54 protein-coding genes and 2 tRNA genes (2 of these 56 only partly in view) are annotated in these 56252 nt (G+C 59.1%); 20 read left to right on the top strand and 36 right to left on the bottom strand.

Going from position 1 to position 56252, the window contains the following annotated elements:
• Nucleotides 1-108, top strand: the end of a protein-coding gene (locus ACP0KA_RS05540; protein ID WP_424627842.1) for a LysR family transcriptional regulator. Its footprint begins 810 nt before the window's first position; only the last 108 of its 918 coding nucleotides appear in the window; the start codon falls outside the window, past its left edge; its stop codon occupies nt 106-108.
• Between the two features lie 17 nt (nt 109-125).
• On the opposite strand, the gene ACP0KA_RS05545 is transcribed toward ACP0KA_RS05540, so the two are convergent.
• The 7 genes from ACP0KA_RS05545 to ACP0KA_RS05575 all read right to left on the bottom strand — a co-directional run bounded on the left by ACP0KA_RS05545 (nt 126) and on the right by ACP0KA_RS05575 (nt 7364).
• Complete coding sequence (locus tag ACP0KA_RS05545) at nt 126-1124, bottom strand: alpha/beta hydrolase (protein ID WP_424627843.1); 999 nt, start codon at nt 1122-1124, stop codon at nt 126-128.
• 156 nt (nt 1125-1280) lie between these two features.
• Nucleotides 1281-2138, bottom strand: coding sequence for an FAD binding domain-containing protein (locus ACP0KA_RS05550; protein ID WP_424627844.1), 858 nt, complete (start codon nt 2136-2138; stop codon nt 1281-1283).
• Between the two features lie 827 nt (nt 2139-2965).
• A tRNA-Ile gene (locus ACP0KA_RS05555) sits at nt 2966-3041 on the bottom strand.
• 104 nt (nt 3042-3145) lie between these two features.
• Nucleotides 3146-4405 carry an adenosylmethionine--8-amino-7-oxononanoate transaminase gene (locus tag ACP0KA_RS05560; protein WP_424627845.1) on the bottom strand — a complete coding sequence of 420 codons (1260 nt, stop codon included), beginning with the start codon at nt 4403-4405 and terminating at the stop codon, nt 3146-3148.
• Nucleotides 4405-5043: a dethiobiotin synthase gene (gene bioD, locus ACP0KA_RS05565; protein ID WP_424627846.1), complete on the bottom strand. Its 639-nt coding sequence runs from the start codon at nt 5041-5043 to the stop codon at nt 4405-4407. The genes ACP0KA_RS05560 and bioD overlap by 1 nt, the downstream gene beginning before the upstream one ends.
• The gene (locus ACP0KA_RS05570) at nt 5040-6170 is read right to left on the bottom strand and encodes an 8-amino-7-oxononanoate synthase (protein ID WP_424627847.1); all 1131 of its coding nucleotides are present in this window, start codon (nt 6168-6170) and stop codon (nt 5040-5042) included. The genes bioD and ACP0KA_RS05570 overlap by 4 nt, the downstream gene beginning before the upstream one ends.
• Before the next feature lie 72 nt (nt 6171-6242).
• Nucleotides 6243-7364, bottom strand: coding sequence for an MFS transporter (locus tag ACP0KA_RS05575; RefSeq protein ID WP_424631489.1), 1122 nt, complete (start codon nt 7362-7364; stop codon nt 6243-6245).
• A 406-nt stretch (nt 7365-7770) separates the two neighbouring features.
• On the opposite strand from ACP0KA_RS05575, the gene flhA reads away from it, so the two are divergent.
• Together flhA and ACP0KA_RS05585 are read left to right on the top strand one after the other, a co-directional pair.
• Nucleotides 7771-9921 carry a flagellar biosynthesis protein FlhA gene (gene flhA, locus ACP0KA_RS05580; protein WP_424627848.1) on the top strand — a complete coding sequence of 717 codons (2151 nt, stop codon included), beginning with the start codon at nt 7771-7773 and terminating at the stop codon, nt 9919-9921.
• Nucleotides 9922-10223: 302 nt separating this feature from the next.
• Nucleotides 10224-10436, top strand: coding sequence for a hypothetical protein (locus ACP0KA_RS05585; protein ID WP_424627849.1), 213 nt, complete (start codon nt 10224-10226; stop codon nt 10434-10436).
• Nucleotides 10437-10570: 134 nt separating this feature from the next.
• Here ACP0KA_RS05585 and ACP0KA_RS05590 read toward each other — a convergent pair whose 3' ends face one another.
• From ACP0KA_RS05590 to fliI, 4 genes are all read right to left on the bottom strand, one after another.
• A complete protein-coding gene (locus ACP0KA_RS05590) occupies nt 10571-11623 on the bottom strand; it encodes an anti-sigma factor (protein ID WP_424627850.1) in 1053 nt (350 codons plus the stop codon).
• Between the two features lie 12 nt (nt 11624-11635).
• Nucleotides 11636-12157, bottom strand: coding sequence for a sigma-70 family RNA polymerase sigma factor (locus ACP0KA_RS05595; RefSeq protein WP_424631490.1), 522 nt, complete (start codon nt 12155-12157; stop codon nt 11636-11638).
• A 252-nt stretch (nt 12158-12409) separates the two neighbouring features.
• Nucleotides 12410-12829, bottom strand: a complete 420-nt coding sequence (gene fliJ / locus ACP0KA_RS05600) for a flagellar export protein FliJ (protein WP_424627851.1) — start codon at nt 12827-12829, stop codon at nt 12410-12412.
• A 105-nt stretch (nt 12830-12934) separates the two neighbouring features.
• On the bottom strand, nt 12935-14260 hold the full coding sequence (gene fliI, locus ACP0KA_RS05605; protein ID WP_424627852.1) for a flagellar protein export ATPase FliI: 1326 nt from the start codon (nt 14258-14260) through the stop codon (nt 12935-12937).
• A 367-nt stretch (nt 14261-14627) separates the two neighbouring features.
• On the opposite strand from fliI, the gene ctrA reads away from it, so the two are divergent.
• A complete protein-coding gene (gene ctrA, locus ACP0KA_RS05610; RefSeq protein WP_424627853.1) occupies nt 14628-15329 on the top strand; it encodes a response regulator transcription factor CtrA in 702 nt (233 codons plus the stop codon).
• 233 nt (nt 15330-15562) lie between these two features.
• Here ctrA and ACP0KA_RS05615 read toward each other — a convergent pair whose 3' ends face one another.
• From ACP0KA_RS05615 to chpT, 6 genes are all read right to left on the bottom strand, one after another.
• Entirely contained in the window at nt 15563-16417 is an 855-nt protein-coding gene (locus ACP0KA_RS05615; RefSeq protein WP_424627854.1) for a CheR family methyltransferase, read from the bottom strand.
• Nucleotides 16414-17589: a protein-glutamate methylesterase/protein-glutamine glutaminase gene (locus ACP0KA_RS05620; RefSeq protein ID WP_424627855.1), complete on the bottom strand. Its 1176-nt coding sequence runs from the start codon at nt 17587-17589 to the stop codon at nt 16414-16416. The genes ACP0KA_RS05615 and ACP0KA_RS05620 overlap by 4 nt, the downstream gene beginning before the upstream one ends.
• A 79-nt stretch (nt 17590-17668) precedes the next feature.
• Nucleotides 17669-18034, bottom strand: coding sequence for a response regulator (locus tag ACP0KA_RS05625; protein WP_424627856.1), 366 nt, complete (start codon nt 18032-18034; stop codon nt 17669-17671).
• A gap of 75 nt (nt 18035-18109) precedes the next feature.
• On the bottom strand, nt 18110-18580 hold the full coding sequence (locus ACP0KA_RS05630; RefSeq protein ID WP_424627857.1) for a chemotaxis protein CheW: 471 nt from the start codon (nt 18578-18580) through the stop codon (nt 18110-18112).
• A gap of 11 nt (nt 18581-18591) precedes the next feature.
• Nucleotides 18592-21291 carry a hybrid sensor histidine kinase/response regulator gene (locus tag ACP0KA_RS05635; RefSeq protein ID WP_424627858.1) on the bottom strand — a complete coding sequence of 900 codons (2700 nt, stop codon included), beginning with the start codon at nt 21289-21291 and terminating at the stop codon, nt 18592-18594.
• Between the two features lie 186 nt (nt 21292-21477).
• Entirely contained in the window at nt 21478-22134 is a 657-nt protein-coding gene (gene chpT / locus ACP0KA_RS05640) for a histidine phosphotransferase ChpT (RefSeq protein ID WP_424627859.1), read from the bottom strand.
• Nucleotides 22135-22332: 198 nt separating this feature from the next.
• Between chpT and cysQ the strand changes: the two genes are divergently transcribed.
• Nucleotides 22333-23175: a 3'(2'),5'-bisphosphate nucleotidase CysQ gene (gene cysQ, locus ACP0KA_RS05645; RefSeq protein ID WP_424627860.1), complete on the top strand. Its 843-nt coding sequence runs from the start codon at nt 22333-22335 to the stop codon at nt 23173-23175.
• Nucleotides 23176-23238: 63 nt separating this feature from the next.
• On the opposite strand, the gene ACP0KA_RS05650 is transcribed toward cysQ, so the two are convergent.
• Nucleotides 23239-23670: a YHS domain-containing (seleno)protein gene (locus ACP0KA_RS05650; protein WP_424627861.1), complete on the bottom strand. Its 432-nt coding sequence runs from the start codon at nt 23668-23670 to the stop codon at nt 23239-23241.
• Between the two features lie 229 nt (nt 23671-23899).
• On the opposite strand from ACP0KA_RS05650, the gene ACP0KA_RS05655 reads away from it, so the two are divergent.
• From ACP0KA_RS05655 to ACP0KA_RS05665, 3 genes are all read left to right on the top strand, one after another.
• A complete protein-coding gene (locus ACP0KA_RS05655; protein WP_424627862.1) occupies nt 23900-24472 on the top strand; it encodes a DUF1134 domain-containing protein in 573 nt (190 codons plus the stop codon).
• 140 nt (nt 24473-24612) lie between these two features.
• Nucleotides 24613-25905 carry a hypothetical protein gene (locus tag ACP0KA_RS05660; protein WP_424627863.1) on the top strand — a complete coding sequence of 431 codons (1293 nt, stop codon included), beginning with the start codon at nt 24613-24615 and terminating at the stop codon, nt 25903-25905.
• Between the two features lie 112 nt (nt 25906-26017).
• A tRNA-Val gene (locus ACP0KA_RS05665) sits at nt 26018-26092 on the top strand.
• 267 nt (nt 26093-26359) lie between these two features.
• On the opposite strand, the gene ACP0KA_RS05670 is transcribed toward ACP0KA_RS05665, so the two are convergent.
• The 3 genes from ACP0KA_RS05670 to ACP0KA_RS05680 all read right to left on the bottom strand — a co-directional run bounded on the left by ACP0KA_RS05670 (nt 26360) and on the right by ACP0KA_RS05680 (nt 28645).
• Nucleotides 26360-26971 carry a TIGR00730 family Rossman fold protein gene (locus ACP0KA_RS05670; RefSeq protein ID WP_424627864.1) on the bottom strand — a complete coding sequence of 204 codons (612 nt, stop codon included), beginning with the start codon at nt 26969-26971 and terminating at the stop codon, nt 26360-26362.
• A gap of 139 nt (nt 26972-27110) precedes the next feature.
• Nucleotides 27111-27809: a hypothetical protein gene (locus tag ACP0KA_RS05675; protein WP_424627865.1), complete on the bottom strand. Its 699-nt coding sequence runs from the start codon at nt 27807-27809 to the stop codon at nt 27111-27113.
• 659 nt (nt 27810-28468) lie between these two features.
• Nucleotides 28469-28645 carry a hypothetical protein gene (locus tag ACP0KA_RS05680; protein ID WP_424627866.1) on the bottom strand — a complete coding sequence of 59 codons (177 nt, stop codon included), beginning with the start codon at nt 28643-28645 and terminating at the stop codon, nt 28469-28471.
• A 179-nt stretch (nt 28646-28824) separates the two neighbouring features.
• Between ACP0KA_RS05680 and cax the strand changes: the two genes are divergently transcribed.
• Nucleotides 28825-29931 carry a calcium/proton exchanger gene (gene cax / locus ACP0KA_RS05685; protein ID WP_424627867.1) on the top strand — a complete coding sequence of 369 codons (1107 nt, stop codon included), beginning with the start codon at nt 28825-28827 and terminating at the stop codon, nt 29929-29931.
• Nucleotides 29932-29934: 3 nt separating this feature from the next.
• Here the strand turns inward: cax and ACP0KA_RS05690 are convergent, their stop codons facing one another.
• The 4 genes from ACP0KA_RS05690 to ACP0KA_RS05705 all read right to left on the bottom strand — a co-directional run bounded on the left by ACP0KA_RS05690 (nt 29935) and on the right by ACP0KA_RS05705 (nt 34248).
• Nucleotides 29935-30858 carry a DUF2950 domain-containing protein gene (locus ACP0KA_RS05690; protein ID WP_424627868.1) on the bottom strand — a complete coding sequence of 308 codons (924 nt, stop codon included), beginning with the start codon at nt 30856-30858 and terminating at the stop codon, nt 29935-29937.
• Nucleotides 30855-32420, bottom strand: a complete 1566-nt coding sequence (locus ACP0KA_RS05695; protein WP_424627869.1) for a DUF3300 domain-containing protein — start codon at nt 32418-32420, stop codon at nt 30855-30857. The genes ACP0KA_RS05690 and ACP0KA_RS05695 overlap by 4 nt, the downstream gene beginning before the upstream one ends.
• 144 nt (nt 32421-32564) lie before the next feature.
• On the bottom strand, nt 32565-33797 hold the full coding sequence (locus tag ACP0KA_RS05700; RefSeq protein WP_424627870.1) for an HlyD family secretion protein: 1233 nt from the start codon (nt 33795-33797) through the stop codon (nt 32565-32567).
• On the bottom strand, nt 33790-34248 hold the full coding sequence (locus tag ACP0KA_RS05705; protein WP_424627871.1) for a hypothetical protein: 459 nt from the start codon (nt 34246-34248) through the stop codon (nt 33790-33792). The genes ACP0KA_RS05700 and ACP0KA_RS05705 overlap by 8 nt, the downstream gene beginning before the upstream one ends.
• A 160-nt stretch (nt 34249-34408) precedes the next feature.
• Here ACP0KA_RS05705 and ACP0KA_RS05710 point away from each other — a divergent pair, with 160 nt between their 5' ends.
• On the top strand, nt 34409-34861 hold the full coding sequence (locus ACP0KA_RS05710) for a hypothetical protein (RefSeq protein ID WP_424631491.1): 453 nt from the start codon (nt 34409-34411) through the stop codon (nt 34859-34861).
• Nucleotides 34862-34942: 81 nt separating this feature from the next.
• Here the strand turns inward: ACP0KA_RS05710 and ACP0KA_RS05715 are convergent, their stop codons facing one another.
• The 5 genes from ACP0KA_RS05715 to ACP0KA_RS05735 all read right to left on the bottom strand — a co-directional run bounded on the left by ACP0KA_RS05715 (nt 34943) and on the right by ACP0KA_RS05735 (nt 39851).
• Nucleotides 34943-35392, bottom strand: coding sequence for a hypothetical protein (locus ACP0KA_RS05715; protein WP_424627872.1), 450 nt, complete (start codon nt 35390-35392; stop codon nt 34943-34945).
• Between the two features lie 114 nt (nt 35393-35506).
• Complete coding sequence (locus ACP0KA_RS05720) at nt 35507-35857, bottom strand: response regulator transcription factor (protein ID WP_424627873.1); 351 nt, start codon at nt 35855-35857, stop codon at nt 35507-35509.
• A 184-nt stretch (nt 35858-36041) separates the two neighbouring features.
• On the bottom strand, nt 36042-36674 hold the full coding sequence (locus ACP0KA_RS05725; protein WP_424627874.1) for a response regulator transcription factor: 633 nt from the start codon (nt 36672-36674) through the stop codon (nt 36042-36044).
• A gap of 9 nt (nt 36675-36683) precedes the next feature.
• Nucleotides 36684-38549, bottom strand: a complete 1866-nt coding sequence (locus tag ACP0KA_RS05730; RefSeq protein WP_424627875.1) for a sensor histidine kinase — start codon at nt 38547-38549, stop codon at nt 36684-36686.
• Nucleotides 38550-38771: 222 nt separating this feature from the next.
• Nucleotides 38772-39851, bottom strand: a complete 1080-nt coding sequence (locus tag ACP0KA_RS05735; protein ID WP_424627876.1) for an AI-2E family transporter — start codon at nt 39849-39851, stop codon at nt 38772-38774.
• A 276-nt stretch (nt 39852-40127) separates the two neighbouring features.
• On the opposite strand from ACP0KA_RS05735, the gene ACP0KA_RS05740 reads away from it, so the two are divergent.
• Nucleotides 40128-40556 carry an N-acetyltransferase family protein gene (locus ACP0KA_RS05740; RefSeq protein ID WP_424631492.1) on the top strand — a complete coding sequence of 143 codons (429 nt, stop codon included), beginning with the start codon at nt 40128-40130 and terminating at the stop codon, nt 40554-40556.
• 276 nt (nt 40557-40832) lie between these two features.
• Here the strand turns inward: ACP0KA_RS05740 and ACP0KA_RS05745 are convergent, their stop codons facing one another.
• Together ACP0KA_RS05745 and ACP0KA_RS05750 are read right to left on the bottom strand one after the other, a co-directional pair.
• On the bottom strand, nt 40833-41003 hold the full coding sequence (locus ACP0KA_RS05745; protein ID WP_424627877.1) for a Flp family type IVb pilin: 171 nt from the start codon (nt 41001-41003) through the stop codon (nt 40833-40835).
• A 216-nt stretch (nt 41004-41219) separates the two neighbouring features.
• Nucleotides 41220-42764, bottom strand: coding sequence for an acetolactate synthase large subunit (locus tag ACP0KA_RS05750; protein ID WP_424627878.1), 1545 nt, complete (start codon nt 42762-42764; stop codon nt 41220-41222).
• A 292-nt stretch (nt 42765-43056) separates the two neighbouring features.
• On the opposite strand from ACP0KA_RS05750, the gene ACP0KA_RS05755 reads away from it, so the two are divergent.
• Together ACP0KA_RS05755 and ACP0KA_RS05760 are read left to right on the top strand one after the other, a co-directional pair.
• Nucleotides 43057-43626, top strand: a complete 570-nt coding sequence (locus tag ACP0KA_RS05755; protein ID WP_424627879.1) for a L,D-transpeptidase — start codon at nt 43057-43059, stop codon at nt 43624-43626.
• A gap of 183 nt (nt 43627-43809) precedes the next feature.
• Nucleotides 43810-44556: a DUF2927 domain-containing protein gene (locus ACP0KA_RS05760; RefSeq protein WP_424627880.1), complete on the top strand. Its 747-nt coding sequence runs from the start codon at nt 43810-43812 to the stop codon at nt 44554-44556.
• Between the two features lie 74 nt (nt 44557-44630).
• On the opposite strand, the gene ACP0KA_RS05765 is transcribed toward ACP0KA_RS05760, so the two are convergent.
• Nucleotides 44631-45803: an isovaleryl-CoA dehydrogenase gene (locus ACP0KA_RS05765; protein ID WP_424627881.1), complete on the bottom strand. Its 1173-nt coding sequence runs from the start codon at nt 45801-45803 to the stop codon at nt 44631-44633.
• Nucleotides 45804-45961: 158 nt separating this feature from the next.
• Complete coding sequence (locus ACP0KA_RS05770) at nt 45962-47443, bottom strand: methyl-accepting chemotaxis protein (RefSeq protein ID WP_424627882.1); 1482 nt, start codon at nt 47441-47443, stop codon at nt 45962-45964.
• Between the two features lie 201 nt (nt 47444-47644).
• Here ACP0KA_RS05770 and ACP0KA_RS05775 point away from each other — a divergent pair, with 201 nt between their 5' ends.
• Genes ACP0KA_RS05775 through ACP0KA_RS05795 form a run of 5 tightly spaced genes read left to right on the top strand, consistent with a single transcriptional unit; the run spans nt 47645 to nt 52507 of the window.
• Nucleotides 47645-48913: a cytochrome P450 gene (locus tag ACP0KA_RS05775; protein WP_424627883.1), complete on the top strand. Its 1269-nt coding sequence runs from the start codon at nt 47645-47647 to the stop codon at nt 48911-48913.
• 15 nt (nt 48914-48928) lie between these two features.
• Nucleotides 48929-49363 (top strand): PaaI family thioesterase, encoded by a 435-nt coding sequence (locus ACP0KA_RS05780; RefSeq protein WP_424627884.1) that lies wholly within the window; start codon nt 48929-48931, stop codon nt 49361-49363.
• Nucleotides 49360-50529, top strand: a complete 1170-nt coding sequence (locus ACP0KA_RS05785; RefSeq protein ID WP_424627885.1) for an acyl-CoA dehydrogenase family protein — start codon at nt 49360-49362, stop codon at nt 50527-50529. The genes ACP0KA_RS05780 and ACP0KA_RS05785 overlap by 4 nt, the downstream gene beginning before the upstream one ends.
• An 8-nt stretch (nt 50530-50537) precedes the next feature.
• The gene (locus ACP0KA_RS05790; RefSeq protein WP_424627886.1) at nt 50538-51656 is read left to right on the top strand and encodes a CaiB/BaiF CoA transferase family protein; all 1119 of its coding nucleotides are present in this window, start codon (nt 50538-50540) and stop codon (nt 51654-51656) included.
• Nucleotides 51653-52507: an FAS1-like dehydratase domain-containing protein gene (locus ACP0KA_RS05795; RefSeq protein ID WP_424627887.1), complete on the top strand. Its 855-nt coding sequence runs from the start codon at nt 51653-51655 to the stop codon at nt 52505-52507. The genes ACP0KA_RS05790 and ACP0KA_RS05795 overlap by 4 nt, the downstream gene beginning before the upstream one ends.
• A gap of 6 nt (nt 52508-52513) precedes the next feature.
• Here ACP0KA_RS05795 and ACP0KA_RS05800 read toward each other — a convergent pair whose 3' ends face one another.
• Nucleotides 52514-53311: an SDR family oxidoreductase gene (locus ACP0KA_RS05800; protein WP_424627888.1), complete on the bottom strand. Its 798-nt coding sequence runs from the start codon at nt 53309-53311 to the stop codon at nt 52514-52516.
• 41 nt (nt 53312-53352) lie between these two features.
• Nucleotides 53353-54054, bottom strand: coding sequence for a PAQR family membrane homeostasis protein TrhA (gene trhA / locus ACP0KA_RS05805; protein WP_424627889.1), 702 nt, complete (start codon nt 54052-54054; stop codon nt 53353-53355).
• Between the two features lie 198 nt (nt 54055-54252).
• Between trhA and ACP0KA_RS05810 the strand changes: the two genes are divergently transcribed.
• Both ACP0KA_RS05810 and ACP0KA_RS05815 read left to right on the top strand, forming a co-directional pair.
• Nucleotides 54253-55722, top strand: a complete 1470-nt coding sequence (locus ACP0KA_RS05810; RefSeq protein ID WP_424627890.1) for a YcjX family protein — start codon at nt 54253-54255, stop codon at nt 55720-55722.
• A protein-coding gene (locus tag ACP0KA_RS05815; protein WP_424627891.1) for a YcjF family protein crosses the window boundary here: on the top strand, nt 55719-56252 show its 5' portion. Its footprint extends 510 nt past the window's final position; 534 of the gene's 1044 nt are visible here — the first part of the coding sequence; it begins with the start codon at nt 55719-55721; its stop codon lies beyond the right edge, outside the window. Before ACP0KA_RS05810 ends, ACP0KA_RS05815 begins: the two co-directional genes overlap by 4 nt.

The raw sequence follows: 56252 nt of genomic DNA on the forward strand, positions 1-56252 counted from the left end.
CCAAAGGCTCGGACGCTCGGCGTCGCGGCAGAACGCTTCCACGAAATGCTTTGCGAATTCGGCCGAAAGCTGGTGCGCGACGGCGTCTGGCAGGATACCGCGCCTTGAGTTGCCGCCATCGGCGGTCAGACGTGCAACTGCATCTGGGTGAGAACAGCGCGCCCGAGCAACCCATAGGGATTGCCGAATGTCTCCATCATCTCGAAATGATTGTAGTTTTCATTGACAAAGAACTGACAGGATTTGCCGGCGTCCTTGACCGCCTTCGCGAAGTCGCGCGTTTGCCGTTGAAACTCCGGCGTTTCGTAGGTGCCGTGGGCGAGCACCAGGGGCGTACGTATCCTGTCGATATGGCGCTGCGTGCTGAACTTCTGCTCGATATCATCGGTCATGATGACGTACTTCCCGCGCGCCGAAAGCCGCACGGGCTTCAGGTCATACAATCCGCTACACAAAACCGCACCCTTGATGATGTCATCCGGCAGACCGAAGTCCCTCTTCCAGTCGGTCAACAGAGCCACGCCGGCGAGATGGGCGCCCGACGAAAAGCCCGACAAATAGACCCGCGAGGGATCTCCACCGAAACGGGAGGCATTCTGAACGGTCCAGGCGATGGCGCGGCGAACTTGCTCGACCATCGGCGTCAGATCCCCTTTCGTCTCGTCGACTGACACGAAGTCCGGCAACACATAGTGAGCGCCCGCCTTAGTCACCATTTCAGCTGGAAAAGCATAGTCGGTTGCGGGACGCTGGCGCCAAGCTCCGCCATGGATGAAGATGTGGATAGGCGCGTTCGAAGACTTGGGTGAATAAATCTCCAGCCTTTCGATGGCAGTTGGACCGTACTTCTCCACCTGAGGCTTGCCGATTCGATCGCGCATGGCGATGCTGTTGGAGGCGTAGCGCTTCAGAAGCTGCTGCAGGTTCGGCGCATACTTGGACTGGTTATACGCGTCGTCGAGTTCGCGCTGGTCCATATCCAGCCAGACCTTGGGGCCTTTCTCCGCTGGAGCCGAAGCAGGCTGCTGAGCGGATACGCGGTTCGGAAAGGCTGCGATGCCGACGGCAAGTCCGGAGATCAGCAGCCGGCGATCGATGCTGATCGAAGCGATTGTTTCGGTCATCCCATTCTCCCATCAAAAAAATTATTGCACTCAGGTTCCGCGAAATTCAGGCGCTACGGCATCCAGAAAGATGCCGCATCGAACGCAACTCTGTGAGCCGAAGCTCCCGCTCCGGATCGCGCGTGCGCTCCGACAAGCAACGCTTTTGCCGGTGTGCTAGCGCGTCGAGTTGTCGAGCGCACGGCGTGTGACTGCTTGGACGAGATCGCGGCGATACTCAGCCGTCGTCTGGATGTCCTCGATGGGATCTACCGCGAGAGCCGCGGCCTCGCCGGCCGATGCGAAAAGCTCGGTCGATGGCAGTTGCCCGCTTAATACATTTTCTGCTTCTGGAATTCGCCGCGCACGAGCCTCCGCGCCGCCGATACCGACCCGTGGATCGGCAATCCTTCCATCGACGAGCCGATAGGTGACGAGCGCAGCGGACATTGCAAAATCGCCGGCGCGGCGACTGAATTCGTAAAAACCAAATCTTGTGTCGTCCGCCAACAATGGCAGTCGCGCTTCAACGAGCAGTTCGTCCTCCTGAAGCGCAGTCGTCATGATGCCATCGAGAAACTCGTCAATCGGGACCACGCGCTCCCCGCGTACACTTTTCAAGACCAATCGCGCGCCGAGCGTCGCAGAGACGAGACACCACTCCGACGATGGATCGGCATGCGCGAGGCTGCCGCAGAACGTGCCGCGCATGCGAATGGGAAAATGAGCGATATGACCAGCCACATGGGCGAGAAGCCTGCCGATGGGACCTTCAACGACCGGCCTGTGAAAGGCTCCATGTCGCACGCAGGCACCGATCGACAGATATCCGTCATCGACGGCAAGGCGGTCGAGCCCTTCCACTTCGTTGATATCGATCAAATGCGCCGGTGAGGCCATGCGGAAGGCCATAATCGGCACGAGGCTTTGGCCTCCGGCCAGGACCCGCCCGTCCCGAGGAGCGAATTCGGCCAAAGCATTCACGGCCTCGTCCAACGTGCGAGGTACGTGGCGTGTGAATGGCGCCGGTTTCATCCGGTCCTCCTGGCGAGGTGCGTCGTAACCGACGACCTCTTCAATGCTTCGACGATATGAGCGCTCGATGGCATATGCCCTCTCGCAGTAATTGCTTCGTCCGACGAAACGGTAGTCAAAAGGCGAACCATGCAGCAATCGAAATTTTCGGATACACACTATTCATCTTTTGTATGCCTTACGGAGGAATGAGTCATTTCAGATCCAAGCGGGCCTCATGCCCGCTTTGCAACGCCCGAGCGGCAGCTTGAGTTCGGTATGGCTGTCGGGTGTTCAGTCGTTCGAAATCACAACGATCAGACAAGCGTGGCTGATAAGCTTTCGAGTGTTTGCTTATCAGTTGGCTGACTGACTCCGTTTTTGATCTTTGCTTATCAATTAGCGAACCTGGTTCAATTCGGGATCACCGACCGGACAAGGGTCTCAATTGAAGCCTGGTTAAGAACGGTCAGCACAACTGGCTATCGATATTTATTCCCAAGTCAAATTCCTGCGCGAGCTCATCTAGATCTGCCCCGCGCAAGATGAGATCGATGTAATCGGCGCCGCGCACCCCGAGTTCGGCACCGTAAGACATCAACCCGCCGGCATCGACGAAATAACTAAACGGATAGACAGGGCGTTAGGCCGCAGTGCGTGACGGCGTAGGACGCGTTCTTCAGGAAGCAGTTCATCGCGTCGGCAACGAATGGAGTTCCGACCTTGTGGTCTTCTGAATAGAGCGCCGCCAACGCTATCGGCTATCGACCGAAGAGTGGAAAAATTGGCGAAACATTGGGGCCGAGACGGGAGGCCTCGCGCAACACATCGCAAACCGTTGAATTCGTTGGTGGGCCCGGCAGGACTCGAACCTGCAACCAGACCGTTATGAGCGGTCGGCTCTAACCATTGAGCTACAGGCCCCGCCGGCCCTGAGGGCAACGGTGCATCATCCCCATACAATGACCGTTGCCGCCGGGCAATCGGCGTGTTGGCCTATCGACGCCAATTTGTCTTTCGTCCGAATGTCAGGCGATTTCGGCGGCCAATTCGCCGATAGCGTCGTAAACCTGACCAAGATCGGCGGCCGTCGAACAATAGGGCGGCATGATATAAACGGTGTTGCCAAGCGGTCGCACCAGCAAACCGCGATCAAGAAAACCCCGATAGAGCCGAGGGCCGATGTCGGCCATGTAGCCGGCATCGTTGGCAACGATATCGAGCGCAGCAATGGTTCCGATCTGCCGGACATTTGCAAAGCGCAGATTGTCACGGAATGCCTCGAGGTGTTTTGCGTGCGTGGCGGAGACTTGAGTGATCCGTTCCATCACCGGCTCCCGCTCCCAGACCTCGAGATTTGCGAGCGCCGCTGCGCAGGCAATGGGATTGGCTGTGTAGGAGCTCGAATGGAAAAAGGTCCGGGTTCGGTCCGTGGAGTAATGCGCGTCAAAGATATCGCCGCGGCAAAGCGTGACCGCTAGCGGCACCGATCCGCCTGTCAGACCTTTGGAATAGCATGCAATGTCCGGTACGACGCCCGCCTGCTCGCAGGCGAACAACGTGCCGGTGCGGCCCCATCCCGTCATGACCTCATCGGCGATGAGAAGAACGCCGTGCGCCTCGCAGATGCGTTTCATCTCGGCAAGGACAGACGGCGGATAGATCAACATCCCGCCCGCGCCGAGAACCAACGGCTCGACAATGAGCGCCGCAATGCCGCCGCCACCGCAGGCTGCTTTCAACGCAGCAAAGGTGTCGTCTTCTCGCCCCTGCCGCGGAAACGGTATGCGCTCCACATCAAACAGCAGAGGATCATAGGGCGCATTGAAGACACCGCGCTCACCGACGGACATTCCGCCGATGGTGTCGCCATGGTAGGCACCTTCGAGCGCCAGAATGCGGCTGCGCTTCTCGCCGCTGTGCCGCCAGAAGCCAAGCGCCATCTTGAGCGCGACTTCGACAGAGGTCGACCCGCTGTCGGAGAAGAAAACATATTCAAGCTGCGGCGGCGTGATCGCGACAAGCCGCCGGGCAAGCTGCTCTGCGGGTTCGTGGGTGAAACCGGCAAAAATCACCTGATCGAGACGATCCGCCTGATCCTTGATTGCCTGCACAATATGAGGGTGACGATGACCGTGGGTTATCACCCACCACGATGAAATCGCATCGAAGATGCGGCGGCCATCTGCCGTCTCGAGCCAGGCCCCCTCGCCTCGCGAGATCATCACGGCGTCCGGCAACACGGCGTGCTGCGTGAACGGATGCCAGACTGGCGACTTCGATATCATCACACAGCTCCGTTCAGAAAATCCTCGACGGTGAAGTTCTGAGCGAAAGCCGTCCGCAGGGTGTCCGGCGTCAGCACTGCGAGCGAAGGAAGACGGCCGAGCCGTTTCACGTGTCCCATCTCTGCGATCGTTCGCTCGGAGTCCGCATTCTCATCGCCTATAAAAGCAACGCCGAGCAGCGGGATGGCACGACGGCGCAGAGCTTCAACGGACAGCAATGTGTGGTTGATCGTGCCCAGCGTGGTGCGCGCGCAGAGCACGACCGGCGCTCGCCACCGTGCCATCTGATCGATGTAAGTCGTCTCACGCGTCAGAGGCACCATCAATCCGCCGGCACCTTCCACCACGAGCGGACCTGACACATTCGGCAGCAGCAGTTTCGCGGGGTCGATCGCGACGCCGTCGATTTCGGCGGCCAAGTGCGGCGATGCCGGTGTGTTCAGGCGGTAGAGCTCGGGCAGCACATGCGTCGGCGCGATCCCCGAAAGACGCACCACGGCCTGCGTGTCAGTCTCTTCCTCTAAACCCGATTGAATCGGCTTCCAGTAGAACGCATTGAGGGCACCGGTGAGTGCTGCAGAGAAAACCGTCTTGCCGATGCCAGTGTCGGTCCCGGTGACCACGATCTGCCTGTTCATGCTGCTGCCCGCATTTCGTCCGACAACGTCGCGAAAAGCTCCGCAACGGCGGTCTCGTTCACGTTCAACGTCAGCGCGATACGAAGACGCGCCGTGCCTTCGGCGACGGTCGGAGGACGTATCGCGCGGATATCGAAGCCGCGACGCTGCAAGGCGGCCGCCAGTGCCACTGCGGCTTGGTCAGCGCCGATCACGACAGGAAGAATGTGCGAGCCTGACGGCTCGATATTGCAGCGCTGGCGCAGTTCGCTTCCCGCGAATTCAACGAGGCGGGCCAATCGTTCTCGCCGCGTGGAGTCCGTCCGGGATAATCGAAGAGACGCACGGGTCACGGCGGCAATCAATGGCGAAGGAGCCGTTGCAAAGATAAAGGGACGGGCGCGATTGACGAGAAAGTCGCGGATGACCTTCGGACCAACGATGAAACCGCCGACCGTGCCCAATGCCTTGCCGCAGGTATGCAGGGTGAGAACATTGTCGCGGCCTTCGAAAGCAGCGGCCAATCCTCGCCCCTCGGGCCCCAGAACGCCCGTCGCGTGTGCTTCATCGATCACGATCATCGCCCCGTGACGATCGGCGACCGCGAACAACTCGTCCAGATTCGGGCTATCCCCATCCATGCTGTAGAGGCTTTCAACCGAAATCCACGGTCTGCCCTTGCCGCCGGAGTTGCGCCAGCGAACAATCGCCGCATCGAACGCGTCCACGTCATTATGAGGAGCGCTGACATAGTCGGCGCGGCCACGCCGCAGTCCTTCGTGCACACTGGCATGAACCAGCTCATCGTGAACGATAAGGTCACCGCGTTGCGGCAGCGTTGAGAAGATCGCAAAATTCGCGACATAGCCGCCACCGAAATAGAGTGCTGTTTCCGCGCCGAAATACGCGGCAGCTTCACTCTCCAGCGCCTCGTGTTCGGAATGGTTGCCGCGCAGCAGCCGTGAGCCGCCAGATCCCACGGGAACCCCGCGGGCTATCGCATCAGCGGCAGCCTTGCTCAGTTCGTCGGATTCCGCGAGCCCAAGATAATCGTTCGAGGTGAAATCAATCCCCGAGCGCTCGCGCAGCGAGCGCAGACGCCCTCGTCCCGCAAGGTCGCGCAAGTCCTTTTCGAAATCATCATGCATCAGGCTGTCCCGGGAAGGCCAAGGCTCCATGTCCCGTTACGAGACCCTGACGTGACGGTCAATGTCTAGCAGTTATGCGAACGCCATACGCTGGCGCGCCCGCCACAGCAGCATAACCACAATAGTAATATTGAGGGCGTTCCAGCCTAGGCCGTTCAGGAAGGCAGCGGCGTACGACCCGGTGGCGTCGAAGATCAGTCCCGACACCCACCCGCCGAACGACATGCCCACCACCGACGCAAAAATGACGATGCCCACACGGGTTGCGGCTTCGTGCGCCGGCATCGCTTCCCGTACGATGATGGCATAGCTCGGCACGATGCCGCCCTGGAACAAGCCGAACATCGCGGAGATAACATAGAGCGACGTCAGGCTGTCGAAGAACAGATAGAACAGCAATGCGACGCCTTGCGCGATCGAGCCGACCAGCAATGTTCGCAAACCGCCGATGCGATCCGCCAGGAACCCCGATCCGATCCGGCTGACGATCCCGAAGGCCAGCATCAGCGACAGCATTTCCGCACCACGCGCAACGCCATAACCGAGATCACCACAATAAGCGACGATGTGCACTTGCGGCATCGCCATGGCGACGCAACACCCGATAGAAGCGATGCCAAGCAGCGTGGTCAGCGCGTTGGTGCTCATACGCAGGTCAATCTGCGGAGCGGCTGCGTTCGCGTGCGAGCGCACCGTTTCCTTTCCGATGAACCAACGCAGCACGAGCACGGTGACCGCCATGGCGGCCGCACATCCAATTCCAATTGCGATGTGGGTGACACGCCACCCCGCATAAGTGGTGCCGCGTTCCACGATCGTCGGCCAGAAGGTTCCGGCAATGTAATTCCCGCTGGCCGCAATGGTCACAGCAAGGCCTCTGTAGCGTTCGAACCAGTGCGATGCCTCAGCCATCAGCGGTCCGAACGTAGCGGCCGCACCGAGCCCGATGGCGAAGTGCATCAGGTTGAACTGCCACAGCGCACCGGCATAACCCGCGCCGACATATCCCAGCGCCAGCGCGGCGGTGCCGATCATGATCGCCGGGACAATCCCGAACCTGTCCGAGAGCTTGCCCATCAGGACGCCGCCGACACCGAACCCCATCATGGCACAGGTGAAAGCGAGTGACGCGGCAGCCCGGGTGGCTCCGAACTCGGCCTGCACCGTGGGGATGACGACCACCACCGACCACATGCCCACGCTGCCAAGTGAGCCGATGACGAGCGCGATGAACAGTCGGACCCACGCCGCACGCGAGTCAGGGGTAAATGTCACGGGATGAGGTCCGGAATCGATGGAAATAGCCACGAATGCAACTTCGTCGGCCCCGCTTCCCGGGTCAAGATCTTCTCCAGATGGCGGTCATGCGAGAAAGCTGTTCTCGAGGAAGCCAATTTCAGCCCGTGCTTCACCCTCATTAACCATTTGCTAACCATAAACTGGGCAAATTTTGCCGAGTGAAGTCGAGTGTCGTCGGTTGTCAAAACGGGAGCTGCCCGTGGATGCCAGTGCGGTGCCTCACCTTCGGAACGGTGGTCCCTTGGCCGCCGCTCAAGCCTTTGGGGCTCACGAACGACATGCACGAGGGGACTTTGCGACAATGGTTGATCTGACGGCTGGCCAGGGCGCGGCGACAAGCTCCGGATTTCCTAAACTTTCCGACCTCAGCACCATGCTCAAGCGCGGCGATCTCGCGCTGGCTTTCGGCGTTCTCACCATCCTGGTGGTGCTTATCCTGCCGCTGCCATCGATGGTGCTGGATTTCTTCCTGGCGATCTCGATCACGCTCTCGATCCTGATCCTGATGACGGCCCTGTTCATTCAGGCGCCGCTGGAATTCTCTGCTTTTCCAACGGTCCTCCTGATCTCCACCATGTTGCGGTTGTCGCTCAACATGGCCTCGACGCGCCTGATCCTGTCACACGGACACGAAGGAACCGCCGCGGCCGGCCACGTCATCGAGGCCTTCGGCAACTTCGTGATGGGCGGCAACTTCGTCATCGGCATTATCGTCTTCACGATTCTTGTCATCGTGAACTTTGTCGTCATCACCAAGGGTTCGGGCCGTATCGCCGAAGTGGCGGCCCGCTTCCACTTGGACTCCATGCCCGGCAAACAGATGGCGATCGATGCCGACCTGTCCGCCGGCCTGATCGACGAAAAAACTGCCAAACAGCGCCGCAAGGAATTGGAAGACGAAAGCGGCTTCTTCGGCGCCATGGACGGTGCATCCAAATTCGTGCGCGGCGACGCGATCGCCGGCCTGCTCGTGGTGTTCATCAACGTGATCGGCGGCATCATCATCGGCGTCGCCCAGCAAGGCCTGGGCTTCGCCGAAGCCGCCCGCACCTACACCCTGCTGACCGTCGGCGACGGCCTGGTCACGCAGGTCCCCGCGCTGATCGTCTCCACCGCTGCCGGCCTTCTCGTCTCCAAGGCTGGCGTCAGCGGCGCTGCCGACAAGGCCATGATGAATCAGTTGTCGGGATATCCTCAGGCGCTCGGCATGGCGTCCGGCGTGATGCTGGTGCTGTCGCTGCTGCCCGGCATTCCGATGTTGCCGTTTCTCGCTCTCGGTGGCGGCGCGGGCTATCTGGCGTGGAACGCACAGAAGCGCAAAGGCGCGGCCAAGGCCGAAGAAACCCGGGCTGCAAGCGATCCCGCCATGGCCGCTACGGGCCCGGGCGCTGCCGCAGCCGCGGCGGCAGCCGCCGAAGAGCCGATCTCGAGCGCGCTCAAGATCGACGATCTGAAGATCGAGCTGGGTTATGCTCTGTTGCCGCTGGTCAATGGACCCGACGGCACCGACCGCCTCACCGAGCAGATCAAGGCACTACGCCGCTCGCTTGCGATCGAGATGGGCTTTGTCATGCCGGCCGTGCGAATTCTCGATAACGTCCAGCTCGAAGCAAACACCTACGTCATCAAGATCAAGGAAGTCGACGCCGGCACCGGACGCATCTGGGCCAACCAGTTCATGGTCATGGACCCGGCCGGCAATCAGGTCAGCGTGCCAGGGACACACACGACGGAGCCGACCTTCGGTCTGCCTGCAACCTGGGTCGAAGCCTCCCTCAAGGAAGAGGCTTCGCTCAAAGGCTACACGGTCGTGGACTCGGCCACGGTGCTGTCCACACATCTCACCGAGCTGCTCAAGAACAACATGTCGGATCTTCTGTCCTACGGCGAAGTTCAAAAACTGCTCAAGGAGCTGCCGAAGGAGCAAGGCGAACTCGTCAAGGATATCGTTCCGACCCAAATCAACGTGTCCGGAATCCAGCGCGTGCTCCAGCTTCTCTTGGCCGAGCGCATCTCGATCCGCGATCTGTCGACCATTCTCGAGGGCATCGCCGATGCACTGGCATTCTCGCGCAACCCCGCGACGATTGTCGAACATGTCCGCGCACGGTTGGCACGGCAAATCTGCGCGCAGAACACGTCGATCAACGGCTATCTGCCGCTCCTGGCTCTCAGTGCGAAGTGGGAACAGGCTTTCGCGGAATCGTTGGTCGGCACGGGCGACGATCGCAGCCTCGCCATGCAGCCATCCAAGCTTTCTGAGTTCATGACCGCCGTGCGCGACAAATTCGAACAGGCGGCCCGCGAAGGCGAAGCTCCCGTGCTCGTCACATCGGGCGCGATTCGGCCGTTCGTACGGTCGCTGGTGGAGCGGTTCCGGGCCCAGACGACGGTGTTGTCCCAGGCGGAAATTCATCCCCGCGCTCGCCTTAAAACGGTGGGCAGTATCTAAAAAGGCCGTAAAAACACCGCCGCCAGCTGCGACATATTCGTCACAGACAAGTATTTCATTGATTTTCGCAAATAAAGTCGCGCCCCGACCGGACCTCGGTTGGGGCGCAATCTATTGAAATTACGGGAATAATTCCCATTGGTTAAAAACCTCTCATCAGTTCAAGAGATTTCACTCGTTTGTGAAGTCCGCTTGGAAACAAATGCCTGTCACTTACGTTCTTAAGCACAAGAACGACGTTGAACCTGAGGGCAGGCGAACGGGACCAAAGTTCGACTGCACAAGGCGGCGGGAGATTTTTGATGAACCATTCGTTTTATAGCGCAGATCGGATGACGCATTTGAAGATTGTCGTCGTCGCTCTTGTCGCTGCGATTGGCGTCGCGGGTCTGGGCATCTCCGCCCGCCTGTCGTCGGACAATGGTCTGACGGAAACAGCTCGCGCAACTGGACCGGCAATCAAGGCAACCAAAGCAGTCGTGATAACGAGTTCAGAACAACAGGTGATCCGATAACGAGTTTTACGAATTCATGAGGCTCTCTTCCCCGCCCCCCGAAGTCGCCTTATGAATGCTCAGAAGACCCCAAGTCTGAGACCAGAAAACGCCCGCTCCCCACGGGCGTTTTTTGTTGCCTGCTAAAATGTGATTTAGCGCGGCGGCAAGGACGGAACCGTCTCGATCAGTTTGCCGGTGTAAACAATCTGCCCGGTGGGAATACCCGTCGGCGAGCCACCTTCCGGCTCGATCGTGACGGCGTAAGTCGCCTTCCTGATCATGTCGGGGTCATAAGACGTGGTCGACGCGCGGATGGTGAAATCGGCTCCGCCAATCACACCAAGAGACCATGGTCGCTGTAGCCTGTCAGAGACGAGCCAAAGCTCGTAACTCTTGCCGGGCTGGGACGTCGCGCCCAGTTTCCGCACGGTAAAAGTCTTCGCCTTCGTATCGACAGTCAGAATGAATGCCGGCGTCGACGCGTCCTGCTGTAACAGGGCGACGAACTGCGCAGCTTGCGGAGCAGGAGGGGCTGGGACCTCCACGATCTGCACCTTTGGCTTCACGCGAAGCCCCTCGGGAAGGAGATCGGGCCGATAGGCCTGCAATGCAATCACGCTCGCGAGCGCTGCGGCCACCGCGCTCATCAGCATGCCGAACCCAAACCCACCGCGCTTGCGATCAGCCAACTCGACCACATTGCTTGTCTGTTCGGACACACGCGGTGCAACCACGGGCTCGGGCGCGACGTCGGGTGGCGCGCCAGCCGTCATCGCCTCCAGTTCTTTGATGGTGGCGTTCGCTTCTTCGGGTGTTGTCCCTACCGCGCCCGCCTCATCCGAGGGCGCCGCAACCGCGGGCGGTTCGCTCGGCTGCTCAGCAGCAGGTTCAGGCGCAGGCGCAACCACACCCGCCGCCTCGGAGGTGACGATTGGCGCCGGAGGTTGCTCCGGCTCTGGAGGCATTGGGGTTGACCGATTGATCTCGGCGACAACAGATTGAATGTTATTCCAGAGATGCGGCGGCGGCTCGACCGCGGCGACCATCTGGTGCAACGGCACCAGCTTGCGATCCCACGCATCAACCACTTCCATGAAACCGTGGTCAACGATCATCATGGTTTCAACGAGTGCACGCTCGTCCGCATCAAGCGTGCCAAGCGCGTATTCTGCGGCGAGCGCGATATGATCTTCGCTATAGTTCATGCCTGACCACCATTATGCCAAACCGAGGCATTCGCGGATCTCCACCATGCTCCGACGCAGCCACGTCTTGATGGTGTTCAAAGGCGCATCGAATTTCCGCGATAGCTGTTCGCGGCTCCAGCCGTTGTAATAAGCGAGCAGCACCAACCTCTGACGTTGCGGCTCAAGCTGGCCGACGCATTCAAGAATCCGCTGTAGCTCTTCAGACATGTCTTTGCGGGCAAGTGGATCAGGGGTGTCGGACGCCACATCCATCGCACCGGGCTCTTCTTCGATCGAAATCTCGCTCCGCTTGCGAACAACATCGATCGCCCGGTTGCGCGCTATTGAAACCATCCAGGTGATCGGGGATGACAAGCCGGGATTGAACTGTCCCGCGCTGTTCCAGATCTTGACGTAAGCGTCCTGGATCACCTCTTCCGTCAGATCCTGACGTTTCAAGATACGAAGAACGACCCCGTAGAGTTTCGCTGATGTTGCTTCGTAGAGGCGCTCAAATGCAGCCTCGTCACGTCGTGCAACAGACGCGAGCAGCGAGGAAAGCTCAGCTGGCGTTTGCATTCAATGTCCTCATCCAGGCCGATCGCTCGCCGACCAGATTCCTTCCTTTCGTATCACATCTTGCCGGTGTGGGCTGAAAACCCCAAAGATATCCGCAAGAAAGAAGACCCGAGCCGGGCGGCTCGGGTCTTGTATCCTTGATCGACGGGCTTAAAGCAGCCTCCCTCGTCGAGGAGCGCGGCAATCGCGCGCATCAACCGACGAAAGAAGGACCAGCGGAACGCCTTAGGCCATTGCTCCGATGCGGGCACGCATCAGCCCGATGCTGTCGAGGTCGGCCTGCTCGCGGGCGCTTTCCTCGGCGCGCTCACGCGCCTGGTCCCGCTCATCGAGCAGTTCAACCTTCTTCAGCTCTTCGAAGGCTTCGCCGAGAATGGCCTTGGCGTCCTCGAGCTGAACCCGCAGCTCATCTGCCGACCGGACCAAATTCTCACGGCGCTGGATGGCAGCCTTGGCATAGGTCGGATAGGCAAAATGCGACGGGTCGTTGATACCGGCGCGCTCCTGTTCGTGCTGGATTTCGCGCTCGAGATCGGTCGACATGCGCTGGAAGTCCGCGATCATTCCCTCGATCTGCGCGACCCTCCGGCGCTTTTCGTCGACCTGAAATTTCTTCAGGCGGATCAGCGTTTCACGTGACTTCATCGACTCATACTCCCCAGAAGTCCCAAGCTGGAAGCGGGACACGACCGGCTCCCCCGAGGGCCCCTCCGGTCAAACACAGGTGACGCGGATCATGGCGCGACAAAGTTAGCGTTCCGTTTCCAAGATTTGTAGGATTTGCTCTAATTGTTGATATCCTTGGGTCAAACCGGTCGCCTCGTCCTTGGCCTGCCGCAGAAAATCCTCGAACGGCTCATGAAGCTTGATCGCCTCGTCCACCTCCGGACTTGAGCCGGCGCGATAAGCGCCCAGCCGGATCAATTCTTCCATGTCCGCATAGGTCGCCATGAGCTGCCGCGCCCGCTTGATGACGGGCAGATACTGAGGATCCGCCGACTTGGGCATCGTTCGGGACACCGATTTCAGGACATTGATTGCCGGATAGCGGCCCCGCTCGGCGATGGAACGCTCCATCACGATGTGCCCGTCGAGGATACCTCGAACCGCGTCCGCCACGGGCTCGTTATGGTCGTCGCCATCGACCAGCACTGTAAAGATGCCCGTGATGGTGCCCTCTCCCAGCCCCGGCCCCGCCCGTTCGAGCAGCTTGGGAAGCTCAGTGAAGACCGTCGGCGTGTAGCCCTTGGCGGTTGGCGGCTCCCCCGCCGAGAGACCGATTTCACGCTGTGCCATCGCAAAACGTGTCACCGAGTCCATCAGGCACAGCACATCCTTGTCTTCGTCACGGAAGTGTTCGGCGATCGCCAGCGTCAGATAGGCCGCCTGACGCCGCATCAAGGCCGGCTCGTCGGAGGTCGCAACCACCACGACGGAACGCGCCAAGCCTTCTTCGCCGAGGTCGTCCTGAAGAAACTCCTGCACCTCGCGGCCGCGCTCGCCGACCAGCCCGATTACCGAGATATCAGCATCGACGTTGCGGGCGAGCATCGACAGCAGGACCGACTTACCGACGCCGGAACCTGCGAAGATGCCCATGCGCTGACCGCGGCAGCAGGTGAGGAATGAGTTAAGTGCCCGCACACCGAGATCGAGTGGCTGCCCGACCCGCTTGCGCGAGTGGGCCGGCGGCGGTGCATTGCGGTACGGCACCGGAGACGCCCCCTGCGTCAACGGCCCCTTGCCGTCGATCGGCTCACCCATCGCATTGATGACCCGGCCGAGCCATGACGCCGAGGGGCGGACCTGATTGGCCGCGTTGGCAATGACGGCGCGACATCCCCGACGTACACCATCGAGACCCGCGAACGGCATGACCACGGCGTTGTTGCCGCTGAAGCCGATCACCTCACACGGGATAAAGCGATTGGAGCCCGTCTCGATGACAATGCGCGCTCCGACCGACATCGCGTGGATCGGCCCGGCAATCTCCACCATCAATCCACGTACACCGACAACACGGCCATAAATATTGACGCCATCGATGTCAGAGATCTGCTCGGCGAGAGCCTTCATTGCGAAAACCTTAAGTTTCGACGATTCCGAAGCTTGCCTTTAACCCTGTGTTTACCCGCATCGTTAATCATTGCGTCACTGTCTTTGGTGACTGAGCGCGCTCGGCCTTTATAAAAAGGCGTGAGTCGCAGGAGTCGGTTAAGTCCGCCTCTTAATGTGGAACTTGAACTGCAAGGGTACGAAAAGCTGCTTACGTGCAACATCTTAGTGCGATTCGACAAAAATTGCACGAATGAGCTTGCAGAGACGAATCAGCATTTGTTAACCATATGCAGTCAGGATCCGAATCAGTTGTTCAAAGGCGTTTTTCCAGTGCCGCGAGTAGCGGCCGGCCTGACGCCCGGAGCGGCGACTATAGGGGACTGGCATGCGCGTATTGCTGATTGAAGATGACAGCGCCACTGCGCAGTCGATCGAGTTGATGCTCAAATCCGAGAGTTTCAACGTCTATACGACGGATCTCGGAGAAGAAGGCGTCGATCTCGGCAAGCTTTATGATTACGACATCATTTTGCTCGACCTGAATCTGCCGGACATGTCCGGATATGACGTTTTGAAGCAGCTTCGTGTCTCGAAGATCAAAACACCCATTCTGATCCTCTCCGGCCTCGCCGGCATCGAGGACAAGGTTAAAGGTCTCGGCGTCGGCGCCGACGACTATATGACCAAACCCTTCCACAAGGATGAACTGATCGCCCGTATCCACGCGATCGTCCGTCGTTCCAAGGGTCACGCCCAGTCGGTCATCCAGACCGGCGATCTGGTGGTCAATCTCGATACCAAGACGGTCGAGGTCGGTGGCCAGCGCGTTCACCTAACGGGCAAGGAATACCAGATGCTGGAGCTACTCTCGCTCCGCAAGGGTACCACCCTGACCAAGGAAATGTTCCTCAACCACCTCTACGGTGGCATGGACGAGCCCGAACTGAAGATCATCGACGTCTTCATCTGCAAGCTGCGCAAGAAGCTCGCGAACGCCTCGGAAGGCCGCAACTTCATCGAGACTGTCTGGGGCCGCGGCTACGTGTTGCGCGAACCGCACGAAGACGACGTTCGCATTCCAGCCTAATAGCGGGTTGTACCAGGGCCCGTACGGCCCTTTCCTCCCGAACTGAACCCCGCCGCGAATGGCGGGGTTTTTGTTTTTTGCGCGTCGAACCTCGCGCCCGGCTGCCTAGACTGATGCTTGGTGACTGAATACCACTGGTGTGGTGGTTCAGGAGTTCGCTACGAGGTGCGCCGCAAGTCTCAGGCGAGCCTCGGATTCGAGACAGCGTCGCCGCGTACAGAAGAATGGGCGCCTTACCTGCCGAACGCCATCGCCGGCGCTTGCGCAGAAGCCGGGCGCACTGCGTTCGGTACATAAACGCCACGGCGTTGAGGACACGGCCGGTAGACGTCAGTCAGCCCCACAACAGTTTCTGCTGCGCCGAGGAAAAGGTAGCCGTCGGGCTCATGGGACTTCAGCATCCGATTGAAGATATCGATCTTCGTCGCCTGATCGAAATAAATCAGCACGTTGCGGCAGAAGATGATGTCGAAGCGGCCCAGGTGGGAGAAGTCCTGCAGCAGGTTCAACTGGCGATACTGAACCATGGCGCGGATGTCAGGATTGATCTGCCACAGATCGCCGACCTGCTTGAAATACTTCACCAACAGCTGGATCGGCAGGCCGCGCTGAACTTCGAACTGGCTGTAGATCCCCGACTTGGATTTCTCGAGGACCTCCTGCGACAGATCCGTTGCAATAATCTCGACGCGCCAGCCGCTGAGTGCCGCGCTCATTTCCTTGACGATCATCGCAAGTGAATAAGGTTCCTGGCCGGTGGACGCGGCAGCGCACCAGATGCGCAGGCTGCGACGGTTCGCTCGCGCGGCCAGCAGCTCGTTCAGAACCGTGTCCTTGACATGATCGAACGGAACCTTGTCGCGGAAGAAGAAGGTCTCGTTCGTGGTCATCGCTTCGACCACGTCGACCGTAATCGCCTCAGAACCGTTCTTGATCTTCTGAACAAGATCACCGATGCCCGAAAGACCTGCCTTGCGGGCAAGTGGAAGCAGCCGGCTTTCGATGAGATACTGCTTGTCCGCTGACAACAGCAGCCCGGAACGATCCTTCAGAATCTTTCGCAGGTAGTCATAATCTTGAGGCGTCACCCGCGAACTCCTGAAAACAAACGAACCAATTTTGGCGCAATCTGATCGAGCGGCAAAATAGCCGCGCAAACGCCTGCGTGGGCAACGGCGCCGGGCATTCCCCAGACCACACTGGTGGCTTCATCCTGCGCGATGACGTTGCCGCCCGCGGCGACAATTTCCTTGCTGCCGCCGCAACCGTCGGAGCCCATGCCGGTCAATATCACAGCGAGAATGCCGTTTTGCCAAACATCGATGGCCGACGAAAACAGCGGATCCACTGCCGGCTTGCAAAAATTAATCTGCGGCCCATCGGCGAGCGCAATCACGGGATTGCCGCCGGACCGTGCCACCCGCATGTGACGCCCACCAGGGGCAAGATAAATCTGACCGGGCTTGACCGCTTCGCCATCAATGGCCTCATGGGCCGGGCGACCGCTTGTCCGGGCAAGATGCTCCGCGAGAATGGTCGTGAATGTTGGCGGCATGTGCTGGGTGATCAGCACGGGATAGCGATCGATCACCGAGCCGATTCCGGCAATCAGGGTCATCAGCGCCTGAGGGCCACCAGTCGACGAGCCGATTAACAGTACACGCGGAGCTGCCGGACTGAACGGGCGTGTCGTCACTTTGGAAGGCACAGGCGGCACAACTGGCGGAGACAGCGTCCGTGCCGGCGATGCCTGCAACGGCTGCCCCGCTGGAGACAGCGAAGGGGAAGGAACAGTCGCCGGACGGCGCACCCGCGCGCCGAGATGACGAATCTTTTCAATCAGATCCCGCTTGAAAATATCCGCAGCGGCGATCTCACGTGTGCTTTCGGGCTTCGGGATATAATCCGATGCGCCGAGCGACAGCGCCTTGAGGCTGATCTCTGCATTCCGCAGGGTCAACGTGGATGCCATGATAATGATGAGATCGCGCTTCTTCGCCAGCAACAAGGGCAGCGCGGAAATGCCGTCCATATCCGGCATTTCGATATCGAGCACCACAACATCGGGCGCAACGCGTTCGACCTGATTGACCGCGTCGAGCCCTGTGCGGATCGACGCAGCAACCGTCATGTCGGCTTCTGCCTCGATCCAGCGGGAGATCAACCCGCGGATCACGGCAGAATCATCGACAACCATCACACGTAACGGCTCGTGCCGTTGTGTGGTTAGACCTGGAGACGCCGCGACTGCAACACTCATTTTCTTATCAGCTCTTGTAGCAACACGGCGTGTAAGACTTTTGCAGAGCAAAGCGCCGGAACATCCGACGCCCGAGATATTAGATCAGGCCGACCTCGTGGAACTTCGCGGTCACGATGTCCTTGTCGAACGGCTTCATGATGTATTCGTTGGCGCCGGCGTGCAGTGCCCGCGCGATGTGCGCGACATCGTTCTCAGTCGTGCAGAACACGACCTTAGGCTTATCGCCGCCGGGCATCAGACGAAGATTGCGGAGAAATTCATAGCCATCCATGACCGGCATGTTCCAGTCGAGAAGAACAGCGTCGGGCATTCCGTGCTTGCAGACTTCGACGGCCTTCTCGCCGTCTTCCGCTTCCACGATCTGGAAGTCGAGGCCTTCCAGAATTCGCCGTGCAACCTTTCGGATGACGCTTGAATCATCAACGATCAAACATGTTTTCATCGTAGCCTCTATCTCTGCGGTCCCGGTTTGGGCCGTTTCCTTCAGATTTTGTTGTCCCGCCTGTTCCCGGCGGTATTAGGCCGCCATCATGTCGGGAGCGATTTCCAGCACCCGGTCGACATCCAGAACCACCATCAATTGTCCGTCGAGACGGTGAACACCTCCGGCCATCTTGGCCATGCGTGGATCGAGATTGACCGGATTCACTTCGCGGCTGTCATTCGGCAGCTTGAGAACCTCGCCGATGTTGTCGATCAGAAGGCCGTAGGATTCGCCCCGCATATCGACACCCACCGCCATCGGCGGCCGGCCATTGTCATGCTTTGGCAACCCGAGCCGTGCCCGCATATCGATTGCAGTGACAATGCGGCCGCGCAGGTTGAGAACACCCGCGACATCGTCGGACGCCAGAGGCACCCGCGTCAGCCGATCCGGCATGAACACGTCCTGCACGCGAGAGATCGGCAGACCAAACAGTTGTCCTCCGATCATAGCCGTGACGAATTCGGTGATGCCGGCGTCCGGGCCATTAACTGATTCATTCATCGTCATATTCCTTACGCCGCCTGCTTCACTTCAGCGGTCTGTTCCTTCAAAGCAGCGATCAAGCCGGGACGGTCGAATTTCGCGACGTAGTCGTGGAAACCGGCCTGCCGGCCTCGCTCAATCGCGGCGGGCGAAATCAGCGACGACAGTGCGATGATCGGCATCGTTTCCATACGGCGATCGGACCGGATCGCCTCGGCAAATTCGAAGCCATTCATTTCAGGCATCTCGATATCGGTCAGGATGGCGTCGAAGTGCTGGCCCGTGCGCAACACGTTGAGGCCTTCCTGTCCGCTCTGCGCGACGGAGACGCGATAACCTGCCGCTTTCAGAACCGGCGCCAGCATGTTGCGGAAGAATGCGGAGTCGTCGACCAGCAGAACGGTCTGCGCAGTCATTGATGGACGCATTTCCTTGCGCGCGAACCAGTCGGCGAAAGCCATCGGCAGGAAGTGACCGACGTCGATCACTTCGGTTGCCTGTCCCTTCACCACAGCGGAGCCAAGGATTCCGTCCTGCGTGCTGGCGACTTCGATGCTGAGGTGCTCTTCGACGATGTCGATGATCTCATCGACCACCAATCCCATCGAGCGCCCGTCATCTGCGAACACAAGGATCGGCTGGACGCCGCTCTCGCGGATCGACACATCCTCGATCCGGACCAGCGGCATGAGCTGCTCGCGGTATTGAACCATGTGGCGGCCGTTCGAATACTCGATCTTGTCGGTCGCGATTTCTTCAAGCCGCGTCACGAGCGCCAACGGCACCGCCTTGGGCTGCGACGACCCCGCACGGAACACCAGCAGCGAGGTGAGTTGGCCTTCCGCGTTGGAGCGCGTCGCGGCGTTCTCGTCGTTGATTTCGTTTTGCGAGGCAACTGAGGTGCCGAGCGACTGGGCAATTCCGTTGGGGTCGATGATCATGATCACCGCACCGTCACCGAGGATGGTGTTCCCGGAGAACATGCCGATGTGGCGAAGCTTGGTGGACATCGGCTTGACCACGATTTCCTCAGTATGGAATACGCCGTCCACGACGATACCGAAGGTCTGACTGCCGACCTGGGTGACCACGATGAAACCGTTTTCCGGATCGCTCGACGCACCGTCGTCAATCCTCAGCAGCTTCTTCAGATGCATCAGCGGCAGCAGCTTGTTACGCAGGCGCAGAACCGGCGTGTCCTTGATGCGTTCGATGCGATGATCGGAGTTCGCGCGCGCGCGAACAAGCTCGACCACTGAGAGCTGAGGAATCGCAAACCGGTCGCCGGCGGCTTCGACAATCAGTGCCGACACGATCGCCAGCGTCAGCGGAATCTTGATGGTGAAGCTTGAACCTTCGCCCGGCACGGACTTGACGTCGATGGTGCCGCCGATCTGGTCGATGTTGGTACGAACCACGTCCATGCCGACGCCGCGGCCCGACACACTCGTGATCGCCGCAGCAGTCGAGAAGCCCGGCGCGAAGATGAACTTATGGATCTGCGCCTCGGTCATCTTCTCGATCTCGGCCTCGGTGGCCAGACCGTTGGAGATTGCCTTCTGCTTGATCCGCTCGGTGTTCAGACCACGACCATTGTCCGCGATGCAGATGATGATGTGGCCGCCTTCGTGATAGGCGGAAACGCGAATGGTGCCTTGTTCTGGCTTGCCGGCGGCGACACGGTCGGCGGTCGACTCAAGCCCGTGATCCGCGGAGTTGCGCACCATGTGCGTCAGCGGGTCCTTGATCAGATCGAGAACCTGGCGGTCGAGTTCGGTATCGGCGCCGTGCATTTCCAGTTCGATCTGCTTGCCGAGTTCGCTCGACAGATCGCGCACGATGCGCGGCAGCTTCTGCCACGCATTGCCGATCGGCTGCATGCGCGTCTTCATGACGCCTTCCTGCAACTCGGCCGTGACGTTGGAGAGACGCTGCAGCGGGACCTTGAATTCGGAGTCTTCGTTGCGCCGGCTGATTTCAAGCAGCTGATTGCGGGTCAGCACGAGCTCGGACACCATCGTCATCAGGTGCTCGAGCGTATCGACGTTGACGCGGATCGACTGGTTGGCGACCTTGTCGTTGTCGCCGCCTTCTGCCGCTTCGCTACCTGATTTCTTTGGCGCAGGCTTGGCCGCTGCAGGCTTCTTGGAGGCTTCGGCCTGAACCGGTGCCGGCGCGGGCGCAGCGGCAGGGGCAATAGACGGCGAAGCAACTTCGATTTCGGTTTCGCGGAATGCGCGCTCCAGTTCGTCGAGCGACACTTCGCCGGGCCGCAGTTCGCGCTCCAGGGTCTGGACGATCAGCGTTCCCTCTGCCTTGGCAGGAGCGGCGGCTGGCGCGCTTGCGGCCTGCTCGCCTTGTTCGACCATGCGTTCAAGCGCATCGATCAGATCGCGATCAGCTCCCTCCGGCTCCGCTTCGGTCGCTTCAAGCTGGCCAAGAATGTCTTTGATTCGATCGATCGTTGTCAGGATCAGCGTCACGGCTTCGCCGGTCACCGGCATGCCATCGCGGAATTTTCCCATCAGCGTTTCGGCTGCATGCGCCAACGCTTCCAATCTCGGCAATCCTAGAAAACCGCAAGTCCCTTTAATGGTGTGAACGAGACGGAAGATATTATCGAGGATCTTCGCGTTGTTCGGGTCCTGCTCAAAACGAACCAACTGATTGTCGACGGTGTCGAGGCTCTCATTGGTCTCAGTCAAAAATTCCCGCAACAAATCGTCCATGAACGCAAGCCTTCACACAACAGGGTACGCACAATACGCCCCGTGGATTCAGGCCAGTTTCAATGCAAAGCGTTTAATATTGGTTGAGCAAACGAAAAAGAACGCGCTCAACAAAGCACTAAAGGCGATTTGTCCGGCGGCGGAGCGCGTCCGGCCGCCGTTGATTAAAAATTGATGAAGATGCGATCAGGACATCGAGGATGTCGCGACGACCACTGCTTCGGTCTCGGGCGCCAAAGTGACCTTGAACCCACAAGCCTGAGCAAGCAGCGCCGTGTAGTAAGGCTGCACGCCGTGCGCGGTCACTGAACCCGCGTTTTCTATCTTCAGCTGCTCGGCGATGTTCTGCGGCTCGCGCGCGTAGGTACCGGCTGCGCGAATACGAAATCCCATCGTCTCCCCCTCGCCGACCGGATCGATGATGAGTTCGCCGCCTCGGGGGATCGCCTGCTGCGCAATCACCAACATGTTCAGCAGCAGCTTGACGCGATTCTTCGCCATCAGCAGGTGCGGCAGATTCCAGGTGATCTTGGTTTTCTCGTCCTCGAGATGCCCCCGCGATATTTTCTGCGCTTCGCCGAGGTCGATCTGCGAACCGGCGGACCCTGCCGCGCCGTAAGCGATGCGGCAGAACTGCAGCCGTGCCGAGGTGGATTTCGCGCTCTTGCGGATCAGATCGAGCGCGAATTCGCGGTCGTCTTCCTTGTTGCTGCTGTCGAACACCTCAAGCCCGTTGACGATCGCGCCGATCGGATTGATGAGGTCATGGCACACCCGCGAACACATCAGTGCGGCGAGTTCAATTGCGTCTGGGGCGGGACCGGGGGTCGGTGTGTCAGACATGCTTTTCCTAGACCTTTTCTGCAACTTCCTGCGATCAGGACACGCGAAGCGAACGCCGGTGGATTCACGTGATGCTGACACGGCGAATCACCCATGCTTTATGTTTGATACACTGCCGTCGCGGTCGCTGCCACCGAGGCGGACGCGAGAACCACAATGGACTGAAAACGGCAGATGCGGGCGCGAAGGACCCAACCAATGACGGAGATTTCCATGGCCGGGCCGGCGATCGATGCCGATGGCGCGGCGGCACTCATCGGGCCGCTGACGGATATCGTCGCAAAAGCCGGTGCGGCCATCCTCGCCGTCAGCCGATCCAGCATGCAGATCGAAGGCAAGGCGGACGGATCTCCGGTGACGGAGGCCGATATGGCCGCCGATCGCGTTATCGCGGAGGGATTGGCGAAACTCATCCCGCAACTGCCCACTTTATCGGAAGAACGGACCCATCTCGCCCAACGTCCCTACAAAGACAGCTTTTTCCTCATCGATCCCCTCGACGGAACTCAAGAGTTCGTTGCCGGCCGTGAGGAATTCACCGTCAATCTGGCGCTGGTCACCCGGGGTGAGCCGCTGCTCGGCATCGTCGGGGCCCCCGCGCTGGGGCTGATCTGGCGAGGGGTCGTCGGCCGGGGCGCAGAGCGGCTCCTTATCACCAAGGACGGCGAAACGCGCGCCGCTCAGTCCATTCGGACCCGCCCCCATCCAGGGCATGCCGCCCCATGGATCGTGACCGTGAGCCGATCTCATGGTGACAAGCGCACCGAGGCCTTCATTGCGGACCGCCCCGGCGCGGTCCGGCAAATTCTTGGTTCGGCGGTCAAGTTTTGTCGCGTCGCCGAGGGCGGTGCCGATATCTATCCCCGTCTCTCCCCCACCTGTGAATGGGATGTCGCGGCCGGCCATGCGGTGGTGACGGCAGCTGGCGGAAAAGTCACGGACAGCAAGGGCGCGGCACTCCGCTTTGGCGAAGCGCGCGAGGGATTTTTGATCCCGGAATTCATTGCATGGGGTGATCCGGCCGTAGCGGAGCGGAATTGACGTTCCGCACCCCTGTTTGCCGCGAACTCGTAATGCGACCGTCAGAATCTGACCACTGGCCGATCAGTAGTCTGCCAGCATCGCCCGCAGGGTACCCCATTCACTGGTCGCAAGCTTAAGCGTGTTCGCCGGATTAGCGGCAAAGGCTGCGAGGCTTTCCTCGCGGCTGAACAGATACAGCCGGCCACCCGAAACAAGCCAAAGCTGAGCCCGGCCTGCGACGGCCTTGCCTCTTGCGACGTCGATCGGGTCATAGCCGCCGAATTGCGGTCCGTAGATGTCCGGCCGCGCAACGAACGCCGCACGATTGGCTTCGTTGCGAAAGCGCCAGATCGCCCCGTTTTCGGAAACCTCGACATCCGGCGCCCCTTTGGCCGGCTCTGCGTCAGTGAAATAGGCAACCGGATCGAAGCCATCGATGGCCAGGCCCGAAAACCGGTTCACCACCACCTGTTCGGTCTCCGCCGCCCGGAGCGCTGGGCACGTCCCCACCACCAGCGCGCTCCACGCAAAAGCCGCGAGCGCGGCAAATCTGAGGCGTAACCCTTTATTTTCTTGCCGCTGTAACGTCATAGTTGATGCCGATAACCAATCGAGTCGGGGACGTGGGACCGCAGCTTAAGCCGATATGGGTCAGCAAGGCGTTAAGCGATGGGCATATGACCTCGCGATTTCGAGCGCGCTCTCACTTCGGTGGCTCACGCGCTATCCCAAGGGGTCTTTCATGAGCTTGGCTTCGCGCATTCTGGCTTTGATATTTGCCGCGACGGTTTCCTTGACAGTGCCGGCAGCAGCCCAACAACGCTCAGGCGGCGGCACCTTCAGCCCCGAGGAACTAGCCGGAGCTGGGCACCGGTTCTTCGGCAACGTCTCGCGAGGCCTTGCTTCAGTGATCGAGCGCGCCGTCAGCCAGTGGGGCCTGCCCAACGGCTACGTGCTGGGTGAAGAAGGCAGCGGCGCCTTTGTCGCCGGGCTTCGCTATGGCGAGGGCACGCTCTACACCAAGAACGCCGGCGATTTGCGGGTGTATTGGCAGGGCCCATCCGTTGGATTCGACTGGGGCGGCGATGGCGCCCGGACCATGGTTCTGGTCTATAACCTGCCCGCAACGGACGCGATATATCAGCGTTTCGCGGGCATCGATGGTTCAGCCTACATCATCGGCGGGTTCGGCATGACCGCGCTGACCGCCAATGGCATCGTGCTGGTGCCAATCCGCTCCGGGGTGGGCCTGCGTCTCGGCGCCAACATCGGCTATTTGAAGTTTACTCCCCGCGCGACCTGGAATCCGTTCTGAGCGCGCAGGTCACACCTCAATTTAGCCAGCGCCGTTGCGGCAAAGCCACGGATTCACGTTAAAGTATTGTTCCGCTAGCTTTTTCCCCTGCCTCCATGGCATGGTAAAAAACACGTAAATTCTGATGCAGGGGTCACGCCATGGTCGAACCGATCATGTATTTGGCGATCGGTTTTCTGGTGTCGATGCTGTTCGGTCTGATGATCGTACCGCTGGTGCACAATCGCGCGGTACGTCTGACCACCAAGCGTCTCGAAGCCGCCACCCCGCTCTCGATGGCCGAAATCCAGGCCGACAAAGACCAGTTGCGTGCCGAATTCGCGATGTCGGCGCGGCGCCTCGAAATGAGCGTCGAACAGCTCAAGAATAAGACGAGCAGCCAACTGGCCGAACTGGGCAAGAAATCGGATGCGATCAACCGCCTGAAGATCGAACTCGGCGAAAAGAACGCTGCGATCTTCGCACTAGAGGCGCGCGAGAAGGCGCTCAAGCACGAACAGCGGGCGACCGAAGAAGAATTCGCATCCAAGACGCAGCTGCTGCGCGCGGCCGAGCGGGAATTGGCCGATAAACGCGCCGAACTCGACAAACTGACGAACGAATTGTCTCAGCGCTCGGTAACGGCAGAGAGCCGGCAGACCGAGCTGGCGGCCGTCCGCGGACAAGTCGATGACCTGCAAAATCGCGTCAAAAGCGCCGAGCGCGAGTACTCTGAGACACAGCAGCGTCTGACAGCACAGCGCGGCGACGCCGACATCGCCTCGCATGAGCTGAATGAAGCCCGTGGCAAGGTCCAGAATCTCAATGCCCGGGTCAGCGACCTCGACCGACAGCTGTTGGTCCAGTCCAAGGAAGCCGAGATGCTCTCTGGACGCGTGACCGATCTCGAAAGCCGCCTGACGCAGCAAGGCAAGCTCCTTGCAGAGCGTGAGTATGAGAACAACCTGCTGCGCCAGCAGGTGGAAGCCGGGAAAAAAGCCGAACAGCAACTGCGCGACGAAATGGCTTCAGCCTCCGGAACCGGCCAGTCGTCGGTCGTCGAGAAACTAAAGGCAGAAAAGGCGGCGATCGAAGAGCAGCTCAGCACGGCCCGCGATGAACGGGCTAAAGCTCAGCGGGAGCTCAACCTCGTACATCAGCAGACGGAAGCCGCCTGGTCGACCGAGCGCACCGAAAATGCGCTGCTGCGGGAGCGGATCAACGACATCGCCGCGGAAGTTGCCAAACTCGCCGTGACGCTCGAAGGTCCCAACTCCCCGATTGAAGCCATTCTCGCCTCCGAGCCGGAGAGACCGGCCATCAGCGCCATCGTTAAAGGGGCGGCGGGGAACGATGCGGGGATGAACGGGGCGGCGGCAGATGCCCGTGGCACCCTCGCCGAGCGGATCCGGGCCCTGCAGGCCCATGCCTCCCGCGCACGCCAACCCGGCTGACATTAATCCGGCGATATCTTGGAAATTCCAGCTTCAGTACCGCGCCGCGCTTGACACACTGGCCCGCCCTTCCGTAAATCGCGGCTTCGAAAGGCCGCCGGTTCGGCCACTCGGGCGCATAGCTCAGCGGGAGAGCGTTCCCTTCACACGGGAGAGGTCCAAGGTTCGATCCCTTGTGCGCCCACCATTTAAGCCCTTCAAATTCCTCATAAGTCTGACGGCTCTCTGGCATCAGAGCGTATTTTGGGCGGACCGGGGCAAGAACATCCGTGCATATCCGTGCAGCGTGTTCGCAGCCTATTCCGGGTCAGCTACGGCGTCGCCCTGCCACGGCGGACGGTGGTGTTGGCTGTGACGGCGCGCAAAGACCAACAAGATCGATCGCTGCATCACGCCGCGCGGCACGACTGACAGAACAGCACCGTGGCTACCGCGGCGAACCGCGGCATTAGACCTACATCTTGTCGATGACGGAGCGGACACCTTCGTCATGCGCGCCAGCGCTGGCGCTCGCAGCGACAATTGCCGGGATAATGTCCTCGACCCGGTCAGTGACGATCGGCTGGACGAGGTGGCTGCTATGGATAAAACCGGCCTGCCGCACATGCTCGATCATCGCCAGCATGGGGTTCCAAAACCCATTGACGTTCGCGAACGCCATCGGCTTGCGATGCTGACCAAGCTGCCCCCAGGTCATGATCTCGACGATTTCTTCAATCGTGCCGATCCCGCCGGGCAACGCCACGAAAGCATCCGAGCGCTCGAACATATGATGTTTGCGCTCATGCATCGTCTCGGTGACAGTTACGTCGTTGAACATCGACATGGCTGCCTTGGTCGTCTCCCGGCCAACGAGAAAGCTTGGGATGATAGCGCCGACCTGACCGCCAGCGTCGAGGACGCCCCGAGCGACTGCGCCCATGATACCGGTGGTCCCGCCGCCATAGATCAGCTTCAATCCCGCCGCCGCCAGGCAAGAGCCCAACTGTGCTCCCGCTTCCAGGTATGCAGGGTCGTTACCCGGCGAGGAACCACAATAGACGCAGACTGCACGAATCTTATTCATGCGTGGGGAGTAGCAGCACTCGCAAGCGAGACACAAGGCCGTGCAAATGGCGAGCACGAGAAATTCGACATCCCTTAAGCGATTGAAGCACGCCGCATCAATTCGTTTGTTATGAGTCAAAGCCGAAAGCCGCGTGGAGCTAATGGCCACGAGAATCCTCGATCGTGCTCGGCTGGCCTTGCGGCTCGGTCGCGTTCCCATCGCGCAAAATGGAAAAGCTGACCAACAGGACCCAGAACGGAAACACGAGCAGGCTCCAGCCGAAATACGAGCTTCCAATCAAGAAAAAAGCTGCAATGGCGTATCCTGCAATCGCGAGCCAACGCGGGGTTAAACGGGTATAAATCGCAATCGGCGACGTGGTGACCATGAAGACCCCGGCTGCCTTCACCAGGTAGATGTTGACCATTCCATAGGCCAGTCCGCGTGCGAAATGGAACGTGGGTGAGTGGACGACCTCTTCCGGAGAAGCGTGGAAGGCGATAATGATTGCCCCAACAACCGCCGCCGCCGCGAACAGCATCGCGAGCAGCAAAAATGCGCTTCCCAGGAACACCGTTGCAAAGAACTGATCCTCGCGGGCGCCGAGCCTGTCGCGCAGCACGCCGACAAACCACAGGAAGGCGATTCCGGCGAATGGCACGAGGTTCATGGCAAGGGCGACATACGTTGTATCGTCGATCAGCCACGCTCCTCGTTCGAGGGGATCAGACGGCACGGATCGGCGCATCAGAACGAAGACGGCGAACAGCAGCACTGAAAATACGATTCCCGCGAAAGCGGCAGCTTTTGGGGTCTTCAGATAGGCACCCGTCACCCTGGCCTTACCCGTATCCATCGCGGCCTCGTGCGAAGCGACTGTGAGAACTCCCCCGCGCCAATCTCCCTGAGTTCATAAGAGCCGGAGGGATCACCCAGAATGGCGGACTCGCGTCATCATTATACAAGACGCAAGCGTCGCCCTCCCATCTGACACACCTGCGACCAAACACGAGCGCCGCCGCGTTCATTCCTTGTGCGAAGCTTCCGGCTTTTGTCGTCTTGACGCTTGAGATAGATCAACAACCTTCCGTCGGTGACTAGGCTCCTATGGTGCCCCTCATCAACGGAGGTCTTGATGTCCAGTGCTCGCATCGCCGTCCTGTCAGCCTGCGTGCTGTTCAGTATCTCGCTGTGTTCATCGGCTTTGGCACAGCCGAGACTTTCGACCCCAGACTGCGAAACCTGCAAAAATCGAGACTGCTCGGGCCGCCACATCACATGCAGCCAAAAAACCTCTCTCAGTCGATTTAAATGCGAAGCCCGAAAGAAGCGGTGGGTGACGCGATGCGAGACTGCCAAACGGATCTGCATCGCAAAGTGCGACGCGCAGCGATCATAGAGACCCCGCCGTTTACTCCAGCTGCGGCACTGCGCGGCCTTCAGTAGCCGATACGTCCCGCAGCCAAAGTACGCGATGAAGCTCGCACGTCCGATCATGGCAATCTGTGCGGTCGCTCAATCGCGCTCACGCTTATGCCGCTCGAGCCGTAATCTCTGCGCCCTCATCCGCTTAATCTCTTCGTCGAGGGCGTCCATTTTGTCACCCAGCTGAGCGTCTTTCGATTTCAGCTCATCGCTGCTGCGGATTTTTTCGAGTGCTTTCTCAACGGAGAGCTTCGTGATCTCCGCCATTGGCTCCTCCCTTTCTTCCAGAGACCTAAGCTATGCGCGCCGCTGTCGCGAGCGCCGCCTTTCGCCCTTTATCCACTAAAGGCAAGTCTTATGCTCACGGAATGCATTGAGGCAGATCAACATCCTTGCACCGAGCACCTTCAATCTCGACGTGCGCCCGCTGCGGGAGTAAGCCCACCGTGACGTCAAAACTCGAGGACATTCGGAACAGGCCGCTGCTCTGGATGATAGCCTTTGTTCCGCTCGTTCTCGTCGTGGAAAAAGTCGCACCTTCAGCTCATACAACTCTGTTTATCCTGGCGATCCTGGCCGTCATCCCTCTCGCCGCCCTTCTCGGGCACGCAACAGAAAGTATTGCTGCGAAAATGGGCGATGCGATTGGTGGGTTGCTCAACGCGACCCTGGGGAACTTGACCGAGCTCATCATCGCGATAGCAGCGCTTAAAGCCGGAGAATACGTGCTGGTGAAAGCCTCAATCGCGGGTGCTATTGTCACCAATTCGTTGTTCATGCTGGGCGCATCATTTGTGTTGGGCGGCTTGCGACACCACATTCAGGAGTACAACCGCGCCGGCGGGAAGCTGTATGCAGGGTTGCTACTGATGGCAACGATCGCTCTTCTCGCTCCCGCAGCTGTCGCCGACATCGATCTGTCACAAGGGCGGCAGATGGCGCAATCATTAAGCACCGGTCTCGCAATCCTTCTTATCGTTGCGTACGTGCTGGGCCTGACCTTCTCCCTCGTCACGCACAAAGAGTTGTTTGCAAGCGGCTCGCATCACGAAGTGGATGAAATCTCTTGGCCGTTTGGAGTAGCCATAGGCGTACTCGCTGCTGTGACGGTGTTGATCGCACTGGTCAGCGAGATATTCGTGAGCTCAGTCCAAAAGGCGGGAGAGACGTTGGGAATAAGCCCGGCATTCGTCGGGTTCGTCATCGTTCCGCTGGTGGGAGCCGCGGCCGAAATGGCTGTAGCGTTTTCTGCAGCACGCAAGAACCGACTCGATATGAGTGTCAGCATCGCGTTAGGGAGCGCTTCCCAAATAGCCCTCTTCGTGGCTCCCGTGCTCGTCCTCCTGAGCTACGTGATCGGTCCCAAACCGATGGATCTGCAGTTCTGGCCGGGCGCCGTGAAAATGGTGCTGATCGCGGCCGTGACCTCCGTCTTCATTATCAACACCGGCCGCTCGGCATGGTTTGTCGGCGTCCTCCTTGTCTTTATCTACGTGATATTCGCCATGACCCTCTACATGGTGCCGCCGGGGACCTATGCCGCCGCTTTGTAACGACTAGTCGGCGGGCACTTTCTTCCACGTCTGGTCCGGATCGAACAGTCCCATGCGTTTGGCGATGGCCGCGGTGTGATATCCAAGATCCTTCTGATAGACGGTGCCCGCATGATTGACGATGAACGTCATCACGCCTGAGTTGCCGTAGTCAGCCGGATAGGCAACCAGCGCGAATCCTCCGATCATCTTGCCCCAGGCCAAATAATTGAGCGCACCACCCGGAGCGTTCGGCCCCTGCCCTTTCAAGATCCGATAATAGTAGCCGTGATACGGCGCCGGATCTTGCCCCACCTTGTAGCCTTCGGCAGATGCCTTTGCCGCGAGCTCTCCGAGAGGGCTCGGATCCTGATCATCACGCCAATACAGGCCGTCTTTCTTGCCTGGGCTGCTCACCACGCGCTGCGCATAGACGCCGCGGCCGGCGCCGGTGCGATCTTTCTCGGCGTATTCATTCTGGGCATCCACGTAAGCCAGGCACGTCTGAATGGCCGCCAATTCGTTCCGACCGATCCGCCGGTAGAGAATTTCCCGGCGGCCCGATGCAGTATCGAATTTCCAGCCGTCGCGCTCGTTTACCAGTGGAATCGGAAATGGAAACTCCTGCGATCCGACGATCAAGGTGGCGGTCTTGTTTGCGTCCACTTTGACGGAATGCTTTTCGTCATAGGCCGTCGTGAACCTCTCCCGCATCTCCGCATCGTCGACATCGTCTCCCGACTCGATGATGTCGTCGGTGTCCCGGCCGAGTATCTTGCGGATATCCCTCTTCGTCCCCGACTTGAGCGCGTTGACCAAAGCCTGAGCAGCGTCTTCCGGCGTCGGGAAGCTTTCTTGGGCAGAAGCCACAGAAATAAAGAGAGCAGAGGCGATCGCAACGGCAACTGCGATCGAGCTGATTTTTCGCAACAAGCGGAATGATGTCATCGCTGCACCCCCGCTTGTTTCGGAATGACCGCGCCGGCCGCGCGCCATTTCGCGTAACTGCTAAAAGGAAGTCCCAGCTTCTGGTACTTAACCCTGAGATAGCCGTCAGATCCGCGGGTCACAGCTTCCGGCATAACGTCGCGGACCTCTTGAGCGATGACACCAACATAGGCTTTGTTGCTGCCGAGATAGCTGAACCGGTAATAGCCGAGGCCGTTCTCCAGATGGCCGAGCAAGACGACGTCGTGTTTCAGCGCGATGTCGGAGCGTCGTCCTCCGCCGCCGCGGAAACCTCCACCACCGCCGCCGCCGCGGAATCCACCGCCACCTCCTCCTCTGAAACCGCTCATTCCGCCACCGCGCGTTGCTCCGGCTCCGGCAAAGCTCGCGCGGCTCACTCCCGAACTGGCAAAGCTTTGCCGTCCCCGCGCGGCTTGGAGGTTGGCCGCCCTTCCGGATGAGACATTTCTCAGAGCACCGTCGCGGCCGCCGCGCCCCGCGCCGCCGCCAGCCGTCCGCGCACGGTTGCCTGCACTTGCGCGATTACCTGCACTTGCGCGATTGCCCGCCTTACCTTTATCAGCGCCCGCACGACCGCGATCCGCAGCTCGATTTGCGGCGCGATCGCCGGCGCCGGCCCGATCCTGCCCTGGACGAAGGACTTCTTGTCCGCTGCGGCCGCGGAAATCCATCCGGTTCGCGCTTCCTGCGCGCTGGGCACTGTTGCCAAAGCGCTGCTGGACAGCGGCGTTGTTGTACCGCACGCCTTGCCGGTGCGCTGGATTGTGCTGCCAGGTCGTACGGATGGAGCGATTGACAACGAAGCTCCTGTTGCCCCAGTTGCAGCCGCCGCCCCAGTAGTTGCCCCAGCGCGCGAGCGCGAAGCCTGCACCGAACGCAATGCCGGTGGCGATGATCCCGGCGCCGATGTACGAAGGCACACCGAAGTAATAGGGTGGATACTCCGCATACGGCCATGTGCCGTAGACAGTCGCGGGATCGTAATAGGGAACGTAAAGGGTGTCCGGCTCTGTCGGTTCAATGACGATGACCTGCTTGCCCTCCGCCTGCTGGACACTGACCTTCTGCTGCTTGGTTGTTGCCAGCTTCTGGTTGGCCTGGGCTCTTTCGCGCAGACGTTGGACTGCGTCCATCACGTCCGGCTGTTGGGCGAGCACAGCATCGCCGAGATCCTTGGTCCAGTCGATCTTCTTGCTCATCATGGCAAGCACATCCGGAGTGCCCACCAGCGCTTTCACGCTGTCATCCCATTGCTGTTTATCCACCTCTGCCTTGAGCTTGTCCCCCTTGAGGCTTTTCCGCTCTCCCAACCATCGATCGGCCTGGACCACCTCCAACGGATAAGTGGATGCAGCCAGAACATTTGCGAGCAAAGCGTCGGGGTACAGTGCGATCGGCGCGACGAGCGCTTCGAGTTGCTCCGGCTTGAGGGCCTGCTCACCTGGCGGAGGCGACGCTGTGTCACTTCCTTGAGCACGGACCACAGTTGGTGCCGCAACGGCGAGAGCAAGAGCGACCAGAATTCTTCCGCAGCACCACATGCCGGCCTCCGTACGCGTTCGTGGTCTTTTGCAGGAGGCTTATTTGCATGTCGGATGTATGCGGATTTTGACTTGGATCAAAACCCGTATCAGCAATCCCGATCACCAGTTTGCGCCCCGCGAAACTCGTTAACGACCACGCGGCTAATGCCCGCCCAGGACCAGTGTTTTGAAGGGAAGAATTAAAGCCTGAATCCGAAGCAACATCGCGTGGACAAGACCAACTGCATCGACGGCATGCAAAGCCATACCCCTGACCGCGCCAACTTTGTTCGATGAAAGCAGCTCATGATTGCTGGTATAAGCATTGACGATGCAGCTGCTGCCTGGAGCGACACTGTCCAACCCGCCGTTATAAAGCGGCTCGAGGAACACAAGGATCGTTCCTGGACGAACGATGGCCTGAATATCGATTAGATTTTCTCCTCCCCGAAACTGACCGGCAGCGATGTAGTCCTGAACGCCGGTGACGACCATTGGAATCACTGTCCACGGCTTTGAGACGCAAGTCGCTTCGGCGATCATTCCGGGTTTCAGCACCTGCGCTTCGATCTGACCAAATCCCGCCTGCAACATGCCCTGGCCTGCATCTTCCGGTATCAGTATTCCGGCGGGTCGCATCAATGGATTGACGACATCGCCGACACGAAGCGCAAATTGCTCCACGCGGCCGCTCACACCGGCTTTGACAGAGGTCTTTTCCAGCTCCACCTGCGCCTGGGCCAATGCAGCTTCCGCACTCGCGCGCTCGGCGGGCAAAAGTGTTGTTACGCGGAGCGTCGCCGATTCTTTCGCTGCGGCTGCAGCATCGATCCCGCTTTGTCGTCCGTCCGCAAGTACCTGCAGCTTTTCAATATCACGCTGCGGAACGATACCGGGATTACGTCGCTGCAGCTCGGTTTTGACATCAAGCTCATCCTTCGCCTGCTGGTAGGAACTTTTCGCCTCTTGAAGCTGCGCTTCTGCTTTCAGGATATCTGCTTGTGTCGAAATGATCTGAGCATCGACCTCCGCGATCTTCCGCTTCGCGACATTTAAGGCGGCCTCCTGCTTGGAGCTGTCCAGCTTGAAAATCAGATCGCCCTTGGAAATCGGGTCGCTGATTCCGACGTGCACCTCTGCAACCCGTCCGGACGTCTCCGGCAGGATCGGTACGGTTCTGAAGAGCAGCGCAGCGCTCGTCGTCGATGGATGAAAGTAGAAGATCAGGGTGATGAGAGAAACTGTCAGCAGCAAACAAGCACTGATGCCCCACCTCAGCTCGAACCACACCGAGTAAAACGTGATCTCCTTGCCGATCCGTTTGCCCTGCGCATAGCGGCGATAGAGATAATCCGGAACGATCGTGAGAAGCGAACAGAGGAGAAGCTCAAGCATGGCTATGCTCCTCTTCTTTCGAACCGCGTGCGAGAGGCGTGCTATCTACAGGGCGGGGTGTCGGAAGAGTATCACCTGCGTCAGCAGCGGCCTTCGTTTCAGTGTCGTTGCGGTCCGCAATCCGTTCAGCGGATTCCGCAATGCTCCGGAGCGGCGTGCCGAAATCGGGAATATCAATGAAGGCAAGCAGCAGAGCAGCGATCCAGAACAGGTGGATGTGAGTAAACAGCGCAAGCAAACCCAAGATCGCAACGATCTCGAATTGGAGTTTTTGTGACTTGTGGGCGATCCGCTCAGGCAGGCTGTGCAGCCTGAGATAAAAGTTTCCGATGGCAAGAACCGCCGCGACGAGCAGGACGCCCATAGCAACCATCAGTATATCCGTGTCGCCGGGAGCGGTGATGAAAAATGGCAAATGGTGGGGTGCCAGGGGATGGATTTGGTCAGTCAACTGAAGCACTCCACGACATACGGCTCTTCACGCTATCCAGCATGTAGCGTGTGGTCTTCCGAATGAATGATGCTTGATCTGGATCAAGATGGAGGGGGCAGCCGGCCCACTATCATCGGCACCATAGGGGCAGTGAACGATGAGCTTGGAAGGGTCCGCCATGCCCGTAAATATCGACGATCTTCTGCCTTCAGCGAAGGAAATTCAGCGACAGGCAGCGATCAAGGATTCAGATAAAGCCGAGCAATATGCCAAGCGCGCAGCGGCGGTCGAGGCCGAAAAGCGAGCGTTAATTGACAAGCTCAGTCAACCGTCCGGCCTGACGGAGGAACAGAAGGTTCAACTGGCCTCGTCGGTCATCCAACGCGCGGTGAGAAACGGACTTTCGGAAGTGCAGGTCTACCGCTTTCCCAATTCGCTGTGCACCGACCACGGCCGCGCGATCAATCAGCAGGAAGCGGGCTGGGAAAAGACTTTGACAGGAATCCCCCGCGAAATCTTTCAACTATGGTCCGACTACCTCCAGCCACGCGGCTACCGCATTCGGTACCAGATCATCGATTTTCCCGGCGGCATGCCGGGCGACATCAGCATCGTGATCGCGTGGGGCTGACTTGATCTTCTGCCGCTTCTGAACCCTCGCATCCTTGCAAAGAACGCCGGATGCGGTCCGAGATCAAGCATCGGACCGAATCTACTCCATGGTTATCTGCACGCCGCTCACCGCTGCGGACACTTCGATCCCGACCTTTCCTCCGTGAAGTTGCAGGATCACGCCCCTGGCGTTTTGAAGCTGAACAGCCCCCGCGCCACCCGCCAGCGCACCGCCCACCCCGATCGCATTGTAACTCCCCGCAATATCGCCGGGTCCGCGGAGGTTGAGTGCGCGACCAACCAGGTGATTGGTTGACACACCGGCGGTCAATCCTACGCCCAAACCGGACACCCGGAAGGGATAGTTATGCCCCCGGAATGTTAGGACTCCCCGTCCGCTGCCAACACCGACGATAAAACCTGCCTTGCTAAAGCTGACTCGAACCGATCCCGTCGCCGCTTCCAATGAGCTTGACAGGCTCGACGCAACTAATCCCAGCAAAGCGATCTGAAAAACGCGACGTCTGGAAATTTTCACGGATGACTCCATCGCTGGCAATCTCCTTGTGGAGATGATGCCCGGCGATCTCTAAAGATCAGCAACCGGATGGAACTTGATCCAAATCAATCTGGTCGCGGTCACGTGTTAGCGCTGTCCGGCAAACTAACTCCAATTTGCAGACGCCTTCTCTATCGGCTCAATCAGCGCGCTCGCCGGGAAGGGCTTGCGAAGATAGGCAATGCAACCCGACTCCATGGCAGCCATCCGCGTTGCGGGATTGTCCTTACCGGTTATGAAAATCACCGGCAGGGAAATGCCGGATGCTCGAAGTTGATGTCGCACTTCGATCCCTGATTCATCACTCAGATTGACGTCCAGGACAATACAACAAGCCTGATCGAAATCGCCGTGCTGTTGAAGAGCCTCGGCGGTTTCGAAAAGCACGCTTTCAAAACCGTGCGCTCGCAAAAGCCGCTGCACACCCTTGAGCAGGCTCGGATCGTCATCCAGCACGAGAACAACTTTGGACTGAGGCAATGACAAGCCTCCCTATGTTGAACCGTATATATCGAACGATGTGCTAAATTTCCCGCTTATCTGGGAGCGCACAATCGTCGGTGACGTTCGGATACGCCGCTCCTTAAGAGATTCCTATTGTCTCTTGGTACAACAGGACCTGGAATGCCTCGAAACGGAACTATTTCAATTCGGCACCGGCCGCGGACAGGACACCCGCGCGCTCCGCCAGGGACACGAGCTCGGCCAGTGATTGGACTTGCATTTTTTCCATCACCTTGTGCCGATGCGCCTTAATCGTGCGTTCGGTTGCGCCAAGCTGTATCGCGATCTGCTTGTTAAGCTTTCCCTGAACAACAAGCTCGAAGACCTGCCGCTCTCGTGGAGTCAATGCCCTGATCTGCGCGCGAAGCGCCTCGAGCTTGTCCGTTAGCCCTCGCACCGCTTCGTAACGCGCCATGGCTTGCTGAATCGCACAAAGAAGCTGCTCCGATGCGACTGGCTTCGTCAGAAAGTCGTCGGCTCCCGCCTTGATGGCTTGCACCGTCGTGCGAATGTCACCGTAGCCGGTCAGAAAGATAACCGGCAGCTGCACGCCAAGCGAACTCAGCCGGCGCTGGAGCTCCGGGCCACTCAGACCTGGAATTCTGACATCCAGGAGAATGCAGCCGGGCTGACGCTTGTCCGGAAGCCGGTCCAGCAAATGCTGAGCAGAAGAGTATGTTTCCACCTCGTATCCGGCTTTGGTGAGTCGCCGCCCCATGGCCGTTCGAAACGAAGCGTCGTCATCAACGATATGGATGGTCCCCTGCATTCCCACCTCCTAAGACGGTTGTGCCAGCGGTAGAGCGATGCGGAATACGGCGCCGCCGCCGGTCTGATTTTCCGCCCAAATTCGCCCTTTGTGAGCCTGCACGATGGTACGCGCAATCGACAGTCCGACGCCCATTCCCTTTTGCTTTGTCGTGAAGAAAGGATCGAATATCTGATTGAGTTTGTCCGCTGGAATACCAGGACCGGAGTCCGAGATGGAAATGATCGCTTTACCGCGCCCATCGATCTCGGTTTTTCCTATCAATGCTTTGCCATAAGGCATGCTGGCCATCGCATCCATGCCATTGACCATCAGATTCAGAATCACCTGCTGCAATTGAACTGAATCCCCGCTGACCTTCAATTCACCCGGCAGCGACTCCAGATAAAGCGCCACGTTTCGCGAGTTCGCCTGCACAGATAGGAACTCAAATACCTCATTCATGGTGCAGTTGACGTCGATCGTCCTGATCTCGAATGGCACGCGCTTCAGAAAGCTTTTCAGCCGGCTGATGACTTCACTGGCGCGAAGGTCATCCCGCTTAATGTCTGCCAGAATTTCCCTGATTTCAGCCAGATCCGGCGATGGGGAATGAAGGATGAGCTCCGCGGTTTCGGTGTTTGTCAGAATAGCTCCCAGCGGCTGATTGAGTTCATGCGCGATTGAGGACGACAATTCGCCCGCCGCAGACTGCCTGTTGACGTGAGCCAACTCCGTCATTCGATTTCGGGCCTCAGCCTCGGCATCGTTGCGCTTATGCCTTTCCTGAAGCAGACCGGAGATAAGCATTGCCTGAACAAGCAGTGCCGCGCCGATTGCGATACTCTGCCATCGATACTGTTCCCACAGACTTGGGTCTCGAAATCGAATTTCGCTGCCGTCCGGCAACGCGGATTCCTCCACCCCCCATTTCTTCATTTGCCGCCAGTTGAAGATCGGCTTCACCGCATCGGGCAGCGCAGCGATGGGAATTCTTGCGGGGGCTTCACCATCAAGGACACGGAGCGCTCGGGAGGCCGCATCCCTTCCGATTTCGGAAGGCAACAGGACGAACCCGCCTATACCACCGCGCTCAATGAGTGTTTCAGATGCGACAATGATCGGGCGATTTGCCTTCTCTGCAATGAGCCCGAGGCCAACCCCCGGAGGATAGTGAGCGCCCTCACCATCGGAATACACGGCTGTGTAAATGATAGCGCTGCGATCATCCAACCGGGAAACCCTCTCTCTGATTTCCGTCATGGTACGACCGACGATCTCCTCGACCTGCAGGCCGGCGGTTACATTGGGAATTTCATCCTGCCAGCTCCCGAACAGGACTTGATTGCTCCATGCATCGCCGATGAGCACGATCCGATCGAGGTCAGGCACAATTGCGCGCGCTGCGGTGATCTGATCCGACAGGCGAACCCTGATAAGGCTGCCCGTCATCGCCGGTGAAGGTTTCAGCCTGGCCAAGCTCAGCGCGGCCAGGTCTCTTTCGTTCACCATGGTGAAAACGACGGGAGCGTCGGGCCACAGCTCCGCACGCCAGTTCAAGACATGCTGTAACGTCGCCGCGCCAATCGCGACAATGACTCCGATCGGCGTCGTCCGATACTTGACTTGAAGATGTTTCCGAAGGCTTTCTTCGTAGGCCTCGCCCTTGAACCTGCTCAGATCGAGGCTTTCGGTGTAAAGCGTGATGTGGGAGCGGCCATCTGCATTCACGGCGGCCCGAAGCGCCGAGAATACCTCATAGTAGAACGATCCACGCAGATCTGATTGGTCGAGAACGAGAATGGACTGCGGCGGCCGCAACTCGCCCGCAGTCAGACATGCAGGCATCAGCAGCAGAACTGCGCAAAGTACGAGTCCTCTGATCCGGATACTCATGACAATCACGCGGCCAGACCCCGTGCCAAAAAGCTAACACGCGTGAACGGCGTTGGGAACATTTCCGGAGATTGGCCCGTTGACTAAGTCAACGACCCGATAAGGCAGCATGACTGTCCTTTCGGGGCGCAGCTGGCAGAACTGGACCTGTGGTCGCGACAACGAAATTCCCGCGATTGAATGCGAGAGTGCCAAAAATCCACGTGGCCCTTCTTCCGCGATTTAAGTGTGACCTCGGCCCAGAATCTCGACGGTGCCTTCCGTGCTCGCGAGACTTCGATTCGGCGGGTCATCGCGCATCCACGCCATCAGCAATTCCCACGCCGCCGCGAGTATGATCGGTCCAACAAAGAGACCAATAATTCCGTGCGCCAGCATTCCCCCGAGAACCCCGATCAGAATAACGAGAGTCGGCGTTGTCAGTCCCCGCCCCATGAGGAGTGGTTTGAGGGCATTGTCTGCCAGGCCGACGACTATCAGATACGCCGTGATTGACATGGCCACCGTGAAATCTTTTTCCATCCAGATCCAGATGATGACCGGGAGCAGAACGAACACCGCTCCAAGCTGCAGGATGCCGAGAACCAATACTGCGAACGCAATCAGACTGGCGCCTGGAACGCCGGCTAATTTCAATCCCAGCCCGGCCAGGATCGACTGCAGAATTGCGATCCCGATGACGCCTTGAGCCACCGTCCGGATCGTAGCGCCCGCCTGTGACAGAAGATGCTCACTTCGCTGGGGCGCAACCCGGGCGAGAATAGTGTGTCCTCCCTTCACCAGCGTCGGCCCCATGGGAAGCAGGAAGCCGGCCAAGATGATTGACGCCAGGAATTTGAGAGTTTCCGTTCCAGCGCTACCTGCAAAAGCGAGGATCGCAGTCGCTATGGGCTTGAGAAAAGGAGCGATCTCGCGAAAGGCCGTGGCGAGATTGCTGGAAGCTTGCTTCCAGAAATCATGCATCTGGACACCGATCAACGGCAGATCTTGAAGGCGTGCCGGCGGCGGTGGAATCGCAAGGCCACCCAAATCAATCTGCCGCGATATCTCGCTGACGGCTTCGATCAATCCAAAGCTAAGCCACGCCATCGGGCCAATGACAATTGCAAGGAATGCGATCGTCAGCATAGCCGCGGCTGTTTTGGGCCTGTCGCCGAGATGTTTTGCCAGCCAGCGATGCGGCGCGTAAAGAGCAACGGTAAGGATAAGCGCCCACACCAGGATCGGAATGAACGGGCGGACCAGAACGAAAGACCAGTAGATCAAGAATGCGAGCAGGCCAAGACGCAGCGCAAGCTGCATTGTCTCGTCGCTGAATCTGTTTCGCCGAAATGATTCCACGAAGCTTCACCGATGTTGGCTCCAGCAGTTGCCGGGGGTTCCAAATTTTCGGCGCCTTAGTCCGCCTCCGCTTGATTCAGATCAACCGGCCAGCCGGCTATTGTCCTCACAAGTACGCAGAACCAGCCGGAGCAAGCGGCGAAAATGCTGCGAAACGCAGACTATTCGAGCGTGGAACCTTTCCATGGCGGCGGCACAATTGAAATCCGCGCTCTCAAGCCGGATGATGAAGCCGATATGCTCGCGGCAATCGACCGCACGAGCACGGAATCGCGCCAACGCCGCTTTTTCGTGCCGAAGCGCGGATTTTCGGATAGCGAGATCACGTTCTTCATGAAGGTCGATTTCGTCGATCATGTCGCCCTTGTTGCGCAGATCAACAATGCGGGGCATTCCGAAATCGTCGGCGGCGGACGCTATGTCGTTACGAAACCAGGCCAGGCTGAAGTCGCGTTCGTTGTTATCGATGCCTATCAAGGGCGAGGAATCGGAAAAGTGTTGATGCACCATCTCGTTCAATGGGCTCGTGATGCAGGGCTCAAAGAACTCGTTGCGGAGGTTCTCCCGGATAACCACTCAATGCGACGCGTCTTGAATAAGGCCGGCTTCGCGTCCTCTCGTGGCAGTGATCCTCAAGTTTTACATTTCTCACTCGCACTCGCGTAAGGGATACTGCTCTCGCCAGATGGCGTCGCGACGACTCTCAATTGGACTGTCGGCGACCGCGAGAGGGTCGAAACGGGCGCTCAGGAACAAGTCCTGCAAATGAAAGGCCGTCACGAAGCCCAAGGCTTCCTGTATTCTCGACCGCCTCCGTTCGACCAATTTGAACGCTTTTTGGCGCAAGCGCGGCAGGAAGAACTTACTGCCTGATCGATCCCATGAAAGACTCGCGGTTCAAGCCAAAGCTCATAGCAAGCCAATGAGTCGACGATGCGAAGACTACTTCTGGTCTTTCAGCGCGTCTTGAACTGCGGTGTACTGACCTTTGACCGAGGTGCCCAGAGTGCTGACAATGGTCACGATAGCAGCGGCAATACCGCACGCGATCAATGCATACTCGATCGCGGTCGCAGCGGTTTCATCTCGCAAAAATCGAATAATCAAATTCATCGAAGCAGCCCTTACATATGAAGACTTAGAGCGCCATCACCTTCAAACGTTATGGACAATCTAGTTGGAAGAAACTGCGGAAGTTTTAATTCGACGTGCATTAATTCTGGGGAGGCCAGTCATCAGGAGCCTCGCCGGAACAACCGCAAACAAGCCAGCGGGCAAATGCCCGTCGTTGACGTTCGGTGACGCCCGCTGGCTCGATAATCGCGTCAATTACATAAGGACTTCGATCAGGCGCGGACCTTTTTCCTTCACCGCTTCAGCCAGGGCCTGGTTGAACTCGTCCACCGTTTTGACGGAACGGCCGGATACGCCCATACCCTTCGCGAGAGACACCCAGTCGAGGGTGGGATTGTCCAGATTCAGCATGGCAAGCGCCTTGCGACCGGGCTCTCCAGCCTCCACGCCGGCGAACTCACCCTTCAGGATTTGGTAAGTACGATTGGCGAAAACGATGGTCGTCACATCCAGTCCCTCGCGGGCCTGAGTCCACAGCGACTGCAATGTGTACATGGCACTGCCGTCACCAACCATGCAGATCACCTTGCGGTCGGGACATGCCACCGCAGCCCCGGTCGCGACCGGCGTCGAGAACCCGATCGACCCGCCCATATTCTGCAGCCAGTCGTGCGGAGCCGCGGCAGCCGTCGGCGGGAAAAATCCGCGGCCTGTCGTGATCGACTCGTCAACGACGATTGCGTTTTCCGGGATCGCCATCGCGATGGCCTGCGCAATGGATGCGTGCGTAAGCGCACCGGTCGGCTTGGCGAGCTCGACGAGCTTTTGCGGCACGATATCCGACGCCTTAGCGCCAACGGCGTCAGCCAGCGCATGCAGCGCGGCCACCGAGTTCTCGCCCGCTTCACACATGCGATGAACCTCGCAGCCCTCAGGCTTTAGCAGGCTCGGCTTGTTGGGATAGGCGAAGAACGCCACCGGATCAGACGTCTCCACCAGAACGATATGACGGAAATTCTTCAGGATCGGGACTGCCTGTTCGATCACATACGGGATTCGATCGATCGAGAAACGGCCACGGCCGCGCGCCATAAGCGGATTGTAGGTCTGGCCCATGACCTTGCAACCGGTCTTCCCTGCAATCTGCGAGGCAAGCTTCAGCCCTTCTTCAGTCAGAGACTTACCAGTCAGCAACAACAATGTCTGCTCGCCGCTGCGCAGGACCCGGGCAGCCTCATTCACGGCTTGGGGTGAATAACTCGGACGCTGGGAGTTTTCCGGCACCTGGGCGATGCCATCGGCCTCGTTCCATGCGGTATCGGCCGGCAGAATGAGCGTTGCGATCTGCCCAGGCGAACCATTGGCAGCGGCGATAGCAGCGGCTCCATCGCGCGCAACGGACTTCGCGTCCGGAGACGTCCGCACCCATGCCGACATCGGGCGGGCGATCCCTTCGATATCGGACGTCAGCGGAGCGTTGTACTCGATGTGGTAGGTCGCGTGCTGCCCGACGATGTTGACGATGCCTGAATTTGCCTTCTTGGCGTTGTGCAAATTGGCGAGGCCGTTGGCCAACCCCGGGCCAAGGTGAAGCAGCGTCGACGCCGGCTTTCCGGTCATGCGGTAGTATCCGTCCGCAGCGCCGGTCACGATTCCCTCAAAAAGGCCAAGTACACAGCGCATACCGTCGACCCGGTCGAGCGCTGCGACAAAGTGCATTTCCGAGGTTCCAGGATTGGTGAAACAGACGTTCACGTCACCTGCGACCAGCGTCCGCACCAGACTTTCCGCACCATTCATCATGTCACTCCCATTCGCCTTCGCGTTTTTGTGGTCGGCCAGATCAATCACTCTTATGACGCCCCGTCAAAGGACGCCCGGCCCGATTCGTCAAAGATGGCGTGCATAATCGTGCGGGACGGTGCTTTTGCGCAACGCCGTTTCTGGAAAGCGTGCCATCACGCGCCCGTGGCTTGCGAAACGGCCCGATTTGTGGCCTGTCTGGTATGCTCGCGCAAATCGTCACATGCCAATGCTACAATCCCTTTGCTGATCTCCCGACACTCTCGGGCGGCTTTTTATGAGGATTCTGATGACGCGCCTTTTTACTGTTATCGTAACGGCCGTGACCTTGCTGGTCGGCACCGGGGTTGCCATGGCGGACCCGGAAATGAACCCGTTTTTCAACCTTTTTGGCGGCGGCGCCCCCAGCGGCACTGGCCCCATTCCCCGCACAACGGTGAGTTTTCCAAACAACTACGCCCCCGGCACGATCATCATCAATACCAGGGAACGCCGGCTGTATCTGATCCAAAACAGCAGCCAAGCCTTGCGCTATGGCATCGGCGTCGGCCGCGATGGCTTTCGCTGGGGTGGCGTCCACCGCATTTCCGCGAAGAAGGAATGGCCGAGCTGGACCCCGCCATCACAGATGCTGCGCCGCCGTCCGGATCTGCCGCGCCACATGGTCGGCGGTCCGGATAACCCGCTCGGCGCACGGGCCATGTATCTCGGCTCAACGCTTTATCGCATTCATGGCTCGAACGAACCTGAGACCATTGGGCAAGCCGTATCCTCCGGCTGCTTCCGCATGGTCAATGATGACGTGATCGACCTCTACAATCGCGTTCATGTCGGAGCGACCGTTATCGTCAAGAACTGATCGCGCGGAACAATACAAAGGCCGGCCATCGTGCCGGCCTTTTTTATTTTCGGGAACGCAACAGCTGCTCTTGCACGAGATCGCGGGTTGCGGCTACCTCCACCAACAATGCAAATCCTTTCACCGCTACGGCAAATTGCGCTCGGCATCGCGGCCACGTTGTGCGTCGGGGCCCTGCTTGCCATGGCTCTTCCACAGTTTGCTTACGCAGATCCCGCAAGTATTGCCGCGCGGCAGCGCAATGACAAAAAGACGTTCACTGACAGCCAGATTATCGAAGGCTTCATGAAGACCGCTTTCGGGGCGGAATACCATCTCGCCGGCCGCGTCGACAGAATCCGCAAGTACCACATGCCGGTCCGCGTCTTCATCGATGGTTCCAGTCGCATTGATCGACACACGCAGATCGGCAAAGTGATCAATGACATCGCCAAACGCGTGCAACATCTCGACATCGCCGTTACGAACAAGCGCGACGACGCCAACACCATCATCACGCTGGTGCGCGACCGCGACCTCCAGAAAACAATCACGTCATTCTATGGTGCAGAAAAAGCAAAAGAGATCAGGGAATCTCTTGATCCTCAGTGCCTGTCCGGTTTTCGCAAGAACGATGAGTACGAAATTCAGCGCTCCGACGTCATCCTGACGGTCGATAGCAGCGACTTTGTTTTTCTCGACTGCGCCTACGAAGAATTGCTGCAATCGCTCGGACCAATCAACGACACGAACTCTGTCCCGTGGACGATGTTCAATGACGACGTGTCGATGGGCTTCTTCGATATCTACGACCAGTACATCATGAATATTCTTTATGATCCGCGCATCAGAGCCGGCATGACCGTCGATGAGGTGCGCGCGGTCCTGCCGGACATTCTGCCGGATGTACGATCCTGGGTCGCCAAGACCAACCATCTGCCGTCGCCATAAAAAACCGCGTGACGGTCGATCTTCCGTGATCATCAGCGCGAGCCAGCTTGGCCAAATCGCGTTAGCTCAAACCACTATGACGACTTATCGAAAAGCTCGCGCCCGATCAGCATGCGGCGGATTTCGCTGGTACCGGCACCGATCTCGTAAAGCTTCGCATCGCGGAGCAGCCGCCCGGTCGGATAATCATTGATATAGCCGTTGCCGCCGAGCAACTGGATCGCATCCAGGGCACATTGCGTGGCGCGCTCGGCCGCATAAAGAATGGCGCCGGCGGCGTCCTCGCGCGTCGTCTCGCCGCGATCGCACGCCTTTGCCACGGCGTACACGTAAGCCCGCGAGGCGTTCATCGCGACATACATGTCGGCGACTTTGCCCTGGACGAGTTGGAAGCTGCCGATCGGCTGGCCGAACTGCTTGCGCTCGTGAACGTAAGGCATCACCACATCAAGACACGCCTGCATGATGCCAAGCGGACCGGCCGCCAGCACGGCGCGTTCGTAGTCGAGGCCGGACATCAGAACGTTGACGCCACGTCCCACATGACCGAGCACGTTCTCTTCGGGAACTTCACAATCTTCAAAAACCAGTTCCGCAGTGTCTGAGCCCCGCATGCCGAGCTTGTCCAGCTTCTGCGCCGTCGAAAACCCCTTCATGCCTTTTTCAATCAGGAAAGCGGTCATCCCGCGCGGGCCCGCAGATGGGTCGGTCTTGGCATAAACGACCAGCGTCTCGGCGATGGGACCGTTGGTGATCCACATCTTGCTGCCGTTGATGATGTAGCGATCTCCCTTTTTGTCGGCGCGTGTTTTCATCGACACGACGTCCGAGCCCGCGCCGGGTTCGGACATGGCGAGCGCACCGACATGCTCCCCGGAGATCAGCTTCGGAAGATATTTCCGCTTCTGCGCCTCGTTGCCGTTGCGGCGAATCTGGTTGACGCAGAGATTTGAATGCGCGCCGTAAGACAGGCCGACCGATGCGGATGCCCGGGAAATTTCCTCGAGTGCGACGCAATGCTCAAGATAACCAAGTCCGGAGCCGCCGTACTCCTCCTCGACGGTAATGCCATGGAGACCAAGCGCACCGAGCTTGGGCCACAGGTCACGCGGGAACTGATTGCTCTTGTCGATTTCATCGGCACGCGGCGCAATTTCGTTGAATGAGAAATCGCGGACTGTTTCCCGGATCGCATCGGCCGTCTCGCCAAGGTCGAAATTGAAAACACTGTGCACATTCGAAGTCATGTCTCTCTCCCCGGGCGGGTTTTGGCAAAGTTTGACGACGACAATGCCACGCGCCGAGCACCGGGAGAAGAGGCGGAAAAGCCCGAAGTCTCTCGTGGCGTCACGCTAGGGGTGAAGACACTCGGTGGCCGGCGCGAATGCCGGCCATACTCCGAGAACTAGGCGAGTGCGCGTGAGGCTTCTCGGACTTTGCGAGTCGATTCATCGACGGATTTCGTTGCCCGGGCGATGTCGTTCATGTTGGCATTGATGTCGTTGACGCCCTTGGCGGCGACTTGCATGTTCGACGAAATGCTTTGAGTCACCGAAGCCTGTTCTTCGACCGAGGCGGCGATCGCCGCGGAAATCTCGTTAACGCGGGAAATCGTCTGGGTAATGGCCTCGATCACGGTGACCGCGCTAGCTGTGGTGCCTTGGACCTCGGCGACCTGGCCGCTGATTTCATCGGTGGCTTTCGCGGTTTGCGTCGCGAGGCTCTTGACCTCGGCGGCCACCACCGCGAACCCCCTTCCCGCCTCGCCTGCACGGGCGGCCTCGATGGTGGCATTCAGAGCCAGCAAATTGGTCTGATCCGCAATACTGTTGATCAGCTTGACCACATCTCCGATCTTCTGAGCGGCAATTGCGAGCCCGGACACGATTGCATTGGTCTCGTTGGCCTGCTGGACCGCCTGCTTCGAGATGCTGAGAGCATCCGACGCCTGACGGCTGATTTCACCCACCGAGGCCGCGAGCTCTTCAGCACCGGATGCCACAGCCTGCATGTTCGATGATGTCTGCGTCGAAGCGCCGGCAGCCGATGTCACCCGCTCGGACGTCGAGGTCACTGCATCGGTAATCTGGGCAAGATCGATGTCGATCGACTTTTGCAATTGCCCTCGCCGAATCCGGTCTTCGACCTGCGCGGTCGTGTCGGTGGCGAACTTCACCACTTTGAAAAGCTTCCCGTCCGCCCCAAGAATCGGGTTATAGGATGCCTGAATCCAGATCGGCTTTCCGCCTTTGGCGACGCGCTTGTACTCGGCCGCCTGATACGTCCCGCGGCGAAGCGAATCCCAGAACTCCCGATATTCCGCGCTGTCACGATAGGCCGGTTCAACGAACATGCGGTGATGCTTGCCCTGAACTTCATCCAGCCTGTATCCGAGGGTCTTCAGAAAATTGTCGTTGGCGGTGATGACCGTGCCGTCGAGGTTGAATTCGATGACCGCCTGCGATTTTTGAATCGCATTGATCTGGCCTTCGTAGTCGGCGTTTTTCAACCTCTGCTGCGTGATGTCAGTGGCGAATTTCACCACCTTGAAAGGCTTGCCGCTGCGGTTCATAAGCGGGTTGTAAGACGCCTGGATCCAGATGGGCCGGCCGCCTTTGGCGACGCGCATATATTCTCGGGCCTGAAACTCGCCGCGGCGAAGCGCATCCCAGAATTCGCGGTACTCGGTACTTTCCCGCATCTCGGGCGTGACGAACATGCTGTGATGCTTGCCTCGGATTTCCTCCAGCCGGTACCCCATCGCATTAAGGAAATTCTGATTGGCCGTGATGATCGTGCCGTCGACGTTAAACTCTATGACCGCCTGAGATCGATCAAGCGCGTCCAACTTTGCACTAACCTCATGTGATGATTTAAGAAATGGCATATTCTGCGTCCCATCAGAATTCGCTCTGCGAACACAAATATGAATGGAATTCGTTTAAGTTGGATTGACGTGAACAGTTTGTTCAGGAGTTCCGTTTATGGAACCGCGCTTTTGCCGCGGGCGCCTTGCTCTCGCCCCCGCTGGACGCTGTAATTTGTCCGGGCCGGATTGCGGATTAAAATCCTACGGAGAATAACGCCGATGCACGGAACGATCAACGCTGCCCGCAATGAGCGTCTCCGGGCTGCTCGCGAAAAGGCGTACGCGACACCCCTGTCGGAATTTCACCCCGGCCACCCCGAGCTGTTTCGGTCAGATACCCTTTGGCCCTATTTCGAACGCCTGCGTAACGAAGAACCCGTCCACTTCTGCTCCACGAGCCCCGTCGGCAACTACTGGTCCGTGACGAAGTACAACGACATCATGCATGTCGACACCAATGCGGCGATCTTTTCCTCCGACGTCAAGCTTGGCGGCATCATGCTGCGCGACGTGGACGAACGATACCAATGGCCAAGCTTCATCGCGATGGACGAGCCCAAACACGGCCCGCAACGCAAGACGGTGTCGCCGCTGTTTACACCGTCTCATCTCGACAGGCTCGCTGTCCTCATCCGCGAGCGCTCCGCGGAGGTCCTCGACAATCTGCCGCGCAATGAAACGTTCAACTGGGTCGAACGCGTCTCGATCGAACTGACGACGCAAATGCTGGCCACGTTGTTCGATTTTCCCTGGGAGGATCGGCGCAAGCTGACCCGGTGGTCTGACATCGCAACGGCGCTGCCAAAAAGCATGATCTACGACAGCGAGGAGCAACGGCTCGCCGAACTCGGCGAATGCGGCGATTATTTCACGCGGCTATGGAATGAGCGCGTCAATGTCGAGCCACGCAGCGATCTGATTTCCATGATGGCGCACAGCGAAGCCACCCGCCAGATGGATCGCGACAATCTGCTCGGAAACCTCATTCTTCTGATCGTCGGCGGCAATGACACCACGCGCAACTCGATGACCGGCTCGGTGCTCGCCCTCAACGAAAATCCGGACGAATACGACAAGCTGCGCGCCAATCCCGCATTGATCGATAGTTTTGTCCCGGAGGTTATCCGCTGGCAGACGCCGCTGGCCCATATGCGCCGGACCGCCCTGCAGGATACCGAACTGGGCGGGAAATTGATCAAAAAGGGCGATCGCGTCGTGATGTGGTATGTCTCGGGCAACCGCGACAGCGACGTCATCGAGAACGCAGACAACTTCATCATCGACCGCGCACGGCCACGCACGCATATGGCTTTCGGCTTCGGCATTCATCGCTGCGTCGGCATGCGGCTCGCCGAACTTCAGCTTAAGATCATCTGGGAAGAAATCCTGAAACGCTTCGACAATATCGAGGTTGTCGGCGAACCGAAGCGCGTGTATTCGAGCTTTGTGAAGGGTTACGAAACCCTGCCGGTGCGCATCAATGCGTAAAATCAGGACCTGAATGTGAGTACATTAAATCCGCCAGAACTGGCGGAGAAAGTTACCAGCCACGGATTTTCAAAAGCCGCGGGCGTCCGCATCGCCCATCTCGAGCCGGGCAAGGTCGAATTGATCTTGCCCCGCCGGGACGATCTGCTGCAGTTTGCCGGCCACTTCCACGGCGGCGTGATTGCGGCACTCGCGGATCAGGCTGCGGGCATCGCGGTGACGAGCAAGCTTCCACAAGGGAAGATCGGCGTCACCGTCGAATTCAAGGTCAACTTTCTGGCCTCCGCCGACGGCGATGAAATCATCGCCAGGGCGGAAGCTATCCAGGTCGGCGGCACCATCGGGGTGGCGACGATCGAGGTTTTCACCAAGAATGAAAATTCAGAACGCAGATGTGCGTTCGGCACGGCTACCATGCGGGCCGTCGATCTGCCAAAAGCATTCTCATGACACAGACAGAACCCAACGATTTTTCCGACATCCGTGAATCCATTGCAAAGCTTTGCGCGCAGTTTCCCGGCGAATATTGGCGCAAGCTCGACCGCGAAATGGCTTATCCTCAGGACTTCGTCAAAGCGCTGATCGACGCCGGCTATCTCTCGGTCCTGATTCCCGAGGAATACGGCGGTGCCGGGCTCAAGCTGTCGGCGGCCGCCGCGATCATGGAAGAAATCCAGCTCTCCGGCTGCAACGGCGGCGCCTGCCACGCCCAGATGTATACAATGGGCGTCCTTCTGCGGCACGGCAGCGATGTCCAGCGCGAGAAATGGCTGCCACGCATCGCCAGCGGCGAGCTCCGCCTGCAGGCTTTCGGCGTGACTGAGCCGACCAGCGGCACCGACACCTCCTCGCTGAAGACCTTTGCCAAACGCGAAGGCAACGGCGACTACATCGTCAACGGCCAGAAAATCTGGACCAGCCGCGCGGAATATTCCGACCTGATGATCCTCTTGGCGCGCACAACGCCGAAAGACCAAGTCGCAAAGCGCACAGACGGCCTGTCGGTCTTCCTGGTCGATATGCAGGAAGCAAAGAAAGCCGGAGGACTCTCGATCCGGCCGATTCGCACCATGATGAACCACTCCACCACGGAAGTGTTCTTCGACAATCTGCGCGTACCCGCTGAAAATCTGATCGGCGAAGAAGGCAAGGGCTTCCGCTACATTCTCTCCGGCATGAACGCCGAACGCATTCTCATCGCCAGCGAATGCGTTGGCGATGCCAAGTGGTTCATCAACAAGGCGAGCACCTATGCCAAGGAGCGCTCGGTGTTCGGCCGTCCGATCGGGCAGAACCAGGGCATCCAGTTTCCGATCGCCAAGGCTTACGCAAACATGCGTGCCGCCGAACTGATGGTGAGGGAAGCGACCCGGCTCTATGAAGCCGGCAAGGATTGCGGGGCCGAAGCCAACATGGCGAAGATGCTGGCTGCGGACGCGTCCTGGGAGGCTGCCAACGCCTGCGTGCAGACCCACGGCGGCTTTGGTTTTGCGGAAGAATACGACATCGAGCGGAAGTTCCGCGAGACCCGACTTTATTCCGTTGCTCCGATTTCCACCAACCTCATTCTGTCGTTCCTTGCCGAGCATGTGTTGGGCATGCCGCGCTCCTATTGAGACGATCCATGCTGCCGCTTGAAGGATTGACCGTTATTGCCGTCGAACAGGCGGTCGCAGCTCCGTTCTGCACGTCACGGCTGGCGGATGCCGGTGCCACGGTTTTCAAAGTCGAACGTCCGGAGGGCGATTTCGCCCGCGGTTACGATGCCGCCGCCAAGGGCCAGAGCAGCTACTTCGTCTGGCTCAATCGCGGCAAGAAGTCCGTCGTGATCGATCTCGTCACCGACGAAGGCCGCAAGACGCTGGAAAAGCTGATCGCTGGCGCCGATGTGCTGGTCCAGAACCTCAAGCCGGGGTCGATGGATCGTCTCGGCTTCACCCGCGAGCGGTTGCGCAAAGACTATCCGGCGTTGGTTTGTTGCACCATCAGCGGCTACGGCGACGATGGCCCCTATGCGGAACGCAAGGCCTACGACCTTCTCATCCAGGCCGAGAGCGGCCTGGCCTCCATTACCGGCGGTCCGGAAACCCCGGCACGCGTCGGCCTGTCCATTGTCGATATCGCGACCGGTGCCACGGCTCACGCCGCCATCCTCGAAGCCCTGATCGCCCGCTCCCGCACCGGCCAGGGCGCTGACATCCGCGTCTCGATGTTCGATGTGATGGCGGACTGGCTGACGGTGCCGCTCTTGAATGCCGAAAATGGCAACACGCCAAAGCGCATGGGCCTCGCCCATACCTCGATCGCGCCCTACGGCGTGTTCCGGTCAAAGGATGGCCGCGATATCCTGATCTCGATCCAGAGCGAACGGGAATGGAAGAAGCTCACCGCCGATGTCATGTCGATGCCGGATCTGCCGAACGATCCGCGTTTTGCCAACGGCGTCGAACGCGTCCGCAACCGCGCACTGACCGACAAGACCGTCGGCGATGTATTCGCGACCATGACGCGCGATGACCTGCTCAAGCGGCTGACGGACGCCGATATCGCCTTCGCCGAAGTCAACACCATGAGCGACCTGTCGGTGCATCCGCACCTGCGGCGCATCGAAGTCGATACACCGAACGGCACCGTGGCGTATCCTGCACCGGCAGCGATCGTTATGGATGAGACGCGCCACTACGGAGCTGTGCCTCCCGTCGGCAATGCAACCGATGAAATCGCAAGTGGAACGAAATCATGAGCGACAAGCTGGATATCGAACATCTGCGCCAATGGATCGGCCGGACCCAGAAGGCGTCCGATATCGTCACCGCTCAGCTCGTCAAAGCGCTTCGCGCGACCTTGTTCATGGAGATCGGCAACCCGGCGGACGGTGACGCCGCGCCGCTCACGACCCATTGGTGCCTGGCGCAGCCAGTGGCGCCGATGAATGAGCTTGGACCAGACGGGCATCCCGCACGCGGCGGCTTCCTGCCGCCCGTGCCATTGCCGCGGCGGATGTGGGCCGGCGGACAATTGGAATTCCTCGACACCTTGCGCGTGGGCGACGACGTGACGCGGTCATCGCGCATCGCCGATGTGACCTTGAAGACCGGCAGCACCGGCGCACTGTGTTTCGTCACCGTCGACCATACGATCACCACAGGCCGCGGCGTCGCCATTCGCGAAAGACAAGACATCGTCTACCGCGACGTCACGCCTGCCGGAACGCAGAAGGCATCTGCTCCGGCTTCTCCTGGTCCAACCGCACGGCACCGGGAAACGCACATGGCGGATCCGGTTCTGCTGTTCCGCTATTCGGCATTGACGTTCAACGGCCATCGGATTCACTACGACCGCGATTACGTCACGAAGGTTGAAGGTTATCCGGGGCTCATCTTCCACGGCCCGCTTCAGGCAAGCTTGCTGGTGGAATTTGCGGCCAAGCTGCATGGCGGTAATGCGCCGAAGATGTTTTCATATCGCGGCGTGCAGCCTCTGTTCGATGGGGCTGACTTCAGCATCAACGCCGACGATGGTGCGAGCGAAATGGCCGTCTGGACCGCAAACGCGGACGGCGTTCCGACCATGAAAGCGACAGCAAGCTGGTAGGTCTGCCTACTTCTTGCCGTGCGCCTCGCGCGTCGCAGCCTGAAGCTTTGCCATGCCGCCGATCCAGCGATCGTAATTGTCGGTCTTCTTCCGCATGTAATCGATCACCTGCGGATGCGGCAGGATCAGGAATGTTTCGCGATCGATCCCCTGCAATGCCGATTCCGCGACCGCTTCCGGCGTGAGATTGCCGTCGCCCGATTGTGGACCTTTCGGCAGGCCGCGCAGCATGTTGGTTTCAACGCCTTGAGGGCAAAGAATCGAAACGCGAATGTTGTGCGCCTTGTGCGAAATCGCGAGATTTTCAGCAAAGCCCACAGCCGCATGCTTGGTGGTAGAGTACGCGGCGCTGCCGACCTGAGACAGAAGCCCCGCGGCTGAAATCGTGTTGAGGAAGTATCCGCCGCCGCGCGCCTTCATGCGCGGGATCAGGTGACGCGCCGCATACACATGCGCCATGACGTGGATCGCCCAGCTTTTCGCCCACGGCTCATCGGACGTACCACCGGCATTTTCCGAGAGCGGATCAAATCCGCCGCCGATGCCTGCATTCGAGCAGAACAAGTCGATCGGACCGAACTGTTGCTCGGTCTTCTCGATCAACTCGCGAATATCGGTTTCTTTGGCCACATCGCAGGCAAATGCTGCGCCGCCAATGGCGTCGGCAACGACTTTCGCGCGCCCGCCATCGAGATCAGCAACAACGACCTTTGAAGCACCCTCGCGGTGGAAGATTTCGCAGAGCGCCTGACCGATGCCATTGGCGCCGCCGGTGACAACAACGACTTTTCCTGAAACTTTCATATGAAAGGTTTAGGTCGGAAAGAGAGCGAGATCAATCGATCTCACGCGCCAACCAGGATCATATCCAGCACAGCCGTATAGTGGCAGGCTGCCGCGAGCAGCACGAACGAATGCCAGATCGCGTTCTGAAACCGCAGCCGCTCCCAGACGTGAAAAATCACACCGAGCGAATACAGTAGTCCGCCGGCTGCGATGAACCAGAGTGTCGACGTCGGCAGTGAGGCGACGACGCTGTCGTAAGCAATCACACCGCTCCACCCAAGCGCCAGATAGAGCCCCACCGCGAGGCGATCGAACCGCCCCGGGAAAAAGATCTTGATGGCGATGCCGGCTGCGGCCACGGACCACACGCCAATCAACAGAGCCATGGCAACGACGCGATCATTCATTTCAGTGAGGAAAGGCGTGTAGGTCGCGGCAATCAGAACGTAGATGGCAGAGTGGTCAAAACGTCGCAGCACCCATTTGACGGGCGAGACCGGCCAGAGATTGTAGGTGGCGGACAGACCCAGCATCGCCAGCAATCCGGTGACATAGACTGACACCGAAATGATTTCCGGAGTGGACGCGTAGATGCCCGCGAGAACGACAAGGGCTGTTGCAGCGATCAATCCGAGGACGGCGCCCAGCACATGCACCACACCGTCCGCAATCAGTTCGGCGCGGTCATAGTTCCAGCGGATCACACCACCGCCCATGCTGCGCTTGTCCGTATTAAACTGTTTCAACCTGAAAATTGTCATCCGTATAACCTGGCGGGACCGACATTGAGCCAATTGACCTAGCTCAAAAACGGTCAATGACTTCTGAAAATGGCTGGTCAAAGGTGATCATAAAGCTGAAACTTGATTTCTGTTTGACAGCCTCCAAATTCAAGGAGCCGTTACTTGATTTATTGCTGCTGCGATTGCCTCCCAGTCCGATAAAGTCTTGATGGAAATATGGCCCCCAGCTTTTCGGACATCGTCGAGGAAACCCGTCTCTCGCTGCGATCCCTGATCGAGTATGGCGAGAATTTGTTGAATCCGACCGTTCGGCTCGGCGTCACGGGCCTGTCACGCGCCGGGAAGACCGTCTTCATCACCGCACTGGTTCACGGCCTGCTGCGCGGCGGCAGGTTTCCCGTCTTCGAATCCCTTGCCACAGGCCGCATCGCCCGTGCCCGGCTTGAACCGCAGCCAGATGATGCTGTCCCGCGCTTTGCTTACGAAAAACACGTTCGCACGTTGATCGACGAACGCCAATGGCCAAGCTCGACGGTCGATATCAGCGAACTGCGGCTCGTCATCGACTATCAGCGTCAGAATGCGGCCACCCGCAGCCTCACGCTAGACTTGGTCGATTATCCCGGCGAGTGGCTGCTCGACCTTCCATTACTCAAGAAAAGTTATGAGCAATGGTCCGCGGAAAGCCTGGCGCTGTCTCGGCGCGAACCGCGGGCGCGGCTGGCGAGAGAATGGCATGCGCATCTGGTGCGCCTCGATCCGGACGGCCGTGAGGACGAACAGGCGACCCTGACGGCCGCCAAACTTTTTACCGAATACCTCCGGGCCTGCCGGGATGAACGCTTTGCCATGAGCCTTCTGCCCCCGGGCCGCTTTCTGATGCCGGGCAGTCTTGCGGGCTCGCCGGCTTTGACCTTTTCCCCGCTCGATGTACCGCAGGATGGCTCGGCACCAAGCGGTTCGCTGTGGGCAATGATGCGGCGGCGCTATGAGGCCTACAAGGACGTCGTGGTGCGTCCATTCTTCCGCGATCATTTTACCCGGCTCGATCGGCAGATCGTTCTGGTGGATGCTCTTGCCGCATTCAATGCAGGCCCCGAAGCGTTGAAGGATCTCGAGGGCGCGCTGTCGGGCATTCTCGACTGCTTCAATATCGGCCGCAGCACCTTCGTCAGTTCGCTGTTTCGCCCGCGCATCGACCGAATCCTGTTCGCGGCCACGAAGGCCGATCACCTGCATCGCTCCAGCCATGACCGGCTGGAAGCGATCTTGAGGCGCATGGTGGAACGCGCGGCCGCGAAGGCGGAATTCGCCGGTGCCGCCGTGGACGTAATCGCGCTCGCGGCGGTGCGCGCGACCCGCGAAGCGGTGGTGCAGCAGGGCCGAGAGAAATTGCCCTCGATCCTGGGGACCCCCGAAGTCAACGAAACTTCAAACGGCCAGATCTTCGATGGCGAGACGGAAGCCGCAACATTCCCAGGTGACCTTCCAGACAACCTCGATGAGCTTTTCACCGGCAAAGCGCCATTTCGCGGACTGACGACAGCCACATCCGAGCATGCCGACTTCCGCTTTCTGAGATTTCGTCCGCCATTGCTCAGCCGGGCTGCTGGCGAAGAGCCGGCGCTACCCCATATTCGTCTGGACCGCGCGCTTCAGTTTCTGGTCGGAGACAAGCTGCAATGAGCGACCGTCCGCAACACCGCAAACCAACAGCTTTCAAGCTCGACGACCCGCGTGTGATCGTGCTGGACGAGGAGAACGAGACTGCACGCCCATTGCGCGGCAAAATTCGCATCACGCCGGATTCCGATCCCGCATTGCTGCCAGTCCCGGTCGACGAACCGTTCGTCCCCGTCCGCAAGGGTTTCGGCTGGGCCAAGGTGTTCTGGGTGGCACTGGGGGCGCTGGTTTTGCTCGGCCTTGGTCTCGGCATCACCAATCTCGTGGAAGACCTGTTCAACCGCAGCCTCAGCCTTGGCTATATCGGGCTGACCTTCGCCATTCTTGCGGTGGTGGCGCTGGTCGCCATCATTACCCGCGAGACGTTAAGTCTTGCCCGGCTTGAAACGATCGAGAAGCTCCACGCACGCGCAAATGCCGTCCTTTTGAATGACGACCGAAAGGAAAGCGACGCTATTGTTCGCGATCTGCTGAAGGTTGCGCATGACAATCCAAGGCTGGCCCGCGCCCGTCTCGCGCTCGAGGAACACGGC

The sequence above is a fragment of the Bradyrhizobium sp. SYSU BS000235 genome (assembly GCF_049747295.1).
Taxonomy (GTDB): Bacteria; Pseudomonadota; Alphaproteobacteria; order Rhizobiales; family Xanthobacteraceae; genus Afipia.

Excerpts from the sequence above, each read along its gene's own strand:
- ACP0KA_RS05590 (WP_424627850.1), bottom strand. The coding sequence starts at position 11,623 with ATGAACTATAGCGAAGATCATATCGCGCTCGCCGCAGAATACGCGCTT.
- ACP0KA_RS05810 (WP_424627890.1), top strand. The coding sequence starts at position 54,253 with ATGGCCCCCAGCTTTTCGGACATCGTCGAGGAAACCCGTCTCTCGCTG.
- ACP0KA_RS05775 (WP_424627883.1), top strand. The coding sequence starts at position 47,645 with ATGCACGGAACGATCAACGCTGCCCGCAATGAGCGTCTCCGGGCTGCT.
- chpT (WP_424627859.1), bottom strand. The coding sequence starts at position 22,134 with ATGTCTGACACACCGACCCCCGGTCCCGCCCCAGACGCAATTGAACTC.
- ACP0KA_RS05585 (WP_424627849.1), top strand. The coding sequence starts at position 10,224 with ATGAACCATTCGTTTTATAGCGCAGATCGGATGACGCATTTGAAGATT.
- ACP0KA_RS05560 (WP_424627845.1), bottom strand. The coding sequence starts at position 4,405 with ATGATATCGAAGTCGCCAGTCTGGCATCCGTTCACGCAGCACGCCGTG.
- ACP0KA_RS05770 (WP_424627882.1), bottom strand. The coding sequence starts at position 47,443 with ATGCCATTTCTTAAATCATCACATGAGGTTAGTGCAAAGTTGGACGCG.
- ACP0KA_RS05745 (WP_424627877.1), bottom strand. The coding sequence starts at position 41,003 with ATGAATTTGATTATTCGATTTTTGCGAGATGAAACCGCTGCGACCGCG.
- ACP0KA_RS05715 (WP_424627872.1), bottom strand. The coding sequence starts at position 35,392 with ATGGAGTCATCCGTGAAAATTTCCAGACGTCGCGTTTTTCAGATCGCT.
- ACP0KA_RS05765 (WP_424627881.1), bottom strand. The coding sequence starts at position 45,803 with ATGACTTCGAATGTGCACAGTGTTTTCAATTTCGACCTTGGCGAGACG.
- ACP0KA_RS05785 (WP_424627885.1), top strand. The coding sequence starts at position 49,360 with ATGACACAGACAGAACCCAACGATTTTTCCGACATCCGTGAATCCATT.
- ACP0KA_RS05675 (WP_424627865.1), bottom strand. The coding sequence starts at position 27,809 with ATGGATACGGGTAAGGCCAGGGTGACGGGTGCCTATCTGAAGACCCCA.
- ACP0KA_RS05700 (WP_424627870.1), bottom strand. The coding sequence starts at position 33,797 with ATGCTTGAGCTTCTCCTCTGTTCGCTTCTCACGATCGTTCCGGATTAT.
- ACP0KA_RS05730 (WP_424627875.1), bottom strand. The coding sequence starts at position 38,549 with ATGAGTATCCGGATCAGAGGACTCGTACTTTGCGCAGTTCTGCTGCTG.
- ACP0KA_RS05710 (WP_424631491.1), top strand. The coding sequence starts at position 34,409 with ATGCCCGTAAATATCGACGATCTTCTGCCTTCAGCGAAGGAAATTCAG.
- ACP0KA_RS05635 (WP_424627858.1), bottom strand. The coding sequence starts at position 21,291 with ATGGACGATTTGTTGCGGGAATTTTTGACTGAGACCAATGAGAGCCTC.
- flhA (WP_424627848.1), top strand. The coding sequence starts at position 7,771 with ATGGTTGATCTGACGGCTGGCCAGGGCGCGGCGACAAGCTCCGGATTT.
- ACP0KA_RS05625 (WP_424627856.1), bottom strand. The coding sequence starts at position 18,034 with ATGAAAACATGTTTGATCGTTGATGATTCAAGCGTCATCCGAAAGGTT.
- ACP0KA_RS05790 (WP_424627886.1), top strand. The coding sequence starts at position 50,538 with ATGCTGCCGCTTGAAGGATTGACCGTTATTGCCGTCGAACAGGCGGTC.
- ACP0KA_RS05740 (WP_424631492.1), top strand. The coding sequence starts at position 40,128 with ATGCTCGCGGCAATCGACCGCACGAGCACGGAATCGCGCCAACGCCGC.
- ACP0KA_RS05545 (WP_424627843.1), bottom strand. The coding sequence starts at position 1,124 with ATGACCGAAACAATCGCTTCGATCAGCATCGATCGCCGGCTGCTGATC.
- trhA (WP_424627889.1), bottom strand. The coding sequence starts at position 54,054 with ATGACAATTTTCAGGTTGAAACAGTTTAATACGGACAAGCGCAGCATG.
- ACP0KA_RS05670 (WP_424627864.1), bottom strand. The coding sequence starts at position 26,971 with ATGAATAAGATTCGTGCAGTCTGCGTCTATTGTGGTTCCTCGCCGGGT.
- ACP0KA_RS05735 (WP_424627876.1), bottom strand. The coding sequence starts at position 39,851 with ATGCAGCTTGCGCTGCGTCTTGGCCTGCTCGCATTCTTGATCTACTGG.
- ACP0KA_RS05680 (WP_424627866.1), bottom strand. The coding sequence starts at position 28,645 with ATGGCGGAGATCACGAAGCTCTCCGTTGAGAAAGCACTCGAAAAAATC.
- ACP0KA_RS05800 (WP_424627888.1), bottom strand. The coding sequence starts at position 53,311 with ATGAAAGTTTCAGGAAAAGTCGTTGTTGTCACCGGCGGCGCCAATGGC.
- ACP0KA_RS05630 (WP_424627857.1), bottom strand. The coding sequence starts at position 18,580 with ATGAATGAATCAGTTAATGGCCCGGACGCCGGCATCACCGAATTCGTC.
- ACP0KA_RS05755 (WP_424627879.1), top strand. The coding sequence starts at position 43,057 with ATGACGCGCCTTTTTACTGTTATCGTAACGGCCGTGACCTTGCTGGTC.
- ACP0KA_RS05725 (WP_424627874.1), bottom strand. The coding sequence starts at position 36,674 with ATGCAGGGGACCATCCATATCGTTGATGACGACGCTTCGTTTCGAACG.
- ACP0KA_RS05750 (WP_424627878.1), bottom strand. The coding sequence starts at position 42,764 with ATGAATGGTGCGGAAAGTCTGGTGCGGACGCTGGTCGCAGGTGACGTG.
- fliI (WP_424627852.1), bottom strand. The coding sequence starts at position 14,260 with ATGAAGGCTCTCGCCGAGCAGATCTCTGACATCGATGGCGTCAATATT.
- ACP0KA_RS05795 (WP_424627887.1), top strand. The coding sequence starts at position 51,653 with ATGAGCGACAAGCTGGATATCGAACATCTGCGCCAATGGATCGGCCGG.
- ACP0KA_RS05760 (WP_424627880.1), top strand. The coding sequence starts at position 43,810 with ATGGCTCTTCCACAGTTTGCTTACGCAGATCCCGCAAGTATTGCCGCG.
- ACP0KA_RS05660 (WP_424627863.1), top strand. The coding sequence starts at position 24,613 with ATGGTCGAACCGATCATGTATTTGGCGATCGGTTTTCTGGTGTCGATG.
- ACP0KA_RS05620 (WP_424627855.1), bottom strand. The coding sequence starts at position 17,589 with ATGAGTGTTGCAGTCGCGGCGTCTCCAGGTCTAACCACACAACGGCAC.
- ACP0KA_RS05655 (WP_424627862.1), top strand. The coding sequence starts at position 23,900 with ATGAGCTTGGCTTCGCGCATTCTGGCTTTGATATTTGCCGCGACGGTT.
- fliJ (WP_424627851.1), bottom strand. The coding sequence starts at position 12,829 with ATGAAGTCACGTGAAACGCTGATCCGCCTGAAGAAATTTCAGGTCGAC.
- ACP0KA_RS05695 (WP_424627869.1), bottom strand. The coding sequence starts at position 32,420 with ATGTGGTGCTGCGGAAGAATTCTGGTCGCTCTTGCTCTCGCCGTTGCG.
- ACP0KA_RS05690 (WP_424627868.1), bottom strand. The coding sequence starts at position 30,858 with ATGACATCATTCCGCTTGTTGCGAAAAATCAGCTCGATCGCAGTTGCC.
- ctrA (WP_424627853.1), top strand. The coding sequence starts at position 14,628 with ATGCGCGTATTGCTGATTGAAGATGACAGCGCCACTGCGCAGTCGATC.
- ACP0KA_RS05570 (WP_424627847.1), bottom strand. The coding sequence starts at position 6,170 with ATGCATGATGATTTCGAAAAGGACTTGCGCGACCTTGCGGGACGAGGG.
- bioD (WP_424627846.1), bottom strand. The coding sequence starts at position 5,043 with ATGAACAGGCAGATCGTGGTCACCGGGACCGACACTGGCATCGGCAAG.
- ACP0KA_RS05575 (WP_424631489.1), bottom strand. The coding sequence starts at position 7,364 with ATGTGGTCGGTGGTGGTCGTCATCCCCACGGTGCAGGCCGAGTTCGGA.
- cysQ (WP_424627860.1), top strand. The coding sequence starts at position 22,333 with ATGACGGAGATTTCCATGGCCGGGCCGGCGATCGATGCCGATGGCGCG.
- ACP0KA_RS05550 (WP_424627844.1), bottom strand. The coding sequence starts at position 2,138 with ATGAAACCGGCGCCATTCACACGCCACGTACCTCGCACGTTGGACGAG.